This window comes from Streptomyces sp. HUAS TT7 (genome assembly GCF_051550175.1).
In the GTDB taxonomy this organism is placed as follows: Bacteria; Actinomycetota; Actinomycetes; order Streptomycetales; family Streptomycetaceae; genus Streptomyces.
Genome location: NZ_CP196175.1, coordinates 1,476,237 through 1,533,371 on the forward strand (window position 1 = coordinate 1,476,237; position 57,135 = coordinate 1,533,371).

The 57,135-nt window shown below is 69.0% G+C and carries 48 protein-coding genes, 1 tRNA gene and 3 pseudogenes (2 of these 52 running past the window's edge); 31 read left to right on the top strand and 21 right to left on the bottom strand.

Translation table 11 applies throughout. The features are described from left to right. The 3 genes from ACSHXC_RS06385 to ACSHXC_RS06395 all read right to left on the bottom strand — a co-directional run. Positions 1-977: the 5' portion of a hypothetical protein gene (locus ACSHXC_RS06385; RefSeq protein ID WP_438290621.1), read on the bottom strand. The gene continues 55 nt to the left of window position 1, outside the view; only the first 977 of its 1,032 coding nucleotides appear in the window; it begins with the start codon at positions 975-977; its stop codon lies beyond the left edge, outside the window. Positions 978-1,079: 102 nt separating this feature from the next. Then, positions 1,080-1,562, bottom strand: coding sequence for a hypothetical protein (locus ACSHXC_RS06390; protein ID WP_438290622.1), 483 nt, complete (start codon positions 1,560-1,562; stop codon positions 1,080-1,082). Positions 1,563-1,887: 325 nt separating this feature from the next. Further along, positions 1,888-2,160, bottom strand: coding sequence for a hypothetical protein (locus ACSHXC_RS06395; protein ID WP_438290623.1), 273 nt, complete (start codon positions 2,158-2,160; stop codon positions 1,888-1,890). Positions 2,161-2,803: 643 nt separating this feature from the next. On the opposite strand from ACSHXC_RS06395, the gene ACSHXC_RS06400 reads away from it, so the two are divergent. Next, positions 2,804-5,131, top strand: coding sequence for a hypothetical protein (locus tag ACSHXC_RS06400; RefSeq protein WP_438290624.1), 2,328 nt, complete (start codon positions 2,804-2,806; stop codon positions 5,129-5,131). A 95-nt stretch (positions 5,132-5,226) separates the two neighbouring features. Here the strand turns inward: ACSHXC_RS06400 and ACSHXC_RS06405 are convergent, their stop codons facing one another. Then, positions 5,227-5,892 (bottom strand): hypothetical protein, encoded by a 666-nt coding sequence (locus ACSHXC_RS06405; RefSeq protein WP_438290625.1) that lies wholly within the window; start codon positions 5,890-5,892, stop codon positions 5,227-5,229. A gap of 103 nt (positions 5,893-5,995) precedes the next feature. Between ACSHXC_RS06405 and ACSHXC_RS06410 the strand changes: the two genes are divergently transcribed. From ACSHXC_RS06410 to ACSHXC_RS06420, 3 genes are all read left to right on the top strand, one after another. Continuing rightward, on the top strand, positions 5,996-6,331 hold the full coding sequence (locus tag ACSHXC_RS06410) for a hypothetical protein (RefSeq protein ID WP_438290626.1): 336 nt from the start codon (positions 5,996-5,998) through the stop codon (positions 6,329-6,331). Between the two features lie 977 nt (positions 6,332-7,308). Continuing rightward, positions 7,309-8,421: a helix-turn-helix domain-containing protein gene (locus ACSHXC_RS06415; protein ID WP_438290627.1), complete on the top strand. Its 1,113-nt coding sequence runs from the start codon at positions 7,309-7,311 to the stop codon at positions 8,419-8,421. Positions 8,422-8,424: 3 nt separating this feature from the next. Continuing rightward, the gene (locus ACSHXC_RS06420) at positions 8,425-9,588 is read left to right on the top strand and encodes a hypothetical protein (protein WP_438290628.1); all 1,164 of its coding nucleotides are present in this window, start codon (positions 8,425-8,427) and stop codon (positions 9,586-9,588) included. A gap of 14 nt (positions 9,589-9,602) precedes the next feature. On the opposite strand, the gene ACSHXC_RS06425 is transcribed toward ACSHXC_RS06420, so the two are convergent. The 3 genes from ACSHXC_RS06425 to ACSHXC_RS06435 form a co-directional block, all read right to left on the bottom strand. Further along, the gene (locus tag ACSHXC_RS06425; RefSeq protein ID WP_438290629.1) at positions 9,603-10,220 is read right to left on the bottom strand and encodes a hypothetical protein; all 618 of its coding nucleotides are present in this window, start codon (positions 10,218-10,220) and stop codon (positions 9,603-9,605) included. A gap of 571 nt (positions 10,221-10,791) precedes the next feature. After that, a complete protein-coding gene (locus tag ACSHXC_RS06430) occupies positions 10,792-11,007 on the bottom strand; it encodes a DUF6243 family protein (RefSeq protein ID WP_438290630.1) in 216 nt (71 codons plus the stop codon). Positions 11,008-11,487: 480 nt separating this feature from the next. Beyond that, positions 11,488-12,474 (bottom strand): MsnO8 family LLM class oxidoreductase, encoded by a 987-nt coding sequence (locus ACSHXC_RS06435; RefSeq protein ID WP_438290631.1) that lies wholly within the window; start codon positions 12,472-12,474, stop codon positions 11,488-11,490. Between the two features lie 189 nt (positions 12,475-12,663). Between ACSHXC_RS06435 and ACSHXC_RS06440 the strand changes: the two genes are divergently transcribed. The 3 genes from ACSHXC_RS06440 to ACSHXC_RS06450 all read left to right on the top strand — a co-directional run bounded on the left by ACSHXC_RS06440 (position 12,664) and on the right by ACSHXC_RS06450 (position 14,287). Beyond that, the gene (locus ACSHXC_RS06440) at positions 12,664-12,957 is read left to right on the top strand and encodes a hypothetical protein (RefSeq protein WP_438290632.1); all 294 of its coding nucleotides are present in this window, start codon (positions 12,664-12,666) and stop codon (positions 12,955-12,957) included. Positions 12,958-13,212: 255 nt separating this feature from the next. Then, positions 13,213-13,518, top strand: coding sequence for a hypothetical protein (locus ACSHXC_RS06445; RefSeq protein WP_438290633.1), 306 nt, complete (start codon positions 13,213-13,215; stop codon positions 13,516-13,518). Between the two features lie 496 nt (positions 13,519-14,014). Then, a complete protein-coding gene (locus ACSHXC_RS06450) occupies positions 14,015-14,287 on the top strand; it encodes a hypothetical protein (RefSeq protein WP_386158330.1) in 273 nt (90 codons plus the stop codon). Between the two features lie 23 nt (positions 14,288-14,310). Here the strand turns inward: ACSHXC_RS06450 and ACSHXC_RS06455 are convergent, their stop codons facing one another. Continuing rightward, a complete protein-coding gene (locus tag ACSHXC_RS06455; protein WP_438290634.1) occupies positions 14,311-15,345 on the bottom strand; it encodes an IS110 family transposase in 1,035 nt (344 codons plus the stop codon). A 324-nt stretch (positions 15,346-15,669) separates the two neighbouring features. Between ACSHXC_RS06455 and ACSHXC_RS06460 the strand changes: the two genes are divergently transcribed. Further along, entirely contained in the window at positions 15,670-16,515 is an 846-nt protein-coding gene (locus ACSHXC_RS06460; RefSeq protein ID WP_438290635.1) for an IS5 family transposase, read from the top strand. 703 nt (positions 16,516-17,218) lie between these two features. Next, positions 17,219-18,907 carry a recombinase family protein gene (locus tag ACSHXC_RS06465; protein ID WP_438290636.1) on the top strand — a complete coding sequence of 563 codons (1,689 nt, stop codon included), beginning with the start codon at positions 17,219-17,221 and terminating at the stop codon, positions 18,905-18,907. Here ACSHXC_RS06465 and ACSHXC_RS06470 read toward each other — a convergent pair. Continuing rightward, positions 18,872-18,956 (bottom strand) — tRNA-Leu (locus ACSHXC_RS06470). The two genes, ACSHXC_RS06465 and ACSHXC_RS06470, sit on opposite strands and share 36 nt — an antisense overlap. A gap of 110 nt (positions 18,957-19,066) precedes the next feature. Beyond that, entirely contained in the window at positions 19,067-19,534 is a 468-nt protein-coding gene (locus tag ACSHXC_RS06475; protein WP_438290637.1) for a hypothetical protein, read from the bottom strand. A 167-nt stretch (positions 19,535-19,701) separates the two neighbouring features. Here ACSHXC_RS06475 and ACSHXC_RS06480 point away from each other — a divergent pair, with 167 nt between their 5' ends. After that, complete coding sequence (locus tag ACSHXC_RS06480; RefSeq protein WP_438290638.1) at positions 19,702-21,018, top strand: DUF2254 domain-containing protein; 1,317 nt, start codon at positions 19,702-19,704, stop codon at positions 21,016-21,018. Positions 21,019-21,057: 39 nt separating this feature from the next. On the opposite strand, the gene ACSHXC_RS06485 is transcribed toward ACSHXC_RS06480, so the two are convergent. From ACSHXC_RS06485 to sucC, 3 genes are all read right to left on the bottom strand, one after another. Then, positions 21,058-22,623: an aldehyde dehydrogenase family protein gene (locus ACSHXC_RS06485; protein WP_438290639.1), complete on the bottom strand. Its 1,566-nt coding sequence runs from the start codon at positions 22,621-22,623 to the stop codon at positions 21,058-21,060. A 690-nt stretch (positions 22,624-23,313) separates the two neighbouring features. Continuing rightward, a complete protein-coding gene (gene sucD / locus ACSHXC_RS06490) occupies positions 23,314-24,198 on the bottom strand; it encodes a succinate--CoA ligase subunit alpha (RefSeq protein WP_438290640.1) in 885 nt (294 codons plus the stop codon). 1 nt (position 24,199) lies between these two features. Continuing rightward, the gene (sucC, locus tag ACSHXC_RS06495) at positions 24,200-25,336 is read right to left on the bottom strand and encodes an ADP-forming succinate--CoA ligase subunit beta (protein ID WP_438290641.1); all 1,137 of its coding nucleotides are present in this window, start codon (positions 25,334-25,336) and stop codon (positions 24,200-24,202) included. A 185-nt stretch (positions 25,337-25,521) separates the two neighbouring features. On the opposite strand from sucC, the gene ACSHXC_RS06500 reads away from it, so the two are divergent. From ACSHXC_RS06500 to ACSHXC_RS06520, 5 genes are all read left to right on the top strand, one after another. Beyond that, complete coding sequence (locus tag ACSHXC_RS06500) at positions 25,522-27,216, top strand: thiamine pyrophosphate-binding protein (protein WP_438290642.1); 1,695 nt, start codon at positions 25,522-25,524, stop codon at positions 27,214-27,216. 12 nt (positions 27,217-27,228) lie between these two features. Continuing rightward, on the top strand, positions 27,229-28,473 hold the full coding sequence (frc, locus tag ACSHXC_RS06505; RefSeq protein WP_438290643.1) for a formyl-CoA transferase: 1,245 nt from the start codon (positions 27,229-27,231) through the stop codon (positions 28,471-28,473). Between the two features lie 3 nt (positions 28,474-28,476). Beyond that, entirely contained in the window at positions 28,477-30,621 is a 2,145-nt protein-coding gene (locus tag ACSHXC_RS06510; protein ID WP_438290644.1) for an acetate--CoA ligase family protein, read from the top strand. A 69-nt stretch (positions 30,622-30,690) separates the two neighbouring features. After that, positions 30,691-32,097: an OFA family MFS transporter gene (locus tag ACSHXC_RS06515; protein ID WP_438290645.1), complete on the top strand. Its 1,407-nt coding sequence runs from the start codon at positions 30,691-30,693 to the stop codon at positions 32,095-32,097. A gap of 92 nt (positions 32,098-32,189) precedes the next feature. Then, complete coding sequence (locus ACSHXC_RS06520) at positions 32,190-32,621, top strand: low temperature requirement protein A (RefSeq protein WP_438290646.1); 432 nt, start codon at positions 32,190-32,192, stop codon at positions 32,619-32,621. Between the two features lie 49 nt (positions 32,622-32,670). Here the strand turns inward: ACSHXC_RS06520 and ACSHXC_RS06525 are convergent, their stop codons facing one another. Beyond that, a complete protein-coding gene (locus ACSHXC_RS06525) occupies positions 32,671-33,639 on the bottom strand; it encodes an alpha/beta fold hydrolase (RefSeq protein WP_438290647.1) in 969 nt (322 codons plus the stop codon). Positions 33,640-34,440: 801 nt separating this feature from the next. Here ACSHXC_RS06525 and ACSHXC_RS06530 point away from each other — a divergent pair. Beyond that, positions 34,441-34,848 carry a carbonic anhydrase gene (locus tag ACSHXC_RS06530; protein WP_438290648.1) on the top strand — a complete coding sequence of 136 codons (408 nt, stop codon included), beginning with the start codon at positions 34,441-34,443 and terminating at the stop codon, positions 34,846-34,848. A gap of 35 nt (positions 34,849-34,883) precedes the next feature. Beyond that, the gene (locus tag ACSHXC_RS06535) at positions 34,884-36,404 is read left to right on the top strand and encodes a SulP family inorganic anion transporter (RefSeq protein WP_438290649.1); all 1,521 of its coding nucleotides are present in this window, start codon (positions 34,884-34,886) and stop codon (positions 36,402-36,404) included. A gap of 160 nt (positions 36,405-36,564) precedes the next feature. Here ACSHXC_RS06535 and ACSHXC_RS06540 read toward each other — a convergent pair whose 3' ends face one another. Then, positions 36,565-37,245, bottom strand: a complete 681-nt coding sequence (locus ACSHXC_RS06540) for a GntR family transcriptional regulator (RefSeq protein WP_438290650.1) — start codon at positions 37,243-37,245, stop codon at positions 36,565-36,567. Between the two features lie 351 nt (positions 37,246-37,596). On the opposite strand from ACSHXC_RS06540, the gene ACSHXC_RS06545 reads away from it, so the two are divergent. Continuing rightward, on the top strand, positions 37,597-38,277 hold the full coding sequence (locus ACSHXC_RS06545) for a VC0807 family protein (protein ID WP_438290652.1): 681 nt from the start codon (positions 37,597-37,599) through the stop codon (positions 38,275-38,277). 19 nt (positions 38,278-38,296) lie between these two features. On the opposite strand, the gene ACSHXC_RS06550 is transcribed toward ACSHXC_RS06545, so the two are convergent. After that, positions 38,297-38,758, bottom strand: coding sequence for a hemerythrin domain-containing protein (locus ACSHXC_RS06550; protein WP_438290654.1), 462 nt, complete (start codon positions 38,756-38,758; stop codon positions 38,297-38,299). Between ACSHXC_RS06550 and ACSHXC_RS06555 the strand changes: the two genes are divergently transcribed. Next, a complete protein-coding gene (locus ACSHXC_RS06555) occupies positions 38,757-39,107 on the top strand; it encodes a hypothetical protein (protein ID WP_438290655.1) in 351 nt (116 codons plus the stop codon). The two genes, ACSHXC_RS06550 and ACSHXC_RS06555, sit on opposite strands and share 2 nt — an antisense overlap. Positions 39,108-39,207: 100 nt before the next feature. Here ACSHXC_RS06555 and ACSHXC_RS06560 read toward each other — a convergent pair whose 3' ends face one another. After that, a complete protein-coding gene (locus ACSHXC_RS06560) occupies positions 39,208-40,350 on the bottom strand; it encodes a serine hydrolase domain-containing protein (RefSeq protein ID WP_438290656.1) in 1,143 nt (380 codons plus the stop codon). 242 nt (positions 40,351-40,592) lie between these two features. Here ACSHXC_RS06560 and ACSHXC_RS06565 point away from each other — a divergent pair, with 242 nt between their 5' ends. Together ACSHXC_RS06565 and ACSHXC_RS06570 are read left to right on the top strand one after the other, a co-directional pair. Continuing rightward, entirely contained in the window at positions 40,593-40,724 is a 132-nt protein-coding gene (locus ACSHXC_RS06565) for a hypothetical protein (protein ID WP_438290657.1), read from the top strand. Between the two features lie 4 nt (positions 40,725-40,728). After that, positions 40,729-41,505: a MerR family transcriptional regulator gene (locus ACSHXC_RS06570; protein ID WP_438290658.1), complete on the top strand. Its 777-nt coding sequence runs from the start codon at positions 40,729-40,731 to the stop codon at positions 41,503-41,505. 201 nt (positions 41,506-41,706) lie between these two features. On the opposite strand, the gene ACSHXC_RS06575 is transcribed toward ACSHXC_RS06570, so the two are convergent. After that, entirely contained in the window at positions 41,707-42,396 is a 690-nt protein-coding gene (locus ACSHXC_RS06575) for a helix-turn-helix domain-containing protein (RefSeq protein ID WP_438290659.1), read from the bottom strand. Positions 42,397-42,481: 85 nt separating this feature from the next. Here ACSHXC_RS06575 and ACSHXC_RS06580 point away from each other — a divergent pair, with 85 nt between their 5' ends. Further along, positions 42,482-42,853, top strand: a complete 372-nt coding sequence (locus ACSHXC_RS06580) for a DoxX family protein (RefSeq protein ID WP_438290660.1) — start codon at positions 42,482-42,484, stop codon at positions 42,851-42,853. Positions 42,854-43,185: 332 nt separating this feature from the next. On the opposite strand, the gene ACSHXC_RS06585 is transcribed toward ACSHXC_RS06580, so the two are convergent. Continuing rightward, positions 43,186-44,124: a sigma-70 family RNA polymerase sigma factor gene (locus ACSHXC_RS06585; RefSeq protein ID WP_438290661.1), complete on the bottom strand. Its 939-nt coding sequence runs from the start codon at positions 44,122-44,124 to the stop codon at positions 43,186-43,188. Between the two features lie 11 nt (positions 44,125-44,135). Next, positions 44,136-45,326 carry an NAD(P)/FAD-dependent oxidoreductase gene (locus ACSHXC_RS06590; RefSeq protein WP_438290662.1) on the bottom strand — a complete coding sequence of 397 codons (1,191 nt, stop codon included), beginning with the start codon at positions 45,324-45,326 and terminating at the stop codon, positions 44,136-44,138. Positions 45,327-45,653: 327 nt separating this feature from the next. Between ACSHXC_RS06590 and ACSHXC_RS06595 the strand changes: the two are divergent. Further along, a pseudogene (locus ACSHXC_RS06595) lies at positions 45,654-46,573 on the top strand (DUF6891 domain-containing protein). A 119-nt stretch (positions 46,574-46,692) separates the two neighbouring features. Here ACSHXC_RS06595 and ACSHXC_RS06600 read toward each other — a convergent pair. Beyond that, positions 46,693-47,631, bottom strand: coding sequence for a beta-ketoacyl-ACP synthase III (locus ACSHXC_RS06600; protein WP_438296461.1), 939 nt, complete (start codon positions 47,629-47,631; stop codon positions 46,693-46,695). Positions 47,632-48,015: 384 nt separating this feature from the next. Here ACSHXC_RS06600 and ACSHXC_RS06605 point away from each other — a divergent pair. The 8 genes and pseudogenes from ACSHXC_RS06605 to ACSHXC_RS06640 all read left to right on the top strand — a co-directional run. Next, positions 48,016-49,008: pseudogene (locus ACSHXC_RS06605) on the top strand (2-dehydropantoate 2-reductase); the annotation flags it as partial. Then, the gene (locus tag ACSHXC_RS06610; RefSeq protein WP_438290663.1) at positions 49,005-50,939 is read left to right on the top strand and encodes a molybdopterin oxidoreductase family protein; all 1,935 of its coding nucleotides are present in this window, start codon (positions 49,005-49,007) and stop codon (positions 50,937-50,939) included. The pseudogene ACSHXC_RS06605 and the gene ACSHXC_RS06610, both read left to right, overlap by 4 nt. Before the next feature lie 7 nt (positions 50,940-50,946). After that, positions 50,947-52,983, top strand: a complete 2,037-nt coding sequence (locus ACSHXC_RS06615) for an NADH-ubiquinone oxidoreductase-F iron-sulfur binding region domain-containing protein (RefSeq protein WP_438290664.1) — start codon at positions 50,947-50,949, stop codon at positions 52,981-52,983. Between the two features lie 64 nt (positions 52,984-53,047). Next, entirely contained in the window at positions 53,048-53,908 is an 861-nt protein-coding gene (locus ACSHXC_RS06620) for a 2Fe-2S iron-sulfur cluster-binding protein (protein ID WP_438290665.1), read from the top strand. A gap of 52 nt (positions 53,909-53,960) precedes the next feature. Beyond that, positions 53,961-54,800 carry a formate dehydrogenase accessory sulfurtransferase FdhD gene (gene fdhD, locus ACSHXC_RS06625; protein ID WP_438290666.1) on the top strand — a complete coding sequence of 280 codons (840 nt, stop codon included), beginning with the start codon at positions 53,961-53,963 and terminating at the stop codon, positions 54,798-54,800. A 171-nt stretch (positions 54,801-54,971) separates the two neighbouring features. Next, complete coding sequence (locus ACSHXC_RS06630; RefSeq protein WP_438290667.1) at positions 54,972-55,838, top strand: polysaccharide deacetylase family protein; 867 nt, start codon at positions 54,972-54,974, stop codon at positions 55,836-55,838. 156 nt (positions 55,839-55,994) lie between these two features. Further along, a complete protein-coding gene (locus ACSHXC_RS06635) occupies positions 55,995-56,966 on the top strand; it encodes a GlxA family transcriptional regulator (protein WP_438290668.1) in 972 nt (323 codons plus the stop codon). Positions 56,967-56,983: 17 nt separating this feature from the next. Beyond that, a pseudogene (locus ACSHXC_RS06640) lies at positions 56,984-57,135 on the top strand (DJ-1/PfpI family protein); its annotated part runs 19 nt beyond the window's last position; the annotation flags it as partial.

Below are 57,135 nucleotides of genomic sequence, written 5' to 3' on the forward strand. Positions count from 1 at the left end.
GGCTGTTTGACCGTCCCGGGCGGCGTGTAATAGAAGTCGATCCCGGTTGCCACGAGGGAGACCGGCCAGCCGAACACCTTCTCTCCGAACTTGCCGACCGAGTTGACGAAGGTGGGCCGGTGGTGCGTGCCCCGGACATCGCTCAAAATGGACCCCTTGGCCAGGTCGCTGCTGGCCTTTCCGGCGGCCGCCGCGGGAGTACCGCCGATCGCGCCCTGGACGGCGCCGTTGGCGTCCTCCTTGAACGCGGTCCCGTCGCGGTTGTACGCGTCCCCGGCGGCCTTGACCGCGGACTCGCCGCCTTTCATCCAGGAGCGGTAACTCAGGAACTCCACGATCGGCTTGATGGTGCCGCTGCCCCACTTTGCGGGCGGCGTGTAGTCCACCGAATCCGTCTTGGACTGCTGTGCCTGCTGGGCGTCGGTCTTCGCGTCCTTGAGGGAGTCGTAGTACCTGCTGCCGAACTTGTGTTTGTCCTTGGTGAGTTGACCAAGTCCCCAGGAGCAGGTGGAGTCCGCTTCTGTCGCCCGGCCGAGGATCGCGTCGATGCGCCGCTGCAGGGCGTCCAGGTCGTCCTGGGTCACCACCTCCACGGGGTCGCCGTGGGACATGCGGCGGGGCTGGACGCTGCGGGTCAGGGTTCCGCCGGTGAGGATCGTGATGCCGGCGGGCGGGTTCTCGTAGAGGTTCTTGAGGTCGTCCCGGGCCGCCTTTATCTGGTCGTGTGCGGAGCTCAGCAGGTGGGCGATGCTCTCCGCCTCGGTGACGGCATCGGTGAACTCGTCGGAGACCCGGACCACGAACGGCTTGGTGACGGCGGCGTTCTCGCCCTTCCACTCGGTGCCCTGCGCCAGGCTGCGCATGCCCCCGGCCTCGCTGGCGACCTTCTTCAGCAGGACCGCCATGGCGGCCCAGTCGTCGGCCGCCGACTGGAGCGGTGCGAGTTTGATGTGGAGAAGCTCTTCGAACGTCGGCACCGACCCGGCCCCCTGCCATTCCCGGCGTCGCCGCCGTCGTTGTTCCGGAGAATCCCCGGTTTGCTCCGGAATCCCTCCGCCCGCACACACCCCTTACAGGGGTCACATGACGGGACCTTCCGCCTTCGGCACATGCGGCACGTCGGAACCCGAAGCGGGTGGCGGCACGTCCAGGTACTCGGAGATCTTGGAGACCCGCAGCTGCGCGCCGATGAACTGGTCATCCTGGTTCGACGACTTCACCGAGTAGTCGAGATGGTCGGAGATCTGCGCGCAGGCGTCGAGCAGCACCTGAAGCTGCCCCCGCCAGCCCTCACCGGCCCTGGCCAGGGCGGCGCCCGTGCCGAACCCGTCGCCCTCCAGGCTCTTCACGGCGGCCTGGCTAGCCTGCCGTGCGTGCTTGCCTGCACTCGACAGATGCTGGTGCAGCAGGAAGGCTGCGTGCCCGATCTTCCCCATGTCGTCGTACTTGAGGACCAGGTCCGCACCATCGGGCGACGGCCCGCCGGGATCCATGCCGGGCACACTGTCCAGCCGCACCTGGGCCTGCGCCTTCAGCGCCGCCCACTCCTGATCGAACGACATGCCCCCCACGCCCCGTCAGATGGTTGATCAGACGAGCCTAACCCGGGATGATCTCAAGGATTCGTCAAGATGAGACGGCCCACAGGAGGGTTGCGTCACAAGGCTTCAAAGGGCGCCCGGCCACATGAAGCCGCCCGGCTCACTCGACAACATCCTTCGCGTTGTTGGGGCCGACGCCGAGCATCACTCGGGCATTGCATTCCTTAATCCGTGCACCTCGCACACCAGCTCCCACAAGGACTGATGAGGTTCCGCCAAGGGCCGGGTTGCGCTCCGGCCCATCGATGCCGGCCGGAGCCAACGGCCGCCCGCCCCGGCAGCCCGTTCAACGACGCCGCCGTGCCGCGCGCTCCCGTTCGAGTTCTCCGAGCCGTACGAACCAGCCGACGACGCCCAGAAGTCCGAAGATCCCGACAGCGAGCGCGACCAGGCTCATCCCGATCCGCCACCAGTGCAGCAGTCCGCTGCCCCCAATGCCGAGGCCGCCAGCGGTGAGCATGCAGAAGAACAGCAGCGTGCGCGAGCCCTCCAACTGCCGGCAGAACTCTCGCCAGTACCGCGCCATCAGGCGCCGGACCCCCGCCCGTGCCACTGCCATACATCCCCCTGTCGCCCCGGCCTGTCACCGCCGATTCCGCGAGTCTACTCAGCGGCCCCGACACCCATACGCCGCCCTGCAGACAACCCCCTGCTCGCATGACAGTGGTCAGCCCAAGGGCCACCCACCTGGGCGGCTCAATGGCCGTTGACACGGAGGAAAGGGAGGGGCGGTCGACGCGCCGACCGCCGGATGCAGGCCGCCGGGCTCACCGGCCACCCCTTCGGATACAGCACCGAACACGGCCAGGACTGACCGACCAACACCTCAACGCCACCCATCCATCGATGTGGCCGTCTGCTCCACGCGGGCACCAACCAGTGCGGACGAACCAGCAACTCTATGGGGCCCTCGGTCTTGGTGAACTGATAGCCGTGCGGGCCGGGTTGAGAAGGGTGGTGGTGCCCTCCTGTCAAGACGTGCGCCTCGCGCAGAAAGTGGACTCCTCCGGTGTCACCCAATGCGGATGATCCACATTGTTTCCTGGCAAACCACAGGCAATGAGAAGCAAAAGGGTGGAGTGCAACTAAGGCCCCAACAAGGCGAGATGACTTACCGCTCGAACGTGATTTTGAACATGGCGCCGATTGGTCTGGACCTGATGAGGTGACATCGACATTGGCCCACACAGGAAGAGCACAAGTTGAGGCTCAGACCCCTCACCAAGACGAATCGGCGCCTGGCGATTGGCACGGCCCTCGCGGTCGTCCTCGGATCAGGCGTCGCCTCCGCCGTCACCTACACCCCCGGTGCGCAGGATGCGGAACTGACGGCGCAAGCAGCCGCGAACCAGCGGCCCAACTCCGGCACGAACCCTGAAGCCGGCCCTCCGTTCGCCAAGAAGAACGGTGTGTGGGAGGTGAATACGACCGGCCCCACACTGCGCAACACCGTCACCGACCCGGACGGGGACAAGAGCAACCTCACCTTCGAGGTGTGGACCACTGATGCCACCGGCAAACCGAAAAGCCGGGTCAAGCTGACCGATGACAACCAGTACGGCGTCCTCGTCTCGGACTTCGTCGCGTCCGGCAAGGCCGCTCAAGTCACGGTTCCTGCGGGCAGGTTGACGAACGGTACGACCTACGCGTTCCACACCTCCGCCTATGACGGCAAGCTGTACGAGACCGACTGGTCGCCGTGGACCACGTTCAAGGTCAGCGTCCCGGCCCCGGCCAAGCCCGCGAAACCGACGAGCCTGGCGAACAACGGCAAACCAGGTGAGTTCACCGTCGCACTGCCCTCCGGGCACACGGCGAAGTGGGTGGAGTGGCAGCTCGATGCGGCCGCGTGGAAGCGCGTCGACGCCGCGGGCAAGACGTCGGTGACCATCGACACCGGACTCCGCGCGGCCGCGCCCAGCGCCCCGGCCGCGCCCGCCGCGAACGACCACACGCTCAATGTGCGGACCGCCAACGACGGCGGCGCCTCTGACGCCGTCTCCGTGGCGTTCACCGGCAACGGAACCGGCAACGCGGATGGCAACCATGCGGTGGACCTCACCCTGCCGGACCCGGTCTCCACGGCCCCGAACCCGGACCAGACCAAGCAGGTCATCACGGGTAAGATCACCCGGCCGCTCGGGGCACCCGTATCCAGCAGCCCGCGGCTCTCGGCTCCCGCTGCCAAGGAGCAGTGCGGGCCGGTTGACAAGGACGGCGGTCAGGCGTGCTTCGGCGCGCCCGTGAAGTTCGAGGACCTGCCTGCCGAGGTCCAGGCCAAAGCGAAGCAGCAGGCGCAGGAGAAGCAACAGGCCAAGGAGAAACAGCAGCGTTCCCCGGCGCCGGCCGCCGGTTCGCCGGGGATGACCGACTGGTGCGCGACGAACACCTCCGGTGCCTTCGCCACCCGCACCGTCGAATGCGAGACCAAGCAGCTTCCCGTCGTCTACCGCGTAGACGGCGAGCCGATCGCGACCGCGTACTTCACGATGACGCGCGAGATATCCCTGGACAATTCAGCGAAGGGCTTCATTCATCGCCTGAACATCCACCCGATCCTGATCGCGCCGACCTTCCGCGCCATCGAAATGGTCATGGACAACCGGACGTGCGTGGGAAGCACCGCAGCCCAGTGCAAGGACCCGGGCAAGGCCGAGCTGTCGGACTGGGACGGAAAGGCCATCTGGCAGTCCCCCACGGACACACACGACGCCAACCTGACCACGACATACACGTGGGACAACTCGACCAGCGGCGCGGAGTACGACCTCCGGACGGACTTCATGCTCAAGGGCATCCTGATCGCCGGAAACACCCCCGGCCCGACGTTCATGACCGACTTCCGGTGGGCAATGGCCGACCCCTCGGACCTGGAAGAGATCCGCTGCGACACCAAGGGCACCGGGGCCACGGTGAGCGGCTGCGTGTTCAAGAACGTTGCCCCGAGCTACACGTTCAACGCCGCCAAGTTCCCGCAGGCTGCCGCGCACGCGTGGCTGCTGCAGGAGAAGCTGCCCAACACCATGGGCGTCAAGACCCGCGACACGCCCCTGTACTACCTGCCCGGCGGAAAGCGCGCCGATGGCAAGAACAACAGGGACATCATCTGCGACGTGACGAACTGGGCCAACATCTACGGTGACACCAGCGCCATGGACGGAGCGGGAGACAAGCCCAACTGCGACGAGTTCGCCTTCAACGCCACCTACAACAGCGGCGGCATGCCCAAGGCTGAAGGCGGCCTGAACGAGGTCTCCTCCGGCAGCCAGTGCGTGCAGACCTTCACCAAGAAGGCGACCGACGGGGCCGTACACCTGTACAACATCGACGGACAGGCACCCACCTGGCGGGAGGTCTGCGGCCGATCCGCGATCTCCGGGAAGCACAACAGCGGCTCCATGGGCGGATTCTCCGGGTTCGCCAAGAACATGCGGCTGATGGACAAGGACCCCTACTGGCTGGAGACCGGCATGTCCGGGCAGTGCACCTCGGACGCCAAGTCGTTCAAGTGCACCCTGCGCGCCAACTAGCCGACGCTCCCGGCCGGACCACTCAGTGACCAGGCGACCGCATTCCTGACATACGTGTGGGCGGCACACCATCCGGTGTGCCGCCCACACCAGTCTTACTGAGTGGGATCCGGCAGGCCCGCGGCAGGCAGCAGCCCCGCCTCAATGTCTCGGCGCGGCAGCCGCAGGCCCAGATGTTCTCCCACCGTGCGGAAGACGCGGGGAAGGAGATCCTCGCCGTGCCACACCACACCAGCCCTGCCCAGCGCCTCATCCAGCGCGGCAACCTTGCCCGTCGGGTCTTCGCGCCCGGGGTAGTCCAGCAGGCTCTCCTCACCGATCCCCATGCTCCACACCTCCCCGTCGCCCGGTGAGTACACCAGCTTGGACGGGGCCTGATGGCGGTTCAGCGTCACGCACACCAGCTCCTCACCCCGGCGTGGCATCGCGTCCCCCACCTCTTCGATCCAGTCGAGGTACCACGTGGCGCACAAGAAGTCCTCCAGCAGGAACGTCCACTCCCCGCTGGTGCCGAACATGCACTGCCAGTCCTTGTAGTCCTCCGGTGACCACTGCGCAGCGATGTCCTTGTACAGGACCCCCCGCTCCAGCACGTCCCGGTCCGCTCCCATCCGCACCAGGAAATCGATCGGGGCTGCGCCGCGTACCGCGGTAAGAGAGATGCTGCCGCGCATCCCGGACACTCCGCCCTCGGCGCCCCTGGCGTCATCGGCATGGTGCCCGATCCACGCCAGACCGTGATCCGTCTGCTCTTGCGTCATGGCCGCCACGGTAAAACATCACGACACCGTCTGGTGCCCCAGGTGGACTCAATTGGTCGTCGTGACACCTCGATCGGCACTCCAGGCCGCGGTCGTTGAACCCGTGGATCGCGTCGCGCACGGTATCCGGATCGGCCGCGACCAGCGAGGCGGAGAAGCGATTGCGGCCCTGGGCCACGAACTGCGCCACCTCGTCGACGCCTCCGTGTGCACCGCGGCCTTCCCGGACGCCCTGAACCGTCTGGCGGACGACGTTCGCGCCCTCACCAGACAGCTCACCGGCCCCCGCCGCCGGCCGTCCGACATCCCCGAGGTGGATGAATTCCCGAGCGGAGTACGGATGTACAGCCCCGTCACCGGCCTCGGCAGCCCGCTCGCACCGCCAATGCGGGTGACCCACACCGACGACGGCGTCACTGGACGGTGCCATCTCGGTTAGGGCTGCCGCACACGACCCCGCGACTGTGGACAGCTCGCACCGAACTGCCGCCCATAGGCAGTTGGTAACCACACCGCCGGAACACACGACCACGCCGCAGAAAACGAGAAGCCATGACACCCGCCTCCGGTGAAGAGAAGTTCTTCCTCCACATTCGGAGCGTTGGCCGTTGGTGTATCAGCAAGCGGATCACGGCATTCGGAGTGTGATCACCTCGCCGTCACGAGGCGCTATGTCGTACTGCTGAACAGCGCACCACCTCCAGGCTTGGTGACAGGTGGTCCTGAGCGGGGTACTTGCAGCCGTCCAGGCGTGGCTGCTGCCTGGGTGAGGGGGAGCGTCACACCTGGCGAGGTGTCCGGAGGGGTCAGGGAGGGCAGGCGCCTCCCCGGCCGATTGCGATCAGTCGGTTGCCGTACCAGGCCAGGGCGGGGGTTTCCAGGGTGCGGGCCTGCAATCGCTCGCAGCCGGGTTCGGCAGCTCAACTGCAGGCGCCAGAAGGCGTTGCGTGACGTGATCAGCCAGTTGGTCAACTCCACGGTGCTCGTGTACTCCTCGCCGATGTCGCCGACGCCGCCGAACACGGCATCCACCGGATCTGCTCCAACGAACAACTCCCATGGTCTTTCCTCGCCCACACCGGACTGGCAATCCATCCCCAACCACCTCAGAAGTAACGAGAGGCTTAGCAGGAACGCACCCCGCAGCTTTGCGGTTCGGGCCGAGCCAGCGTCAGGCTCACCACGGATCGTCTCCTCCCCCATCCGCCCCAAGGCAGGAGGGCGACAGTACGGCCCCGTTGGGTGCTCCCCCAGAAGCTGTCTACCAACACCAGCCGTGGAGCTCGGAGTTGAGCTGTCAGTGGCGCGTGATATCCCTGAAGGCACCACACTCTGCGGATCATATGCGGAATATTTTGAGGGATATAACCGTGTATCCTCAGCAGAGTTGAGACTTGCCAGGGATGGGGGTGGACCGTGAGTGATCAGAAGGAGTTGCTGGCGGATCCCGCCATGCTCGCCTTGGCGCGCGACTCTCGGGGGTGGACCCAGTCCGAGCTTGCCGAGCGGATGTCGCACGTGGAGGGCAACCGCATCTCACAGGGGTACGTAAGCCGGGCCGAAGCCGGACGCATCCCGGTCCGGGCCGATCGGGTGCTCCTGTTCGCCGCCGCGCTTCGCTTCACCCCCGAGATGCTGTGCCAGGCCGCTGATACGGCCGGGGTGGGCATCGGGCTGATGCACCACCGGAAGCGGGCCTCGCTGGGTGCCCCTGCGCTGCGCCGGATCCATGCGACGCTGGCGCTCACCCGCCTCCAGGTCGAAGCGGTGACGCAGGCGGCAGCCCTCCGTCGCCCCCACCGGTTCAGGCCCATTGCGGTCAACGATTTCGACACTCCCGCGGACGCCGCGGAGACGGTACGCGAAGAGTGGAACGTTCCCTCCGGCCCCATCGACGACCTGGTCGCGCTGCTCGAAGACGCCGGCGCCCTGGTCGTCGTCCGCGATCTGGGCACCACCGACCTCGACGCCGTCAGCCAGTGGCCGCACGACCGGACGCCGCTGGTACTCCTCAACTCCACTGCGTCTGGAGACCGTTCACGCTTCAGCCTCGCTCACGAGCTGGGCCATCTGATCATGCACCGCGAACCGGGCGAGGGACGCACACAGGAGACCCAAGCCGACCGGTTCGCCGCCGAGTTCCTCATGCCGCACAAGGTGATCCTGAGCGAGCTCAAGCCCGGTATCGACATCGCCCGCCTCATCGACCTCAAAGCCCGCTGGGGGGTCTCCATGGCCGCTCTCATCCGGCGGGCCGTGGACCTGGGCGTGATCAGCGAATGGCAATACCGCACGCTCATGGTCGAGTTGTCCGCACTCGGCTACCGCACCAACGAACCAATCGCCATCCGGCGCGAGACCCCGCGCCATATCGCTCAGGCCGTCACCCGGCTTGAGGAACAGCACCACCTCAGTGCGACCGAGACCGCTCACCTGGCGGGCCTGGGCCGTGAGGAGTTCCACGAGATCTACTTGTGCGCTTCTTCTCCGTCCGGACACAAGGACGTGCCGGACCCTTCTGCGAGGTGATTCATGAGCAACGCCCCCGGTCCCAGGCGGCGACCGCCCGCCGTGAAGACGCTCGACCACACCGTGGCCGCGGTGCCGCTCCTACAGGGACGCGTACTGCTCCACGAACACGCCCAGTACACTCCCCGACCTCGCCGGGCCCTCAATGACGGCCTGAGCGGCGTGGTCATGACCGGCGCCAACGCCGACGCACGCGCCTTCCAGCTCCGCGCCGACGTCGGCTACCAGGGCACGCTGCTGATCGACAGCGCCGTGTACACCACCTACACGGCAACGGCGGAGGAGCCGTTCATGGTTCCCCCCGACGAACTGTTCGGCGCCGTGGACGACTCCTTGGACTTCCAGAAGGCTCGGGGAGCAAGCGCAGCACTGACACCCACCGGCTACATACCGCCGGCGAACTCCCGTGCCCTCAAGGCAGTACTGCGGGAAGCCAGCCAGATCGAGCGAGCGGACACCCTGGTCTCCTTGCCGATTGATGTCACCTGGCTGAACCGGGAGAACATCGGGCAGCTGATCGCGGTCTGCGCCAAGATCCACCACCCCAAGGCCATCATCCTCTTTCGCCAGTTCGACCCGCTGGAACAAGCGAAGGACATTCCGGCCAACCTGCGGCGGCTGTTCACCGAGGTCGAGCACATGGTGCTGCTACGCACAGACCTCGCAGCTCTCGACGTGATGGCGCACGGCGCCCTCTGCGCAGGGATCGGCGTTCAGAGTTCGCTCCGTCACGCGATACCGCCCGACGAGAAGGCCCGGACAGGCAAGCGCGGTGGCGGGCCCACGTTCCCGCACGTGCTGATGCCGCAGTTGATGTGCTTCAAGGGCGCCGAGTCGCTGTCCACCCTCTACGCCAACGCAGATCCAGCAGCCTGCGCCTGCGAGGAGTGCAACGGGCGCAGCCTCGACCGCTTCTTCCTGTCCGACGGAGAAACGCGGCGTGAGGCTGACAGCCACAACATTTTCACCTGGAGTGAATGGGTCAGCGATATGGCCGGCTACCGGGCGGGCACCGAGCGCAAGACGTGGTGGCGCAACAAATGCGCCGCAGCTGTCGACCGCTACGCCCTGGAAAACCAGCGCATCGGGCAGGGAGCTGCCCCCAGGTCCGGATTCCAAGTACCCGCGCCGCTCAAGGCATGGGCGACGCTGCCCGTCATGCCATAGCCGAACGCGAGACCTCAGGCCAGCTGGCGGTGGACGTCTTCCAGGAACTTCCAGCCGGCAACCGTATGGCGCCTGCGCACGAAGGGACTTGGCGGCACAACAACCTCGACCGCAGCCCCCTGAACGTGCAGCAATCCAATGCCGTAGAAGTCAGCGCGCATCACCGCCTCGTCCTTGCGCCGCAACACACCATCGATCAATACGGAACGAGCTGTGAACGGTGTGAACCGCTCGGCCTGCTCCATCGCCGACTCCCAGCGGCGTCCGGGCACCAACACCATGTCGACGTAGACCGGCTGGGTGGCCAGACGGGTAATCAATCCATCGCGTCGGACCACCGCCCCCTTCGGGAGGCACTTCAATGCCCGGCGCTCCCTGTCGCTCAGTGATCCGGCAGGAACAGGCTCGCCGAGTGGCAACGCCATCAAGAGGTTCAGGGCATCCGGTCGCGTCAGCGGAGCCATCCCCTCCGCTGCCCGTCGCTCCCGCTCTCGCGACTCGAAGCGGTAGGCCGCGACGGCCTTCACCCCAAAGGCTTCAACAACCGCCAGGCTCGCTTCGCGGGGTACAAGATCGCCAGGAGCCAGCGCTCCCGCAACCACACCCAGGGGCTCTCGTGCCGCGATTGCCATCGACCAACCCGCTCTCGTCCTGCACCGACGCTCTCCCCAGCAGGGCTGTACGCACTCATCCTTACCGCTTGCCCCGCGCCACCGGAAGCAGCCTCAACAACAAAACCAACCGCCCTCGACCGGCCCCAGACACAGGAACGCGTCCAAACGAACGGCAAGGCCAGTACGGACACCCGTGCGATCATCAGCCGCCTCCCGGATAGCTCCGCATCGGCCATCCGCCACCCTCTCGCTGCGCAATCTGCATCCACAACAGGTCGCGGACGGGCAACTCCGACCTTAGCCATCCCGCGGCACAATACCTACAACTGTTCGAATTGTTGGGCGTATCCCGCTCGCGGGAAAGCACCTACGCCCAAGCCGCGGCCGCCCCCTGCCACGTCATCGGCTCCGTAGGCAGAACCCCCGCCGAAACCGGCCGACGGGGGTCAACATCTGTCACAGGCGCCCCTAATAACGGGGGGTCGGTAGACACCGTCCTGACCAGGTTGCTGAGATGCGGGTGCTCGGCCGAGAGCTGAGCGGGATCGGCTGCGCCCTACCCCATGCGGTGGCGCCTCGCGGCGGTGCGTCAGCTCTGTGCGGTGTCGTCGCCCGTCTGCCCGGCGCTCTCGGCTGCGCCCGCCTTCTCGCGCATCTTGCGCACCAACTCCGCCTTCTGGTCGGCGGCACCCTGGCGGTCGAGGTTGCGGTGCGGACCGTTGTTTTGCCGTTCGGCGCGGGACAGCCTCTTGCGCTGGCCGCCGCCCTGGCCCACGGGGTTGTTGATGTTCTTGCTCACGGTCACGGGTTCTCCCGGTAATGATGGAAATGATCTACGAATGCATCGGTGGGGGACGAGCGCGGCGACGTCGGCGGACGTCAGCAGGGGCCCATCACGCGCTCACTCGCAAATCGGCGTTTGGAAGAACATGACCAAGACGTTACCCGGTTCCGTCGGCCCCGCACGCCAAGTTCTTCGCCGTCCCGGCGTTGGCCGGTCCTTTGGCGAGCGCCCGTGGTCAGCCGTTTCCTTCCAGCCAGCTCGCGCCCATGCCCCCTCACATCACAAAGCATCGCCAGATGCCCGGCGGGGCCTCAGCGACCATCACGTGTCATGGCCCCTATGAGCGGGGTCCTGGCTGTAGCCGTCCGACCAGGTGGAAGACCTCCCGGGCCGCATGGCGCTTGAGGCAGTGGACGATCGCGCGTTGGGTCTTGCCCTCGTTGATGCACCGCTCGGGTCAGCCCTGGTGGGCGGGACGGACGGTTCGGTGCGGCGCGGTTGTCACGGTGCTTTCATGGCTTCGCAGTGCTTCTTGATGAGGTCGTACGAGCGCACGCGGGCGTCGAGGTCGTAGACAGGTGTGGTCAGCATGAGTTCGTCCGCTCCGGTCTCGGCGGCCAGTTGCGCGAGTCGGCGTACGACGGCCTCGGGCGTCCCGCACGCCTGCTGTGTACGGAAACCGGCAAGCGCCTGTCGCTCCTCCGCCGTGAAGGGATGGGTGGCGGCATCCGCGGGCGTGGGGAAGGGAATCTCGCTCAGACCTTTGAGCAGACCGGCCTTGACGACATTCATGGGCCCGGCTCGCCACGCCGCTTCCTTCTCTGTCTCAGCGCATATCGCCTCCACGCACACCATCACACGCGGCTGCTCGCACCAGCGGGACGGGATGAACGCCGCCCGGTAGCGCTCCAGCACCGTGAAGGTGTTCTCGGGCCGGATGTGGTGTGCGACGGCGATCGGCAGGCCGAGTCGCGCGGCGAGGGCGGCACCTGCGGTACTGGAGCACAGCAGCCACGGCTCCGGCAACGGGCCGAGTGCCACTTCGTCGACCAGAGAGGACAGGATCGCGGCGACGTCGTCGTGGTACTGCGCGTCCGTCGCCGGTCCGGCTCCGCGGCGCAGTTGCCGCGCGGTGGCCTCGTCGAAGGTGCCGGGGCCGCGGCCGATACCCAGGTCGATGCGGTCCGGGTGCAACGCGGCCAGTGTTCCGAACTGCTCCGCCAGCGTGATGGGCGCGTGGTTGGGCGCCAGCACTCCGCCCGACCCGAGCCGGATGGCTGAGGTCGAGGCCGCCGCATGAGCGATCAGCACCGCGGGTGGGAACGCGCCGATCGCGGGCGAATGGTGGTGCTCGGCGTACCAGATCCGGTGATACCCCAGCAGTTCGAGCCTGCGCGCGAAGGCAGCGGTGTCACGCAGGGCCTCCACGCCATGCGTCCCCGCTTCGACCACCGCGACTTCCAGCGCTGAAATCGGCACATCGATCATGCCGTCAGCATAGGGAAGGGATCGGTGTGCGCCTCAGGTGCGGTGGTCTCCACTGCCACGGCGCCCGGGCCACTGGGTGAGGTCCGTGCGCCAGTTGCCTCCGGTCCGAGACCGCCACGCCGGCCGACCGCATCAGTCGCTACGTCCGCCTCGTCGCACTGCCCGACAGGCACGAGGTCGAAGCCGTCCGTGGACCACCTGCTCCACCAGCACCTCATCGAGGTGCTGGAACACCGTCTTCAGCAGTTCCTCACACAGGCCAAGTGTCATAACCCGCATGACGGAGTGTCACCAACGCACGGGCGCATGATCGGCTTCACGGAAATCTTGGCACAGCCGATTGCCGCTGTCCGCCATCACGCTTCCCACGCTGTCGGAGATCGTTGCCCGCGGTACGCGGCGCGCGACGTCGTCGAGATGCGCCGTCATGAGACGAACTCGGCGACGCCGCACGGGAGTTTCGTCGGCGCCCTGCGGCAGTGACGAAGAGCCTGGATGACGCACGCTCGTGACGCGGCCACACGGGTGGTTCTGTGCGGAGCGCCTACGCCCGCGTCCGGCTTCTTGATGCCCTGGCCGTACAGGGAACTTGGGCCGGCCGCGGAGCCGGCACCCCTGCTCGGGGTCAGACGATCCGGCGCGCCGACAAACAGATCTCAGACACCTGCACATTAGCCTCTCGTCACGTTGTGACGTGGCGGAATTGCGTACGCGTCCGCTTCAACGCTTGGAGAAGATATGCGCAAGCCTCGAAAGACCGCTGTCGTAGCCGTCCTCATCAGCGCCATCGGCTTCCTCGGCACCGGCACGGCCTACGCCCACGGAGACGAACACGAGCATCACGGCAAAGAGACCAAGACGCTCGTCGTCAACCAGAGCAACGAATGCAGCACGGTCGAAAAGAACGAGGACGTACAGGGCCAGTCCGGGGTCCAGAACGGCCTGGAGGGCAACCGGTCCGGCGGCAAGGGCTCGCCCGGCACGCAGAACACCCACGTCGGCTCAAGCCAGGGCTGCGACAACACCGTCGTCTTCGGCAAGTAGTTCACCCGGGTCCCGGCTCCGGGGCGGCGGCGGGGAAGGCGGATCCGCAGCCGACATCGACGAAGTGCGGCTCGGACAGTACGAATCCGCCCTGAGCTCGGGGCGCGATGCGGTGGCCGTCTCACGGACTGCGCGGAACGGATTCAGAAGCCGTTGTCCTGTCGATCATGAGCGCGATGTGATCGGAAACGGGAGTGGGGCGGGTGGATCCGGCCGTGGCGTGCACGTGCAGACTGCCGTGATCGGGATTCTGCACTCCGCCGGGTTCACTGTGGTACGGGACGACCAGGACCCGCTCGTCCTGCTGATCTGGCCGGGCCGACCTGCATGACCCGTTGGCTTGTCGGGCCCCGTCGGGATTTCCGTTCCGGCGGGGCCTTCAATATCCAAAACACTTTGCCCTTCACCACAGAGGCAGGGGACCTACCTGATCTGCCGAACTGGGGAATCGGCAGGCCGAATCTTCTTGCTGCGCACGGATGACTCAGGAGAGCTCGTGACGTACATATACCTCCAGATTCAGGCCAACGACGAAAAGACCAGCATTCCGCACGCTCCGGAAGAAGTCATCGCCGAGTGGCACGCGCTGGCGGTCGCAATATGCGGTGAGTTGCAGCACGTGGGGCTCCCCCGCTTACGTGAACACTCCACCGCATCGGGCGAGCGGCGGGCTGGCGCGTGCGTTTCTGTCGCACAACAGACGGTCCTGCAGGCGGTGTCTCCGTGGCTTGAAATCCCGGTGAATCGCTGGCTGAGAACTCCACCCTGACCGGTCAGAATCAAGAGCGCCGTTCACGAGCAACCCGTATCCCGCCGCCTTTGGACGAGGCGGTAGACCTCCCGCGCCACATACCGCTTCAGGCAGCGAATGACCTCGCGCCGAGTCTTCCCCTCTGCCACCCGCCGCTCGTAATACGCCTGGGTGCGCGGGTCCCAGCGCAGCCGGGTCAGCACGATCCGGTACAGAGCAGCGTTCGCCTGCCGGTCGCCACCTCGGTTGAGCCGACGATGGCATCTGCTTCCCGAGGAATACTCCACAGGACTGCCCCGCACAATGGCGGCAAAGGACGCTTCACTGCGCAAGCGGTCGGCATTGTCCCCCATGGTGATCAACAGAACGGCGGCGCTGTGCGGCCCGACCCCCGCCAAGGCAAGCAACTCGGGGTAATGCCGCTCGATCAACTCCGCCAGACGCCTCTCCAGTTCCCGGGCCTGCACGGTGAGCTGCTCGATGCGCTCAGCCAGGGAGCGCAATGTGAACCTCGTGGCCCGCAGTACAGAATCGCCACCCGCGTCATCGTCGCCGAGCTTTACGCACGCGTGAATCAGTGCTCGACGGCTCAACCCTGCCAGCTCTTCCCGCAGTGCCGGCTCCGCGGTGACCAAGACGGCTTTGATCTGATTGGTAGGCTGCCTAGAGGCTTTGACGGCGGAGTTCCTGGCCACGTTGTACATGCGGGCAATCTCCACCGGCCCGTTCCCTGCTTTCACACGGGAGTACGCGCGGCCATTGAGCACGGCACGGGCGGCGGCCTGCGCGTCGCCCTGATCAGACTTCCTCCGTCGACGACGAGCTGAACGGCCCGGTCCAGGGACCTCGATCACGTCGATCCCCTGCGACAGCAGATACCGGGACAGCCCCGCCCCGTAGCTGCCCGATCCCTCCACCCCGGCACGCCGAACAACACCCAACTGGGCTGCCCATTGGGCAAGTTGGAGATATCCGATTGCGGTGGCCGCGAAGCTCTGTACAGCGAGGGGCTTCACCGTCAGCGAGATCACGGCGGCTACATGCGTATCCCGGTGTGTGTCGACACCAAGAATCACCTCGTCCGCATCCGCGGGACCGTTGTGGGAGACGGTGTTCGCAGTGATCGTTCCTCCACCACCGTCGGTAGTTCCAAGTCAGCGTCGCCACTGGCCCGGAGGAGCGGTCGTCAGTGAGACAGTGCGCATTCCTCACGCAAGGCAGAGCTCTAGACACACTCCCCAGGGACAGCCCTGTGCCCACTGCCCTGCACCGGTGATCGACGTAGGATGGTTAGGACACTGCGGTCAGAAATTTCAAGAGCCGGGTCCCGGTTAGTGGGTGTCTGAGAAGTCCCGTTCAGGGCAGGTGAGTTGGTGGTTCCTGCGCTGGTGGAGGCCGGGATGGTCAAGTGGCGACGCGCGTATCCAACGGATCTGTCTGACGGAGAGTGGGCGGTATTGGCGCCGCTCGTACCGCCGCCGAGACCGGGCGGGCGGCCGCCGAAGCATGAGCGTCGGGAGATCATCAATGCTCTGGCGTACTGGGTGCGGGCCGGCTGCGCCTGGCGCCTGCTCCCGCACGACTTCCCGCCGTATCAGACTGTCTACCACTACTGGCGCCAGTGGGGCGTCGAAGGCTGCTGGGAAGAGATCCTGGCGGCCCTGCGGGCGCGGGAACGCACAGGCCAGGGGCGTGAACCGACTCCGAGTGCCGGTGTGATCGACAGCCAGAGCGTCAAGGCCACCGAGCGCGGTGGCTGGCACGGCTACGACGGCGGCAAGAAGGTGCTGGGCATCAAGCGCCATCTCCTGGTGGACACCCTCGGCCTCGTCCTTGCGGTCTGCGTCAGCCCGGCCAACGTGAGTGACCGGGACGGCGCTGCCGTGCTACTGGCCCGCTCCGCCCACAAGTTCCCGCGGCTGCGGCATCTGTGGGCGGACCAGGGCTATCGCGGCGGTGAGTTCCTGGACTGGGTCCGTGAGGAGACCGGAGTCACCATTCAGGTCGTCCAGCGTAAGGACGGCGGATTCCGTGGCACCTGGGCCAAGACCGACGCCCCTCCACGCGAGGTGCCGATCTTCGCGGTAGTTCCGCGGCGCTGGGTGATCGAGAGGAGTTTCGCCTGGTTGGGACGCTACCGACGCCTGTCCAAGGACTACGAATACCTGGCCGCCAGTCAGGAGAACGCGGTCTACCTGGCCACCGTCATGCTCCTGCTGCACCGGGCCGCCAGAGCCCTGCCCTGAACGGGACTTCTCAGACACCCACTAACTACCTCGCCTTGGGGAAGCTTCACCCCCGCCGATGCCAGTGCGACGCGAAAACCGTCGCCCCCACCCGACCGGACACCACCAGCCGAACAGAAAACCGGCCCCCTGGCCCGCCCCGATCTGGTCCGCGTCTTCCGGTATCTTCACCAGCTTCCAAGGCGAGTCAGTTCGCAACCGACCGAGGCCGACGGTTGCTGACATGTCGTCACTCGCCCCTGTGGCGCATTTCATGGGCCAAATTCTCCTTAGAGGGTGGCCACACCTGCCCCTTGGAGATGCCTATGAACCAGCCAGCGCACCCCTCCGCTCCGAGACAGACCGATCGGCAAGAAGTACCTGCTGACCGCTGCTGCGATCGACGGCCTACCGCAGGGAAGCACGCCGATGGCATGCCTGCCGTCACGCCAGACCGGTCTCGGCTCCGCCGCCCAGCCGCCGACCGGACAGGCCGCATCGAAGTGGAACTCCCGCATGAGCCTCCCGCTCTCACGCCCGCGGTCGCGGCCGTGCTCCTGCGGATTCTCGTCTCCGCCTGCGCAAACGGATCCGGAAGCTCCCCACAGCTGCCCTGATCAGCGCCCTGGTTTCAGCGGCCCGCGACTGGCCCTCTTGGCCGACCAGAGGTACCACGGACGACCACCGGCCGCCGGTCGCACCACTATCGCTGCGGGAGTACGACGTGACCCGATTCGCTTTCGCCGGACGCTGCTCGACCGAGGACCTCCAAGACCCGGAAGCCTCCAAGAACTGGCAACTCCTGCGGGCCAAGGGGCTGATCGAGCCGGCCGGCGGCCGGATCGTGGCCGAGTACTTCGACTCCGGCCACTCACGCGCCCTGCCCTGGAAGCGCCGCCCGCAAGCCGCCGCCCTCCTGCAAGATCTGCGCAACCCCCAGCGCGGCTTCGACGCCGTTGTCATCGGAGAGCCCCAGCGCACCTTCTACGGCAACCAGTTCGGCAACACCTTCCCCCTCTTCGTCCACTTCCACGTCCCCCTGTGGGTCCCCGAAGTCGGCGGGCCGATCGACCCCGACAACGAAGCCCACGACCTCGTCATGTCCGTCTTCGGCGGCATGAGCAAAGGTGAGCGCAACCGCATCAAGATCCGGGTGCGCACCGCCATGGCCTCCCAGGCCCAGCTCGAAGGCCGCTTCCTCGGCGGACGCCCGCCCTACGGCTACACACTGGAGGACGCGGGCCCGCACCCCAACCCCGCCAAAGCCGCCGACGGCAAACGCCTGCACCGCCTCGTGCCCGACCACCCCGTGGCCGCGGCCGTCGTGCAGCGGATCTTCGCCGAGTACCTGCGCGGCCTGGGCTACCTGGCCATCGCCATCGGGCTCACCCACGACGGCATCCCCTGCCCCTCCGCCCACGACCGGGCCCGCAACCCCCACCGCACCGGCCTAGCCTGGTCGAAGAGCGCCGTCGCCGCCATCCTCGCCAACCCCCGCTACACCGGCCACGAGATCTGGAACAAACAGCGCAAGGACGAGGTCCTGCTCGACATCGACGACATCACCCTCGGCCACCGCACCAAACAGTCCTGGAACAAGCCCGACCAGTGGATCTGGTCCGCGCAACCGGTCCATGAACCACTCGTCAGCCTGGACGACTTCAAAGCCGCCCAGGCCCAGCGCACCTCACGGCACCAGCAGCGCGACCACCCGCGGCCGCCGCGGACCACCATGCACCCCTACGTGCTGCGCGGGCGAATGCGCTGTTCCATCTGCCGCCGCAAGATGCAGGGCAGCTTCAACAACGGTCTCCCCCACTACCGCTGCCGCTACGCAGCCGAGTACGCCCACACCACCGCCCTCGACCACCCACCGACCGTCTACGTCCGCGAGGACGCCGTGCTCCCCCGGCTCGACGCATGGATCGCCCAGTCCTTCGATCCTGCCCGGCTCGACCGGGCCCTCCGCGAGCTCCAACGCAGTCAGGAAACCACCCTCACCACCGCCCCCACACTTGAAGTCGCCCGCATCACCATCGCCGACTGCGACCGCCGCATCGCCCACTACCGCGCAGCCCTCGACCGCGGCACCGACCCCGAACTCATCACCCGCTGGATCACCCAGACCCAAACCGAGAAAGCAGCCGCACAACGACAGCTCAACGAAACCGACCAGGCCCAGCGCACCGTGCTCACCGAGGACCAGATCCACGAGCTGATCGAACAGCTCGGCGGCATCCACTCCGCCCTCGCAACCGCCGCCCCCGAGGACAAACAGCACCTCTACCTAGCCCTCGGCCTCACGCTGACCTACTACGCAAAAGAGCGGATCGTGACCGTTGAGTCACAACCCGCTCTTCTATGTGCGTATAGCCAGTGTCCGAGGGGGGACTTGAACCCCCACGCCCGATAAAGGGCACTAGCACCTCAAGCTAGCGCGTCTGCCATTCCGCCACCCGGACTAGGTGTTGTCTTCGCGGTGTGTTCCCCGCGGCGACATAGAGAACTCTACCAGGGGTTTGAGGTGCTGTTCACCCGCATATTGCGTGGTCAGGCGAGGCGTCAGCCGGCGTCAGGCCTTGTTCGCCTGGATCCAGTCGTCGTTCGCCTGCCAGGCGTACAGAGTGTTGCCCTCCATGTACGCGTAGTACAGGTCGCAGCGGGCCGCCGCGCGCTGTTCGGCGTGCTTGGGGAACCAGGCCGGCTTCATGGCCGGCGGCTTCGGGGCCGTGTCCGGCTTGTGCGGCTTGCATGTGGTCGGGAGGGACGCCGACGGGAGCTTGGCCTTCAGGAGGCGGTCTCCGCCGGTCGTCTTCATCGCGTACTCGATGCGCTTCGCGTCGTCGGGGAGCCAGCGGGGTACGGAGGCGCGGTCGCCCTTCGCCTCCTTGCCGGAGCTGTAGGAGGCGGCCTCGTCGTGGCGGTTCTGGTACCAGTCCTTCGCGGCCGGTACGGCTACGACCGCGGCGAAGCCGAGGGCCACCGCCACCGAGAGGACGGTGAGGACGACGGTCCGGGTCCTGGTGCGGCCAGCGGACATGGCTCTTGCTCCCTTGGTCGGTTCGGATGTCTGCGCTTTCGTTGTCTTCCATTCTTCTGGCGCGGATGTACGGATTCGTACTCCGTGAGGACCAATGTGTGTACGACTGTGGGACCACACGGCGGCGTGGCGGCATCAGCACTGCGGTGCACGCCTAGCCTCGCCGGGTGAGCAAGGGCAAGGGATACCGGCGGCCGCGTGCGCTCTCGCCGTTGCGGGAGCATCTGCGGGACACCTTCTGGTTCGCGCCGACCGCGGCCATGGTGCTGATCTTCGTGCTGTGGGTCGCAACGAACGAGGCCGACTCGGCCATCGTCCGGGTGCTCCAGGACAGCCAGAGCTTCGACGAGGTCGACGACCTGATCCGGATCGTCAACGACACCAAGCCCGTGATCAACACGGTCAGCTCGGCGATGATGACCTTCATCGGTGTCGTCTTCAGCATCTCGCTGGTCGCCGTGCAGATGGCGAGCGGCCAGTTCACCCCGCGCGTGGTGCGGATCTTCGTACGGTCTCGGATCACCAAGCTGACCTTCGCCGTCTTCCTGGCCACGTTCACGCTGTCGCTGCTCGTCCTCACCTCCTTCGAGAGCGAGACCGACCCCCGGCTCGTGACCACCGTTCCCTTTCTGCAGAGTCTCCTTACGATGCTCCTGGTCACGCTGAGCCTCTTCCTCTTCATCGCGTACGTGAACTCCACGCTGCGGCTCATGCGGGTCGGGCACGTCGTCGACCGGATTACCGGTGAGGCGCTGCGGGTCGTGGACAAGATGCCTCGCGGGGATCTCGGTGGGCTTGGCGTTGGTCCCGAGATCGGTCGGGTCGGATACAGCGGGGAGGCCGGGGTGCTGCGGGATGTCAATATCGCCCGGCTCGTACGGGCCGCTCGGCGGCAGGGAGTCGTGCTCCGGCTCATCCCCCGGATCGGGGACTTCGTGGTGCCGGGCACCCCGCTGCTTTCCGTGCACGGGAGCGACGAGGGCAAGGTGCCTTCGCGGGGCTCGCTGCGCTACACCGTTTCCGTCGGTGTGGAGCGTACGTTCCACCAGGATCTCGGGTTCGGGCTTCGGCAGCTGTCCGACATCGCCCTGCGGGCTCTTTCACCGGCCGTCAATGACCCGACCACCGCCGTCCAGTGCCTCGACCGGATCGTGCAGCTGCTCACCGCGCTGGCGCACCGGCCGCTCGGGGCCGTGGGGCATCCGGACGGGAAGGGCGAGGTCCGGCTCGTCCAGGACGTACCCGACTGGGCCGATCTCGTCGACCTCGGCTTCGCCGAGATCCGGCTCTGCGCGGTCGGAAACCCGCAGGTCACCCGCCGGATCATGGCAGGGCTCGACGATCTGCTCGGGCTCGTTCCCGAACCGCGCCGCGAGCCGTTGCTCCGGCACCGGGAGCTCCTCGCGCAGGCCGTCGAACTCACGGTGCCGGAAGCCGCCGAGCGTACTTTCGCGTTGGAGCCGGACCGGCAGGGCATCGGGTGACATGGCCGTGCCGGTCCGGAGTGATCGGCCGCTCTGTTGTTACGGGATCAGTTGGTACGCCGGGAAGTTGCCCGGGGCCCGCTCTCCTGCCGGGCCCTCCGTTACGGCGCGGACCAGGAGTTCGCCGCCCACGAACGCCCCGTGCCACGAGGCGCCGAAGCCGCCGAACAGTTCCTCGCGGTCGCCGCGCGAGCGGGGTTTGCCTCGGCCCACCTTGAACGCCCTGATGTGCGGGGCGAGTCGGTCGTACGTGTCCGGGTCGTCGGTCGACAGGGTGGCGACCAGCGCTCCGTTGGAGGCGTTCATCGCGGCGAGCAGCTCCGCCTCCGTGTCGACCAGGACGATCGTGTCGACCGGGCCGAACGGCTCCGCGTGGAAGAGGGGCGAGGACGGCGGCGGGTTCAGGAGGGTGACCGGCGGGAGGTAGGCGCTGGTGTCCTGGCCGGGCAGGAAGCGACTGTCGGCCAGGGTTGCGCGGTGCAGCGGGACGGCGCCCCGGTCGATCGCCTCGATCACCTGGTCGCCTAGCTCCTTGACCTTCGCCGCGTTGATGAGCGGGCCGAAGTCCAGTACGGGCAGGGCGTCTTCGGGGTGCTCCACGGCCAGGGGGTGGCCGGTGCGAACGGAGCGTACGGCCGGCAGGTAGGCGGCCAGGAACTGGTCGAACAGGGTGCGCTGGACGACGAACCGGGGGTAGGCGGTGCAGCGCTGCTTGCCGTAGTCGAAGAGTTTGGGGATGACGGAGGAGAGCGCGTCCCAGTCGGTGAAGTTCCAGACTCCCCAGGTGTTGAGGCCCTCCTGTTCCAGGATGTGCCGCTTGCCGAGGTCGGCGACGGCCGTGGCGATACGGGCGCCGGTGTCGCGGCCGCCGACGAAGGACACACAGCCGATTTCCGGGGAGCGGACGAGGGCCTCGGAGAGTTCGCCCCCGCTGCCGCTGACCAGCGTGACCGGGATCCCTTCGCGTACGGCGAGGGCGGCGGCCAGGGTGAGGCAGGCGACGCCGCCGTCGGTCGGGGTCTTCGCGATCACCGCGTTGCCCGCGAGGGCCTGGACCAGCATCGCGTGGACCAGGACCGACATCGGGTAGTTCCAGCTCGCGATGTTGGAGACGGGGCCGGGGAGGGGGGTGCGGTCCTCCAGCATCGTGTCGATGTTGTCGACGTACCAGCGGACGCCGTCGATGGCGCGGTCCACGTCCGCCTCGGCCAGGCGCCAGGGCTTGCCTATCTCCCATACGAGGAGGAGAGCCAGCAGTTCGCGGTGCTCGGTCAGCGCGTCGAGGGTGGCGCCGACGCGGGCCCTGCGCTCGGGGAGCGGGACGTGGCGCCAGGCGCGGTGCTGGTCGAGGGAGGCGCGTACGGCCTGTTGGGCGGTGGGGGCATCCAGGCGGGGCGGGCCTGCGATGGGGGTGCCGTCGACGGGGCCGATGGCGGGGAGTGCGCGGCCGTCCGCGTGCCACTGGCCGGCCCAGAGGTTCAGGACGCGGTCGTCGTGGAAGGCCTCGGGGGCGACGGCTCGGCTGCGCTGCCAGGCGTCCGACCAGGCGGTGCCGGGCTTCAGGGTGAGGGGGGCGGGGTTGGTTGAGCCGGGGGTGGGTGCCATGAGGGTCTCCGCTCTCGGTGCGCTGCTGTCGGGGCGGGGTGGGATGGCTTGTGTTACCGGACGGTAGTGAGGTGGTGCGGGGTTGGGTACGTACTGGGCGTGAAGTATGAGTGACGTCACGTGATCGCGGGGCGGGGTCCGGGGGGGGAGGCTCGGGTGGGTGGGCGCCTGCGGCGGGCTGTTTCCCCACCCCGCCCCTTCCCGAAAGCCTCCGGCGGTGGGTCGTTGGGCTTGGGGTTGCGGGTGGTGCGGCGGGGCTCCGCCCCGGGCCCCTACCCTCGCGGGTGCTTCGGCCTCGGGCCGGTGGGTGGCACTGGGCCCTCGCACCTCGACGGCGAGTTCGTCGACTGCGGGCCGTCGGGGGCTGGTCGCGCAGTTCCTCGCGCCCCTTAGCAGGGCCCACCTCAAGCCCCCGTCGGCGCAGGCGAATTGGTGGCCTACCCCCGAACCCGCCCCCGCCCTCCAGTAGCAGTTTCTTCGGCCTCCGGCCCGGGGGCCTACCCCCTCAACTAGACGGGGAGTTCGACGACTGCGGCACGAGGGGGCTGAATTGGCGTCCCAATAAAGGACGTTGTCCCGCCCAGCAGACCTCCCCAAAGCCGCTCCAGCGCAACCCACTGAAGGGGCGCGGGGAACTGCGCGACCAGCCACCGGCAGCCCGCAGCCGAGCCTCACCCCACCAGCACTCGGCTACCCCAACAACCCCACCACCACCCCCGCCGTCTCCGTAGGAGTGGAGCCCACCGACACCCCCGCCGCCTCCAGCGCCGCCTTCTTCGCCGACGCCGTTCCGGTCGAACCGGACACGATCGCTCCTGCGTGGCCCATCGTTTTGCCCTCGGGGGCCGTGAAGCCCGCGATGTAGGCGACCACCGGCTTCGTCACGCGGGCCGCTATGTACGCCGCCGCCCGTTCCTCCGCGTCCCCGCCTATTTCACCTATCAGGACGATCAACTCGGTGTCGGGGTCCGCCTCGAAGGCGGCCAGGCAGTCGATGTGGGTGGTGCCTGTCACCGGGTCGCCGCCTATGCCCACCGCCGACGAGAAGCCGATGTCTCTCAGCTCGTACATCAACTGGTACGTGAGCGTGCCCGACTTGGAGACCAGGCCTATGCGGCCGGGCCTGGGGGCGATGTCCGCCGGGATGATGCCCGCGTTGGACTGGCCGGGGCTGATCAGGCCCGGGCAGTTCGGCCCGATGATGCGGGTGGCGCCGCCCCGCGCTCGGGCACGGGCGTGGAACGCCACCGCGTCGTGCACCGGGATGCCTTCTGTTATCACCACGGCCAGGGCGATGCCCGCGTCCACCGCTTCCTCAACTGCCGCGCGCGCGAAGGGCGGTGGGACAAAGACCACCGTGACGTCCGCTCCCGTCGCCGCCATCCCCTCCCCCACCGTCGCGAACACCGGCACCGTACGGTCGTCGAAGTCGACCACCCGGCCCGCCTTGCGCGGGTTGACGCCGCCCACTATCTCCGCGCCGGCGGCCAGCATCCTGCGGGTGTGTTTCATGCCCTCGGCTCCGGTCATGCCCTGGACGAGGACCTTGCTCTCCTTGGTGAGGAAGATCGCCATGTCAGACTCCCTGCTGGGCGAGTTCGGCGGCGCGGCGGGCTGCGCCGTCCATGGTGGTGGCCTGCTGGACCAGCGGGTGGGCGTGGCCGGAGAGGATCGCGCGGCCCTGCGCGGCGTTGTTCCCGTCCAGGCGTACGACCAGGGGCTTGGTCAAGTGCACTGATTCCAGGGCCTGGACGATGCCGTCTGCCACCGCGTCGCAGGAGGTGATCCCGCCGAAGACGTTCACGAACACGGACTTCACTGCCGGGTCGGAGAGGATCACGGTCAGGCCGTCCGCCATGACCTGGGCCGAGGCCCCGCCTCCGATGTCCAGGAAGTTGGCGGGGCGGGCTCCGCAGCCCGCGACCACGTCCAGCGTGGACATGACCAGGCCCGCTCCATTGCCGATGACCCCTACCTCGCCGTCCAGCTTCACGTAGTTCAGGCCCTTGGCCGACGCCGCGGCCTCCAGCGGGTCCCTACTCGTGTCCACCCCGGACGCGTCCCAACGCGCGTGCCGGAAGCGCGCGTTGTCGTCCAGGGTGACCTTGCCGTCGAGTGCCAGGATCTCGCCCGACGCCGTCCGCACCAGGGGGTTCACCTCCACCAGGACCGCGTCCTCTTCGACCAGGACCTGCCACAGGCGGGTCAGCACGGGGGCCGCCTCCGGCGGGAGCTTCGCCGCCGCGGCGATCTCGGCCGCCTTCGCCGCGTCCACCCCCCGTTCCGGGTCGACGTGGATCCGGGCGACGGCCTCGGGGCGGCCGGCCGCGACCTCCTCGATCTCCATGCCGCCCTCGGCGGACGCGATCGCGAGGAAGGCCCCGGCCGCGCGGTCCAGGACGTACGAGACGTAGAACTCGGCCTCGATGTCGACCGGTTGGGCCAGCATCACCTTGCGTACGACATGGCCCTTGATGTCCATGCCCAGGATCTGGCGGGCCGCCAGTTCGGCTGCCGCCGGGTTCGCGGCGAGCTTCACACCGCCCGCCCTGCCCCTGCCTCCGGTCTTCACCTGCGCCTTGACGACCACCCGGCTGCCCAGCGACTCGGCCGCCGCGCGGACTTCGCGCGGCGATGCGACCACGGCCGCGTCGGGGACCGCGATGCCGTGGTCCTTGAACAGTTCCCTTGCCTCGTGCTCGTACAGATCCACTGCCGGCTCCTGACCGAGTGTGAAAGTGCCGCGCGCCCCCTGGACATCACGCCATCGAATGAGGGATAACAAGGTTCATACAGTATTCGTCGACTGTATGCAATCTATCCGGAGGACGCCCCCTGCCCTCGGCGGGCAGCACCGGAGGCGCACCTCGGCTCCCCTACGAAGGGACGGACTTCGCCATGCCTCAAGGCTCCGACGACAGCGGTCAGGACCTCGTCTCGGGCGGACACCTCGTCGCCAAGGCGCTGAAGGCGGAGGGCGTCGATGTCATCTACACCCTCTGCGGCGGCCACATCATCGACATCTACGACGGCTGCGTGGACGAGGGGATCGAGGTCGTCGACGTACGTCACGAGCAGGTCGCCGCGCACGCCGCCGACGGCTACGCCCGGATCACCGGCAAGCCGGGCTGCGCCGTGGTCACCGCCGGGCCCGGCACCACCGACGCCGTAACCGGCGTCGCCAATGCCTTCCGTGCCGAGTCCCCGATGCTCCTGATCGGCGGTCAGGGCGCGCACAGCCAGCACAAGATGGGGTCGCTCCAGGACCTCCCCCATGTCGACATGATGACGCCGATCACCAAGTTCGCGGCGACCGTCCCGGACACCGCGCGGGCCGCGGACATGGTGTCGATGGCGTTCCGCGAGTGCTTCAACGGGGCGCCGGGGCCGTCCTTCCTGGAGATTCCGCGCGATGTGCTCGACGCGAAGGTGCCGTTGGAGAAGGCGCGCATCCCGGCGGCGGGACGCTACCGGGCCTCCACCCGCAGCCCCGGCGACCCGGAGGCCGTCGAGAGGCTCGCCGACCTGCTCGTACACGCCGAGAAACCGGCCATCCTGCTCGGCAGCCAGGTGTGGACGAGCCGGGCCACCGACGACGCCATCGAGCTCGTACGCACCCTGAACGTGCCCGCGTACATGAACGGGGCCGGGCGCGGCACGCTGCCGCCCGGCGATCCGCACCACTTCCAGCTGTCGCGCCGGTACGCGTTCTCCAACGCCGACCTCATCGTGATCGTCGGCACCCCCTTCGACTTCCGTATGGGGTACGGGAAGCGGCTCTCGCCGAGTGCGACGGTCGTGCAGATCGACCTCGACTACCGGACCGTCGGCAAGAACCGGGACATCGACCTCGGGATCGTCGGCGACCCCGGTCTGATCCTGAAGTCCGTCACCGAGGCCGCCTCGGGACGGCTCAACGGCGGCGCCGTCAAGCGCAAGGCGTGGCTGGAGGAGCTGCGGACCGCCGAGCAGATCGCGATCGAGAAGAGGCTGCCGAGTCTGAAGTCGGACGCCTCGCCGATCCATCCGTACCGGCTGGTCAGCGAGATCAATGAGTTCCTCACCGAGGACTCGATCTACATCGGGGACGGCGGCGACATCGTCACCTTCTCCGGCCAGGTCGTGCAGCCGAAGTCGCCGGGGCACTGGATGGACCCGGGCCCGCTCGGCACGCTCGGTGTCGGCATCCCGTTCGTGCTGGCGGCCAAGCAGGCCCGGCCGGACAAGGAGGTCGTGGCGCTGTTCGGCGACGGGGCGTTCTCGCTGACGGGCTGGGACTTCGAGACGCTGGTGCGCTACGACCTGCCGTTCGTCGGCATCGTCGGCAACAACTCCTCGATGAACCAGATCCGTTACGGCCAGGCGCAGAAGTACGGCCTGGAACGGGAGCGGATCGGCAACACCCTGGGCGACGTCCACTACGACAAGTTCGCGCAGATGCTGGGCGGCTACGGCGAGGAGGTCCGCGACCCCGCCGACATCGCGCCCGCGCTGCGACGCGCCCGTGAGTCGGGCAAGCCGTCGCTGATCAACGTGTGGGTCGATCCGGACGCGTACGCCCCCGGAACCGTGAACCAGACCATGTACAAGTAGAGGAGCCCTGCCATGACAACGGCCCCCGCGACCAAGGCACTTGAGGGCGTGCGCGTCCTCGACATGACCCACGTCCAGTCCGGCCCTTCCGCCACCCAGCTGCTCGGCTGGCTCGGCGCTGACGTCGTCAAGCTGGAGGCGCCCACCGGCGACATCACCCGCAAGCAGCTGCGCGACCTGCCCGACGTCGACTCCCTCTACTTCACGATGCTCAACTGCAACAAGCGGAGCATCACCCTCAACACCAAGACGCCGCGCGGCAAGGAGATCCTGACCGAGCTCATCCGCCGGTCCGATGTGATGGTCGAGAACTTCGGCCCCGGCGCGGTCGACCGCATGGGCTTCACCTGGGAGAAGATCCAGGAAATAAACCCCCGGATCGTGTACGCCTCGATCAAGGGCTTCGGGGAAGGCCCGTACACCGACTTCAAGGCGTACGAGGTCGTCGCGCAGGCCATGGGCGGGTCGATGGCCACCACCGGCTTCGAGGACGGGCCGCCGCTCGCCACCGGCGCGCAGATCGGGGACTCCGGGACCGGCATCCACGCGGTGGCCGGCATCCTGGCCGCGCTCTACCAGCGCGAGTCCACCGGGCGCGGCCAGCGCGTCCAGGTCGCCATGCAGCACGCGGTCCTCAACCTGTGCCGGGTCAAGCTGCGCGATCAACAAAGGCTGGCGCACGGCCCGTTGGCGGAGTACCCCAATGACAACTTCGGCACGGAAGTTCCCCGTTCCGGCAACGCGTCCGGCGGCGGGCAGCCCGGCTGGGCCGTGAAGTGCGCGCCCGGCGGGCCCAACGACTACGTGTACGTGATCGTGCAGCCGGTCGGATGGCAGCCGGTCACCGAGCTCATCGGCCGCCCCGAGCTCGCCACCGACCCCGAGTGGGCAACACCCGAGGCGCGCCTGCCCAAGCTGGGCAAGATGTTCCAGCTGATCGAGGAGTGGTCCTCGACTCTCCCCAAATGGGAGGTGCTTGAGCGGCTGAACGCGCACAACATCCCGTGCGGCCCGATCCTCTCCACCAAGGAGATCATCGAGGACGCGTCGCTGGCCGCCAACGAGATGGTCGTCGAGGTCGAGCACCCCGAGCGCGGCCGGTTCACCACCGTCGGCTCGCCGCTCAAGCTCTCCGACTCCCCCGTCGACATGGTCACCTCGCCGCTGCTCGGCGAGCACAACGAAGAGGTGTACGTCGGCGAACTGGGCCTTGGCGACGAGGAACTGCGGCTGCTCAAGACGAACGGGGTGATCTGAGCGATGGCCAGTGTCGAGGCACAGGACCGCGAGGCGGTGCGGGCGCTGCTCGCGGCCGTACGGGCCGAGGGGCGCGACGCGCTCACCGCGCCCGAGGGCAGGACGATCGCGGACGCGTACGGGATCGCCGTGCCGGGCGAGGCGCTCGCGCGGGACGTCGACGAGGCGGTCGCACACGCCGCGCGGCTCGGCGGCAGGTCCGTACTGAAGGTCGTCTCGCCGGACATCCTGCACAAGACCGACGCCGGCGGGGTCGTGGTCGGCGTGGAGGGCGCGGCCGAGGTGCGAGCCGCCTTCCACCGGATCATCGAGAGCGCCCGCGCCTACGCACCCGATGCGCGCATCGACGGCGTGCAGGTGCAGCAACTCCTGCCGCCGGGGCAGGAGGTGATCGTCGGGGCGGTCACCGACCCCACGTTCGGCAAGGTGGTGGCGTTCGGGCTCGGCGGGGTTCTTGTCGAGGTGCTGAAGGACGTCACGTTCCGGCTCGCTCCGGTCACCGCCGACGAGGCGATGTCCATGCTGGACTCGATCAAGGCGGCGGAGATCCTGCGCGGGGTGCGCGGCGCGCCGGCCGTGGACCGGTGGGCGCTCGCGGAGCAGATCCGCCGGGTGTCCCAGCTGGTCACCGACTTCCCGGAGATCGCGGAGGTCGACCTCAACCCGGTGATCGCCACCCCGGAGGGCGCGGTCGCCGCCGACATCCGGATCCTGCTGACGACGGAGGTGGCCAAGCCGCGCCGGACGTACACCCGGGAGGAGATCCTGCGGTCGATGCGGCGGCTGATGCAGCCGCGCTCGGTCGCGGTGATCGGCGCGTCCAACGAGCAGGGGAAGATCGGCAATTCGGTCATGCGCAACCTGGTCGACGGAGGTTTCCCCGGGGAGATCCACCCCGTGAACCCCCGGGCCGATGACATTCAGGGCCGCAAGGCGTACAAGAGTGTCACGGACGTTCCGGGTGAGGTGGATGTGGCGGTCTTTGCGATCCCCGCCCAGTTCGTCGCGTCGGCACTGGAGGAGGTGGGCCGCAAAGGCATTCCGAACGCGGTACTCATCCCGTCCGGCTTCGCCGAGACCGGCGAGCAGGCCCTCCAGGACGAGATCGTGGCCATCGCCGAGCACCACGGAGTGCGGCTGCTCGGGCCCAACATCTATGGCTACTACTCCACTTGGCAGGACCTGTGCGCCACGTTCTGCACCCCGTACGACGTGAAGGGCCCGGTCGCCCTGACCAGCCAGTCCGGCGGGATCGGCATGGCGATCCTCGGCTTCGCGCGCTCCACCAGGACCGGGGTGTCGGCGATCGTGGGGCTCGGCAACAAGTCGGACATCGACGAGGACGACCTCCTGACCTGGTTCGGCGAGGACCCCAACACGCAGTGCATCGCGATGCACCTGGAGGACCTCAAGGACGGCCGGGCCTTCGTCGAGGCGGCGCGGGCGACCGTGCCGAAGAAGCCGATCGTGGTCCTCAAGGCCGGGCGGACCAGCGCGGGCGCCAAGGCCGCGGGCTCCCACACCGGGGCCCTGGCCGGCGACGACGCCGTGTACGACGACATCCTGCGCCAGGCGGGGGTCATCAGGGCGCCCGGCCTCGGCGAGATGCTGGAGTACGCGCGGGCCCTGCCCGTGCTGCCCGCACCGCAGGGCGACAACGTCGTCATCATCACCGGCGCGGGCGGTTCGGGGGTGCTTCTGTCGGACGCGATCGTCGACAACGGGCTCCGCCTGATGGAGATCCCGGCGGACCTGGACGCCGCGTTCAAGGCGTTCATCCCGCCCTTCGGCGCCGCGGGCAACCCGATCGACATCACCGGCGGCGAGCCGCCGGCCACGTACGAGGCGACGATCCGGCTCGGCATGGAGGACCCGCGCATCCACGCGCTGGTGCTCGGCTACTGGCACACGATCGTCACCCCGCCGATGGTGTTCGCCGAGCTGACGGCGCGGGTCGTCGAGGAGTTCCGGGCACGCGGCATCGAGAAGCCCGTGGTGGCCTCGCTCGCGGGTGACACCGAGGTCGAGGAGGCCTGCGCGTACCTCTTCGAGCGCGGCGTCGTCGCCTACCCCTACACCACCGAGAAGCCGGTAGCGGTGCTCGGTGCGAAGTACCGCTGGGCACGGGCCGCGGGGCTGCTCACCTAGGGCCCTGCCGCAACGAAGGGTTTGGACAGGGGGCGCTGGCCAGGTTCTTTCGAAGCCAAGGGGACGACCATGAGCGACAGTTCCACATCCGGGGAGCCACGGTACGCGGCGGGTGTCGCGTACCGGGAAGTCACGGACAGCAAGGGCCGCGTGTATCGCGTCGGCGAGACTGATCGCGATCTGCTGGGCCACAGCCGCAAGTTGATGGTGTACCTGCCCTGGGTCGCGATGATGGCGATCAGCGTGTCCGAGTACGCCTACGGTTCCGCCGAGGACACCCTCTCCGAGGCCCACGGCTGGACGCAGAGCAACACCTTCTGGATTCTGAGTGTCTGGGTGTTCTTCCAGGCGGGCATCGCCTTCCCCGCGGGCTGGATGCGGGAGAAGGGCATCCTCACCGCACGGCGGGCCATGTACATCGGTTCGGCACTCTGCCTCGTCGGTTTCTTCGCCCTGTCCCACCTGCACAACGTCCTCGCCGCGATCTTCGGCTTCGGCGTCGTGGGCGGTGTGGGGTCCGGACTCGTCTACGCGACCTGTATCAACATGGTCGGCAAGTGGTTCCCGGAACGGCGCGGCGCCAAGACGGGCTTCGTCAACGGCGGCTTCGCCTATGGCTCGCTGCCCTTCATCTTCATCTTCAACTACGCCTTCGACACCGCCAATTACCACGAGGTCCTCGACCTCATCGGTGTCTATGTGCTGATCGTGGTGGCTATCTGCGCCTGGTTCTTCAAGGACCCGCCGAAGAACTGGTGGCCGGCGGAGATCGACCCGCTGAACTTCTCCGGCAACGCCAAGAGCGCGGCGAGCCTCGCGAAGAACCCCCCGGCCGCCAAGCAGTACACCCCGAAGGAAGCCGTCAGAACCGGCATGCTGCCGTTGATGTGGGTCACCATCGTGATGACGGCGGGGGTCTCCGTCTTCGGCATCTCCTTCCAGGTGGACTACGCGAAGGAGGTCGGCTTCGGCCCGCTGGTCGCGGCCTCGTCCATGGGCGTCATGGCGGTCATCAACGGCATCGGCCGGGCGGTCGTGGGCTGGCTGTCCGACCTGTGGGGCCGCAAGCTGACCCTGGTGTTCGTGATCGTGGTCCTGGGTCTCGCGCAGTTCGGCGTGATCTGGGCCGGCCATCTGCACAGCCAGGCGCTGTTCCTGTTCTTCGCTTTCCTCTCCGGCTTCGGCGGCGGCGCGTTCTACCCGTTGTTCGCGGCACTGACCCCGGACTACTTCGGCGAGAACTACAACGCCTCCAACTACGGCCTCGTCTACAGCGGCAAGCTGGTGAGCGGCCTGTTCGGCGGCGGACTCGGCTCCATGGTCGTCGACGCCTGGGGTTACGACGGCGCGTATGCCCTGGCCGGCGGCATCTCGATGGTGGCGGGCTGCATCGCCCTACTGCTGCGACAGCCCGGCCGGACCAGGATGAAGGACATCGCGGCCAACCCACAGCCCATCAGCCGGGAGGTGGTGTAGGCCCACATGTGCGCACGACTGCCCCGGAGCTGAGACAGTCCGGGGCGGCTTCGCTGTGCTCGGCCAGGGTGTCGGCCGCGCGTGGGAACGACATGCCTGCGGGGGGGACGTATGCCTGCCGTCGACGGCACTGTGGTGGCGACCGCTGGAGACCCGGCGCCCTGCGGCGCTCCAATCAGGTACCGCCGGAGACCAACGCCCGCCGCTTCTCACTCATCCTCGGCATGTGTGGGTTCCTCACATGTGCGCCGGCCATACCAGGGGTATTCGCCACCAACGGCGTCGCCTTCGGCCTGGGGTTCCTCATGGTCACCGTGGCCCACAGCGCGCTGTACGCGCTCCTTCACGGGCGGTACGTCCTGAGTTTCGCGCTCACCAACGTCCTCGCGGCGCTGTGCGTGACGGCGGCGGGCACGGTGAGCGGCCGGGCCGCAGAAGGACTGTGGCCGGCCGCAGACGTGGGCCGCGGGATGATGGGCTCCTTCCTGCAACACAGCCGCACCGACAGGCCATCACCTGCCTGAGACCGAACAGCTCCGCCGAACAGGTGCCGCACCGGGCGGAAACGGTCCATCAGCCCCGTAGCTCTGTCAGGAACTCGACCAGCGCGGCATTCACTTCCTCGGGCCGCTCCTGCTGAGTCCAGTGGCCGCAGCCCGGCAGCGTGATCGGTGCGCGGCGCAGGCTGGGCATCAACTCCGGTAGTTTCGCGATGAGTTCGGGCGTCCCCGGGAATGCAGGGACCAGGTCGCGGTCGCCGTACACGTACAGTGCGGGCGGACTGACGACCGCGCCGTGCCAGGCGGCGGTCAGCTCCCAGTTGCGGTCCAGGTTGCGGTACCAGTTCAGGGCTCCGGTGAAGCCCTTGGCGTAGCTCTCGGTGAGCTCGTCCAGGTCCTGCTCGGTGAGCCAGTCCGGCAGCACCTCGGGGTTGGCCATGTCCGCGAGCCAGCCCCGGCCCGGATCGGCCACCAGCGCCTGATCGGGGCGGCCCGCATCGGGGGCGTCACCGGAGGCGGAGTAGAACAGCTTGCGCAGGGCGGTGCGGGCGTCGTTGGCGAACTCGGCGTCGGCGACCCCGGGCCTGTTGAAGTAGTTCCAGTAGAAGCGCCCGCCGAACCGCTCCTGCATGGCCGCCAGCGGCGGACGCTCCCCGCGGAACGGCGGCGGCACACTCAGCCCCGCCACCCCGCGCACGACGTCGGGCCGCAGCAGCGCGGTGTGCCAGGCCACCGGTGCGCCCCAGTCGTGCCCGACGACGAACGCCCCCTCCTCGCCCAGGGCGTGGATCAGCCCGACCACGTCCCCGACGAGATGGAGGATGCTGTACGCCTCCACGCCCTCCGGGTGATCACTGCGGCCGTATCCCCGCTGGTCAGGGGCGACCACCCGGAACCCGGCGGCGGCCAGTGGTGCGAACTGGTGGCGCCAGGAGTGCCAGGACTCGGGGAAGCCGTGCAGCAGCACGACGAGCGGGCCCTCGCCCTCCTCCGCGATGTGCAGCCGGATACCGTTCACGTCGATCATGCGATGCTCAACCATGGGCCGAGCATACGCCTGCGCGTTACACGTAATTGCTGGCGCAACTCCTCATCGGCGTAGCGCCACACCCTTTGGAGAAGGCCATCTCCAGTGCGAACGGACGGCCGGATCCCGCAGGTCGGCGCGACGCGATGGCGCGGAGTTCGTCAAGCGGCCCGAGGGAGGTCCACGGTCGCCCGACCATCTGTGCCGTACTTGTCGGCGCACCACGCGATGGTCCGGCGAGGCGCTTCGGCAAAGGGACTCCCCCGCAGCCGAACCCCTTGTCCGGGGACAGGAGTTGCCCGACCTGGCGGCGGCTCGTGCCGCCACCGCGGGTCCCCGTCCGCCCCACTACGCCGACCGAGACGTCGAGAGGCTGTTTCACATTCCACAGGCCTCAACTTCAAACAATTGGAAGGTAAAGCACGATCGTCGATCAAGTGAAGGGCAAGGATTTCCAATGGCGTCGCGCACGGAGTCGGCAAGGGAGTCCCTCGTGGTGCACTGCCGATGCAAGTACCTTGTTCCAGAGGCGCGTTGTGCGCCTGCAGCGCCACCGTACGCCCCACTTACCTGGCCTCGAAATTGATCAAATGTCCCATTCCTGTGGGATTTTGCCAACTATTTCATCTGCCGTCAGCAGGCAAAGCACTGGTAAGTTTTGTTGCGGCTGCGAATCCGACTGTGCCGCAGTGGTGTGGCGTATCGCCCCGAGGACGTGGCGCTGAGGAATCGCCGCCGCACCCCTTCACAACTCTTGACCGACCCGACCACACCGCGCCCCGGCTGAAGCCGCGCAGGCGCAGGAGGCAGGCCATCATGAAGTCACTGATCGACAAGACGTGTTCCTTCTCGGCCACGCACATGGCCGACCCCCGGCATGCGGAACTCTTCCAGGCCTCTGAGGCCGGGCAGGCCCCGCAAGTCCTGTTCATCACCTGCTCGGACTCTCGCGTCGTACCAACCCTGATCACCGGGGCGCTCCGGGGTGAGTTCTTGCCGCCGCACGCCCCCGTCCGCTCGCCGGCGACGGCCTCCGCCGGGATCGCGGAAGCCGTACAGGCCCACGCCCTCGCACAGTTGGAGACGCTGCGCGGCTACTCGTGCGTCCAAGAGCGCATCGACGCGGGCACGCTCTCCCTGCACACCTGGCACTACGACGTGCATACCGGCGCGGTCAGAGCGCAACAGGCGCAAGACGGCGGACTGTCGTTCAAAGCCCTGTGAACCGGCCGGGCACGAATTCGGGGGGACCTTCGCTCATGCTTTGCGCTTTCAAGAATCCTGCTGTCCTGCGCCAGGACGCGCTCGCCTCGCTCGTGGTGTTCCTGGTGGCCCTGCCCTTGTGTGTGGGCGTGGCCGTGGCGTCGGGCGTGCCGGCCGAACTCGGCCTGATCACCGGCATCGTCGGCGGGCTCGTCGTGGGCTTCCTGCCAGGGAGCGCGCTACAGGTCAGCGGCCCGGCGGCGGGCCTGACCGTCCTCGTCTTCGAAGCCGTCCGGGAGTTCGGACTGAGCACGCTCGGCGCCATCGTGCTGGCCGCCGGAGTGCTCCAGATCGGCCTCGGCCTGTTGCGGTTCGGCCGCTGGTTCCGGGCGATCTCCGTCTCGGTCGTACAGGGCATGCTGGCCGGCATCGGACTCGTGCTCGTCTTCGGGCAGCTGTACACCATGGTCGGCGTCCATCAGCCGCGCTCGGGCCTGGAGAAGATCTTCGGCATCCCGGGTCTGGTCGGTCACATCGCCACCAGCCGCTCCGCACTGACCGCCTTCGCGGTAGGCCTCGGCAGCATCATCGTGCTCGTGGGGTGGAAGAAGCTGCCCGCCAAGGTGCAGCTGATCCCTGCGCCGCTGGCCGCGGTGGCCCTCGCCACCGCCGGCACGGCCATCGGTGGCCCGGACGTCGCCAACGTGAAGGTGCAGGGGCTCTTCGAGGCCATCCAGCCGCCCGGTCCGAGCGACCTCGGCTCGTTGGGCAGCGTCGCGGTGCTCGGTACGGTCCTCGCTTTCGCCCTCATCGCCTCGGCGGAATCGCTGTTCAGCGCGGCGGCGGTGGACCGCATGCACGACGGCCCGCGTACGCACTACGACAAGGAGCTGGTCGCCCAGGGCGTGGGCAACACACTGTGCGGCGTGCTCGGGGCCCTGCCGCTTACCGCGGTCATCGTCCGCAGCTCCGCCAACCTCCAGGCAGGTGCGACGACGAAGGTCTCCCGCATCCTGCACGGGTTGTGGCTGCTGCTGTTCACCGTGCTGCTGCCCATGGTGATCGGGATCATCCCGCTCGCGGCACTCGCGGGCGTACTGGTGCACGCGGGCTGCAAGCTGATCCCCGTCAAGGAAGTACTCCCGCTGTGGCGCGAACACCGCGGCGAGCTCGTCATCCTCACGATCACAGCCGTCGCCATCGTGACGACGAGCATGTTCGAAGGCGTGGTCCTGGGCCTGGTGCTGGCCGTGGCGAAGTCGGCGTGGGAGACCTCCCACGTCCACCTCGACACCCGCGAACTCACCGGTGGCAGGCTGGTGGTGGCCCTCACCGGCAACGCCACCTTCCTCCGACTTCCCCGCATCCTGCAGACCCTGGAGGCACTGCCGAAGGATCAGCCCATCGAACTCGACCTGACGGCCGCGCGGCACCTGGATCACGCCTGCCGCGCCGCCCTGCAGAACTGGGCCGCCCGCCACCACACCACTGGCACCGAACCCGTACGGATCAGAGTGCCGGCCACGGAGAACGACGCCACCATCGCGTCGGCGGGGGCGGCGGGCCGACCCGCGTGACAGTGCCCCTCGACCGGTAGCCGGAGGTCCCGTGTACCGGGGCGGTCCGCAGGCGACAGGCCGCGGAGCGCCCCGGCACGCCTCCGTGGACAGAGCCCGGCCGTGCTGCACCCGCCGGGCAGAACGGACTCGGACAACGCGGCCCGGGCCGTCGGCGGGGTCAGCCCCGCTCGGCGCGCTCGTGGTAGGTCGTGCGCGTGTGCTCGGTGTGGGCGCGCATGACCTCGGTGGCCCGCCGCTCGTCGCGCGCCGAGATCGCCGCGATCAGGTCGCGGTGCTCGATCCAGGACTGCTTGCCGCGCTGGCGGGCGACCGGCGTGTAGTACCAGCGCACCCGCCGGTCGACCTGGCCCGCGAGTTCGGCGAGCACCAGGTTCCCGGCGAGCTCCATGACCTTGGCGTGGAACGCGGCGTTGGTCGCCACGGCCAGGTCCACGTCGTCGTCCGCGACGGCCTGCTCACCCTTGGCGCACAGCTTCTCCAGCGCGGCGATCCCGGCCGACCCGGAGTTGGCCGCGGCGAGCCGGGCCGCCTCGGCCTCCAGGAGCGTACGCACCGAGAGCAGTTGGTCGGCCTCCTCCTCGGTGGGCTCGTGGACGAACGCGCCCTGCGCGGGCCGCAGGTCGACCCAGCCCTCGGTGTTGAGCCGCTGGAGCGCCTCGCGCACCGGCTGCCGGGACACCCCGAGGTGCCCCGCGAGCTCGCTCTCGACCAGGTGCTGGCCGGGGCGCAGGGCCCGCGTGGTGATCAGCTCAAGGAGGGCCTCGTACACGCGCTCACGCAGCGGCCCGGGCCGCTCCAGCTTGGGCACCGTTCCCTGCGGCAGTCCTGCGGACAACATCGGTTCCCCCCTCCTGCACCACGGGTGTCGAGCCGGTCATGGAAATTGGCTATCGTCTACAGTCTACCGAGCGCAATCCCCTCGCACATTCGTCGTCCGAATTCGGTTGCACAGGTACGGGGAATTGGCCTGGATCTGCCGCGAGGGCGGTGGTGGAGCCCACTTTTCCGCCGCTCCTGACACCTCTCTTTGCGCCTCGGGCATTGGTCCCGCCCGCACTGAGGACGGCCCCTGTCACACCTCACCGAATGACAAATGTCCTGGTGTTCTCGGGACAGCGATCTCTGCCGTCCAAGTGCCCTGCCCCGGCAGGCTGTTCCTGCCGTCGAGAACTGGACCGGGGAGACCGTGATGAGCAGCAGCCGCAACCCTTTGGTGGACAGCCTGACGCCGTTGATCGTCGAGGCGGGCGTGCCGCTGGCCTCGTACTACGTGCTCAAGGCCGCGGGGGTGGGCACCTTCGCCGCGCTGGCGCTCAGCAGTGTGCTCCCGGCGGTGCGGACGGTGTGGAGCGCGTTGAAGGGCCGCGACCTCAACCGGCTCGCCGCTCTGGTCCTGGCGGTGAACGTGGGTGGTCTGGCGCTCTCGGCGGTCAGCGGCGATCCCCGGCTGATGCTGGCCAAGGACGGTGCGCTCAGCAGCGTGGTCGGCATCGGCATCCTGCTCTCGGCGGCGGCCGGCTGCCCGCTGATGACGTCCGCGCTCAAGCCCTGGATCACCAAGAACTCTCCGGACAAGGCCGCCGCCTGGGACCGGCTGATGGCCGGGAACGCACGATTCCGCCGATGCGAGACGCTGTTCTCCGTGGTGTGGGGCGGGGCACTGCTCACCGAGTGCGTGGCTCGTGTGGTGGGGGCGTACACGATTCCGGTGGACACGATGGTGGGGCTCGGCACGATCATCCTGATCGCCGCCATCGGGGCAGCGGTCGTGATCTCCGGGGCGTTGGCGGTCGGCCCGATGGAGAAGCTGGTGGAGGGGGAGGCCGCGGCTCAAGAGGCCTCCTCCGTAACGGCTTCGGTGAGCTGCTGAGGCCACGTGCCGGAGGCGGTCACTCCGCCGGGTGGGCCTCTCGCCAGGCGGCCATCGAACGGTTCCACTCGTCGCCCGACAAGGCCGTCAGGGACGCCGGGAACAGTCCGTCCTCCTCACGGCTGATGTGGTGGTGAAGCTCCTGGACCATCACGTCGAACTCGGCCCGGCCCCCGGGCGTCGCCAGGTCCAGCGCGGGCAGTCTGGCCCTGTGGTCCCGGTGCTCGTCCATCAGGACCTTGATGTAGTCCGCGTATTCGGGGTCCTCGCGCATCACGGCGAACAGGCCGTTCTCCTCGCCGCGCCAGTGGGAGTCCAGCTCCCGCACCATGAAAGCGACCGGCTCCCGGGCCCGCGCCGTCTCGCCCGCGTCGAGCGCCCGCTGAGCGTCTCCGGCCGCATCGGGCAGTTGGGCAGTTGACCTGTGGGACGTCTCTGCCGGGCGGAACTCGGCCGGTCCGCTGAACGTCCTACAGCACATGCCTTCCACACTTGTTCTCGGTATCGACCCGCACACAGTCCCCGGCATGGACGGCGACGCCATACGCGCGGTCCTCGACAAGGAGCTGGCCCGCTTCGGCGAGCACGGCATCGACGCCTCCATGGCCCTGATCGCGCTGGACGATACGGCCGAGTCCACGGTGATCGGGGCGCTCACCGCGCACGCGTGGGACGTCGTCGTCATCGGAGGCGGAATCCGCAAGCCGGAGGCGCTGCTCGTCTTCTTCGAGCTGGTCGTGAACCTGGTCCGCCAGCACGCCCCGGCGGCCGCGATCGCGTTCAACACCAGCGGGGGCGACAGCGTGGAGGCGGCCAAGCGCTGGCTCTGAACAGGGCGCCGGCACATCGACGCCGACAGCCCTGTCCAGGCCGCACGGGGAGCGGTCGGGGACCTCGACCGGGTCGCGCAGGCGGTACGGGCCGAGGTGCTCAGCCCGACGGCCGAGTCTGCTCGGTCTGCCCGTCGCCGAACACCTCCTTGACGAGCCTCTGCTTCACCTTCTCGAACACCCCGGCAATGGCGGCCCAGTCGAGCTCGGCATCCCCGAAGGTCAGCGAGCCGGTCAGGGTCCTGCTGCCGTCGGGCGTGCTGTACATCAGGGCCGCCCAGCCCCAGAAGGCGCCGTTGTGCTGGAGGATGGTGCCACCGCCGTCGGTCTCCTCCACGAACACCCCCAGGCCGTACCCCATCTTGGGGTGCGGCGTGCACATCTCGGCCAGCAGCGGGGCCGGCAGGAGTCTGCCGCTCATGAGCGCGGAGAAGAATGTGTGGAGGTCCTTGCTGGTCGAGATCATGTCACCGGCGGCGGAGATCCAGGAGGGGTTGAAGCAAGTGGTGTCGACCACCTTCCACTGGCCGGCGTCCTCATATCCGTAATAGCCGTGGGCGTGCGGCTCGGGGATGTCCGGCGAGTCGCCCGGCAGCACGGTGCCGGTCAGCCCGAGTGGTCCCAGGACCAGCCGCTGCATCTCCTCGGCGCAGGAACGGCCGGTGACCCTTTCGATCAGCAGCCTGGCCAGCACGTAGTTGGTGTTGGAGTAACTCCAGTCGGTCCCCGGCTCGAACCGCGCCGGCTTGGACAGCGCCGGCCGCACCAGCTCCTCCGGCCGGTAGGTGCGGAACTGATGGCCCGTCCACTCCTTGCCCACCCCCGGGACTCCACCCTGCACGATCGTCCCGTCGTCGTAGATCTCGCCGGTGAAGCTGAACAACCCGCTGGTGTGCTGGAGCAGCATCCGCACGGTGATCTGTCGGTCGAGGCCGAACTCGGGCAGGTAGTCGTCCGCCGGGGTGTCGAGACCGATCTTGCCTTCGGCGACCAGTCGCAGCACCAGGGTCGCGGTGAAGGTCTTGGTGATGCTGCCGATCCGGAAGTGCCCGTCGGTCGGCGGCTTCGCGGCCTCGCCCAGCTTGCGCACCCCCGCGTTGCCGACCCACTCGCCCTGCTCGTCGTGCACGCGCAGCTGCACCCCGGCGAAACCGGAATCGACGATCTCCTGAATGGCTTTCTGCAACTCCGGGCGATCCGGCCCGACAGCGGCGTTCTTGACGGTGTGGAGGGACTCGCTCATGGTCATTCCCTATCTCGCGACAGCAGGTTCGGCGCAGCTCGAAGGCCAACGACGGCGGCCTCGGTGGGCCACCGCCCTTTCGAAGCGGCCGTGTGATGAGGCTGCGCCCTGCCCCAAGGTCAAGGTCAAGGTCAAGGTCAACCCCCAATTGCCCCTTCGGATACGGGTAGTTGATCGCTCGGGTGCCGGCCTCGGCGACGGGGGTGATGGGCTCCGAACAGCGGCGCGCTACCCTCGCCGCTGTGATCGTCCGCAACCCACACCTCAAGGTCAGCGCGGAGGTCGTCGGCGAACACGGCTCGATCCCGCGCGGGGACTTCCGTGCCGACGCGGTGCGCGAGTGCGCAGCTGCCCACTGTCCGGAGGTGCGCTGAACCGATGGCAGACGGGCTCACGATCGGTCGGGCGGCGGCGTTCGTCGGCGTCACGATCAAGACGGTGCGGCACTATCACCGACTCGGCCTGGTCCAGGAGCCGGAACGTGATGGTTCCGGTTACCGCCGCTACCGGTCGACCGACCTGTTGCGGCTGGTCCAGGTCCGGACCCTGGCCGGGGCGGGCGTGCCACTGGCCGAGATCGGTGACCTGCTCGACGCCGGTCCCGAGCGGTTCGCCGCTGCCCTGGACGACGTCCGTCGCCGGCTCGACGAACAGATCGAGGATCTGGCCGCGCGCCGCGACACGCTGCACCGGCTCACCCAAGGCGACCGGGCCCTGCTGCCCGACCGGGCCTGCGCGGTCCTGGACCGACTCGCCGTTCTCGAATTCAGTCCCGACTACGTGGCCGTTCAACGGGAGGCCCTGGTACTGGCCCGAGCGATGGTTCCCGAGGTCTTCGACCGCTTCCTGGCCCAGCTCGAACAGTGGCTCGACGACCCCGAATGGATCGAGCTGACCCAGCGTGGCTGGGACGCGATGTCCTGGGGGCCCGACGACCCGCGGATCGACGGGCTGGCGTCCGCGCTGGCCGACAAGCTGCTGGCCAACCGCGCACAGCTGACGATGCCGACCGGGCCTCAGCACCGGTCCGACACCTCCTCCCGGTACGGACTGATCAACCACCACCGGGAGGCGCAGTCGCCGTCCATCGCCCGGTTGAACGCGCTGGTCGAGGCGAGGCTCCGCGCGGCAGGCATCGACGTCCCGCGTCAGTGACGGCCTCCCGCGTCGCGGTAGTTGTCACCCGGCGCGCTCTACAACATGTGCCTTCGCCTCCCCTTGGTCGCGCTGGCTGTCACCAGTTGGTCGAGATTGTTGTCACCTGCCTCGCTTGGTCACAGCGGTTGTCACCGTCAGGGGTAGCGACCCGTCTGCTCAAGGCGGCAGGGGCGCCGGACCCGGGTTCGGCCGGCGGCATCAGGAGGGTCGATCAGAGGGGGAACGTCCGATCGACGCAGGCGTGCGGCCGAGCAGGCTCCGGGCGGTGCGGGTGAGATGGGCTTGGTCGGCGAAGCCCGCGACGGCTGCGGCCGAGGCCGCGGACTCGCGCGGCAGGTCGGCGACGGCCACCCGCAGCCGGGCCCATTGCCGCAGTCGTGTGAGCGGGACGCCGACCGAGGCGTGGACGAGCGCGCGCAACCGTGTCGGTGAGAGCCCGACGTCGGTGGCGATGGAGCTGAGGGGAGCGTCGGAGCCGGCTCGTGTGATTTCCTGCACCGCGTGGGCCACCCGGGGATCGACGGGGCGGCCCGCTCCGGTGAGGGTGAGGAGTTCGGCGCGCGCCGCGGCCAGGTCGCTGTCCGTCCCGGGGCCGAGGCCGTGGGTACCGGTGTGTCCCGCGGCGGCGAGGAGGCGCCGGGTGGCATCGCCCCCGAGCCGTGCCAGGCCCAGACCGGGGTCCAGCACCCAGGGGTCGAGGAAGAGGGCCACGTAGCCGCGGGACACGGCACAGGTGTGGGCCAACTGCGGGGGCATGATGACTCCGGCCGCCGCGACCGTACGGCCTGCGCCGTATCCGACCTCGACATGGCCGCCGAGGGGCAGCACGACCTTCCACGCCGGATGGCGGTGGAGGGTGACGTGAAACGGGCCGGACTCGGCGAACAACGTCGCGTCGGGACCGTATGCGAAGTGGAGTCGGCGATCGTTTCGTTCAAGCGTCCACGCGCGGGTTGGGACCACCATCACGTTCATGAATGCTACCGCTGCCATCGCACTGGCGGTCTTCCTGATCGCCGTGGGGATCGGGCACTTCCTGTTTCCCGGATACTTCCGCACTCTGGTGCCGTCCTGGCTGGGCCGGGCCCCACTCCTCGTCGGCGCGAGCGGGGCGGCTGAGACCGTCGTCGGAGCCGCGATCCTGACACCGGCAGGCCGGGCGGTCGGCGGCTGGGCCGCGGCCGCACTGATCACCGCCTATCTGGTCTGCCATCTGGACGCCCTGTGGCGGGCATCCGGTGATCGGCCACGCCTGCTGGAACGTCCCGTCGGCGCGACGGTCCGGCTGGCGGTCAACCTCGTCTACATCGGCTGGGCGGTCGCGGTCGCACGGGCGGCCGCCTGAGCGGCTCGGGCGGCGTTGCGGTGTTCCATGCATCTCGGCGCCGTTCGGTCCCCCAGGCTCTCAGCACAGGCTCGATCAACGCCCAGCGGGCATCGGCCAGTGAACTGCGGCAGCACCCGGTGCCCCTCATCGTGCAGAGCACAACCGTGCTCCACGTGTTCTCGGTTTCTCGATGTCCGTCAGCGGCGTGCTGTGCAGGGCGGGCCGCGAGCGCGGGCCGAGTCTGACTCGGGAGACCGACATGCTTCGGCCCCCGTACTGCGGTGCAGCGCGAGGCCGAACGGGGTGCCGTCCTCGCTCCGACTCAGGTCATTGGATTCCGGAGGCTCTGGTCACCATGCGTGGATGACCGGCGCGTCGGGTTCGTGCTGCCGCCAGGCTTCATTGAGGCGCGTGAGCCGGTCTGCGGCGGCGATGCCGTGCAGGGACGCGACCTTGCCGTCGCTGACTTCGAACGCCACGGCACCCACGACCCGGTCGTCGACCACGGCGAGGACGGCCGGGGAGCCGTTGACCAGCGCAATGTGGAAGGCGGGCCGGCCGCCGGCCAGCCGCCGCTTCGCCGGAGTGGGCTTGAAGCCCGCCCGCACGTAGGAGGCGATGCGCTCGCTCGTCGTGTACCGCAGCAGCCGCCTGGCCAGTCCGTAGCCGTCCGAGACTGCGGTCGCGTCGGCGGTGAGCAGCGCCACCAGCCGTTCGGTGCGCCCCGACATGGCGGCGGCAAGGAACTCCTCGACGATCCGGCGCGCGGACGCGGGGTCCGCCTCGTCGCCGCCGCGGCGCTCGGAGGCGACCCGGCGTCGGGCCCGGTGGACATGCTGCTGGCTCGCGGACTCGGTGATGCCGAGGATCCCGGCGATCTCGGCGTGGGGGTAGGAGAAGGCCTCGCGCAGGACATAAACGGCCCGCTCGACCGGTGAGAGGCGCTCCATGAGGGTCAGGACGGCCAGGGACACCGATTCGCGCTGCTCGAAGGTGTCGGCCGGGCCGAGCATCGGGTCGCCATCGAGGAGCGGCTCGGGCAGCCAGGCGCCGGCCGCTCGCTCGTGGCGCGCCTGGGCCGAGCGGAGCCGGTCGAGGCAGAGGTTGGTGACGACCTTGGTCAGCCACGCTTCCGGCACCTCGATACGTTCCCGGTGTGCGGCCTGCCAGCGCAGGAACGCGTCCTGCACGGCGTCCTCGGCGTCGGCGGCCGAGCCGAGCAGACGGTACGCGAGCGAGGCCAGCCGTCCCCGGCTGGCCTCGAACCGATCGATGGCTGCGCTGTCCATGGCGGAGCAGCCTATGCGGCGGCCCTCACACCGGCCCGGTCGGGCGCGGTGGCCAGGCGGCGCTTGCGCTTGGGCATGCCGAAGGTCGGGTGGGCGATGCTCCACCCGGCCCCCTTGAGTACGCCCGACTTGAGCCGCGCGGCGGTCCGGCCGCCCAGGTACCAGGACTTCGAGTGGGCGTTCCCGTCCACCATCTGGAAGATCGCGTCCCGCCGCCCGAGGCTGATGTGGTTGCCGTGGTACTTCAGCCCGGTGGTCGGAACCTTGCTGCCCGTCAGGCGCGCGATGATCGCGGCGGTCGCCTGCATGTTGGTGAAGCCGGCCGAGGCGCAGGACATCGGCAGCGGCCTGCCGTTCTCGCCGATCGCGTAGGCGCTGTCACCGGCGGCGTAGACGTCCGGGTGCGAGACCGAGCGCATCGTGCGGTCGACGACGATCTGGCCGGTCTCGGCGACCTCCAGGCCGCTGGCGGCCGCGATGGGGTGCACGGCGAACCCGCCCGACCATACGGTCACGTCGGCCGGGATGGACCTACCGTCGGCGGCGATGGCCCGGGCCGGCTCGACGGCTTCGACGCCGGTGTGCTCGTGGACGGTGATGCTGAGCCGGTCGAAGGCCTCGCGCAGGTGACGGCGAGCCTTCGGGGAGAGCCAGGCGCCCAGCTCGCCGCGAGCGGCGAGCGCGACCGAGAGGTCGGGCCGGGACTCGGCGAACTCGGTGGCGGTCTCGATGCCGGTCAGCCCCTCACCGACGACCAGCACGCTGCCGCCCCCGCCCAGGCTGGCCAGGCGCTCGCGCAGACGCAGTGCCGAGGACAGGCCGGTCACATCGAAGGCGTACTCGGCCACGCCGGGGACGCCATGGTGGGCCACGGAGCTGCCGAGCGCGTAGAGAAGTGTGTCGTACGCGAGCTCGCCGTCGCCGTTCCCGCCGGTCACGGCGACGGTCCTGCGCTCGGGGTCGACGCCGGTGACGCGTGCCAGACGCAGCCGCACCCCGGTGCCCGCGAATACGTCGGCGAGCTTGCGGAACGCGAGGTCCTGGCCGATCGCGAGCTGGTGGAGCCGCATCCGTTCAACGAAGTCGGGTACGGCGTTGACGACGGTGATCTCGATGTCGGCCGGAGAGAGCCGACGGGCCAGATTTCCGGCGGCGAAGGCCCCGGCGTATCCACCGCCGAGTACGACGATGCGGTGCTTCATGGCGTTGCTCCTGTCTCGTTCGCGTGCCCCTTGAACGAGACGGCGCCCCGATTGCTGACAGGAGCCGGGTGTGACGCGAGTCACCGAACGAAGACGAGCGGCTGAGCCTCCGAGGGGCGCTTGGGCCTGTCTTGGGCAGCCGAAATGGCCAACTATTCGGTCGGCGTCACACTGGGCTCCGGCTACCCGAACGCACGGGGCGGGTTCCGGAAAGGGGGCGGTGACAGACGTCGCGACCAGGTGACAACTACCTTGACCAGTCACATCCCGGCAGGCCCGATGCTTCGGCGGGACGCGCTGTCAGTGCCCCGTGCCACAGTGGACGACATGCTTGCGATCACAGTGGAGACCGAGAACGGACAGCGGCACACCAGGGCCACCGCCGGTCAACTGGCCGGGCTTGTGCGCCGGATCGGGGGTCAGGGCGACCGGTTCCTGGTGGTCCAGCGGATACCCGATCTGCCCGACGTGTTCGTCCAGGTGTGGCACGAGGCAGGCGGCGGCTACACGCTGGAGTACCGGGACGGAGCGCCCGACCGGCACTTCGGGACGACGCTCGACGGGCCGGCCCCGGTGATCGCCGCCATGACCGGATGGGCCCGCGCGAGCGAGGGCTGGAACGCCGGGCTCGACTGGAGGCGTCTGGACCTCGAACTCCCGGCGCTCGTCCCACCGTTGGAGCTCGACGACGAGGATCGTGGGCTGCTCGATGCACGGGTCCGCGAGGTGATCGTGGGCGGCTACGCGACGCGCGAAGAGCTGGCGGAGCTGGCCGAGGACCATCTCGTGACGGCCGATTCCCGGCGCGTATCGCCCGAGCAGGCACGGGAGTTGACGGACCGTATGTGGCTGGAGCGCGTGGCGGAACAGGCCGCCTGGGCGGACGAGGAGACGGACCCGGAGCGGATCACCAGAGCCTTCGCCGCCCTGGAGGCGGCCGGCCTCACGGCCCGGGAGCACTTCACCTGTTGCCGCTCCTGCGGCCAGTCGGAGATAGGCGGCGCAGGCGCACCGGGCGCCCGCGGCTTCGTCTACTTCCACTCCCAGTCCACCGACGCGGCAGCGGCCGGGCACGGACTGACGCTGCACTACGGCGGGTTCGACGGCTCGCCGGAAACCACCGCGTCCGTGGGCCGGAGGCCGTGGCCGCGCTGGAGCGGTGCGGCCTCTCGGTGGAGTGGGACGGCGACCCCGGTCAGGCCATCACCCTCGCGCCGCTGGACTGGCGCAAACGCCTCGTCGGCTGAGGCGAGTCGGCGATGCCAGCCCTGATGACGAGGCCCGCCCTGGTGAGCCAGGCTCGCGCGAGGAGTGCTTCGGCCCACGGGCATGCGGAGCCGACGTCCGTACGGGGCTGCCGGTCCCGTCACGGGCAGCGCACGACCTGCCCCGCGTACGAGAGGTTTCCGCCGAAGCCGAAGAGCAGGACGGGGTCGCCGGTGCTGATCTCGCCGCGTTCGACCAGCTTGGACAGGGCCATGGGGATGCTCGCCGCCGAGGTGTTCCCGGATTCGACGACATCGCGGGCGATGACGGCGTTCACGGCGCCGATCTTGCGCGCGACGGGTTCGATGATCCGCAGATTGGCCTGGTGCAGCACCACCGCGGCCAGGTCCTCGGGGGTGAGCCCGGCGCGCCGGCACACCTTGCGGGCGATCGACGGCAGCTGGGTGGTGGCCCAGCGATAGACGGACTGGCCCTCCTGCGCGAACACCGGCGGGGTGCCCTCGATACGTACGGCATGCCCCATCTCGGGCACCGAACCCCACAGCACCGGGCCGATCAGCGCCTCTTCGCTCGCCTCGACGACCGCGGCCCCGGCTCCGTCGCCGACCAGGACGCAGGTGGTGCGGTCGGTCCAGTCGGTCACCGCCGTCATCTTGTCCGCGCCGATGACCAGCGCGCGCTGGGCGGTGCCGGTGCGCACCAGGCTGTCGGCGGTGGCGAGGGCATGCGTGAACCCGGCGCAGACGACGTTGAGGTCCAGCACCGCGGGCGAGCCCATGCCGAGCCGGGCTGCGACCCGGGCGGCCGTATTCGGCGAGCGGTCGACGGCCGTGGAAGTGGCGACCAGGACCAGGTCGATGTCGGCGGGGCTCAGACCGGCGCCGGCCAGCGCCTTCGCTCCGGCTTGCGCGGCCAGCTCGTCCACGGGCTCGTCCGGGCCCGCGACATGGCGGGTGCGGATGCCGACCCGGCTGCTGATCCATTCGTCACTGGTGTCGACCAGCTCGGCGAGGTCGTCATTGGTGAGCACCTTGGCGGGCTGGTAGTGCCCGACGGCGACAACGCGCGAGCCTCGCATGCCGGTCATGACGGATCTCCTCGGTACGAGCATGGACGGTTGATCGGTACGAGCACGGACTGCTGACATCCGGAGCCATCCAGTCTTCGTGGCTACTGATGGGTACAGGGGCGCGAGACCCAACAGGATTCACTGCCGCACCTTTGGAGCCTTGTGTCAGCGTTTCGCCCGGGCGGAGTGCAACCGGAGTGCGTCAGGCGTCTTGACCATCCCGAAAGGCATACTGTAGACAATATTCTGTCGACGAATCCGGGCTGGGGATGCCCGAGCATCCGGCCTCCGCGCCAACCCCAGTCACACCCGGCCGCACCTTCGCCAGGAGAGCCACACCCCCGGAACCCACGTCGACGGCCTTCACCTCACTGACGGCCCCTCCACCGAACGGAGAGCCCCGTGAAAGTCGCAGTAGTCGGCGCCGGAGCCATCGGCGCCTATGTCGGGGCCGCGCTCCACCGCGCGGGCGCCGAGGTCCACCTCATCGCCCGCGGGACACACCTGGCGGCCATGTGCCGCGACGGGGTACGCGTCCTCAGCCCGCGCGGCGACTTCACCGCCCGGCCCGCCGCCACCGACGACCCGGGCGAGGTCGGCCCGGTCGACTACGTACTGCTCGGCCTGAAAGCCAACTCCTATGCGGCGGCAGGGCCGTTGGTGCACCCGCTGCTGCACGGGAACACCGCCGTCATCGCCGCCCAGAACGGCATCCCCTGGTGGTACTTCCACGGGCTGCCCGGTCCGCACACCGGGCGGCGGATCGAGAGCGTCGACCCGGGCGGCGCGGTCAGCGCAACCCTGCCGCCCGCCCGCGCCATCGGCTGCGTGGTGTACGCGGCCACCGAGATCGAATCCCCGGGCGTCGTACGGCACTTGGAGGGCACCCGGTTCTCCATCGGCGAGCCCGACCTCACGATCTCGCGGCGCTGCCTCGACTTCAGCGAAGCCATGCGGGCCGGCGGCCTCAAGTGCCCCGTCGAGCCGGACCTGCGCAACGACATCTGGATCAAGCTCCTCGGCAACATCTCCTTCAACCCGATCAGCGCGCTCGCCCGCGCGACCATGGCGCAGATCTGCCGCCACCGCGACACCCGCTCGCTCGTCGAGTCGATGATGCGCGAGACCCTCGCTGTCGCGGGGGCCGTCGGCTGTCACCCGAAGATCTCGGTGGAGCGGCGCATCGCGGGCGCCGAGCGCGTCGGCGAGCACAAGACGTCCACCCTGCAGGACCTGGAGAAGGGCAAGCCCCTCGAACTCGACGTGCTGCTCGCGGCCGTCGTCGAACTCGCCGGGCTCACCGCGACCCCGGTCCCGACCCTGCGCGCCGTGCACGCGCTCGCCGACCTCCTCGCCCAGACGTCCGACACCCGGAGCGCCGCATGAAGAAGAACAGGCAGCCCAAGCCGTACCCTCGGCTCACCCACCCCCTGGTCCGCGACGCCGACGGGCAGCTGCGGCAAGCGAGTTGGGAGGAGGCCCTTGAGCGGGCCGCGGCCGGGTTCCGGCGGACCCGGGACACGTACGGGCCCGACGCCTTCGCGATGCTGTCCTGCGCCCGCGCCACCAACGAGATGAACTACGTGGCGCAGAAGTTCACCCGGGTGGTCATGGGCACCAATAACGTGGACTCCTGCAACCGGACCTGCCACGCCCCGAGCGTCGCTGGCCTGTCCGCCGTGTTCGGCTCCGGCGGCGGCACCTCCTCCTACGAGGAGGTCGAGCACACCGACGTCATCCTGATGTGGGGTTCCAACGCCCGCTTCGCCCACCCGATCTTCTTCCAGCACGTCCTGAAGGGCATCCGCAACGGCGCCCGGATGTATGCCGTCGACCCGCGCCGCACCTCGACGGCTCAGTGGGCGGAGAGCTGGCTGGGACTCAACGTCGGCACGGACATCCCGCTGGCGCACGCCATCGGCCGGGAGATCATCCACACGGGCCTGGTCAACCGCGCCTTCGTCGACCGCGCGACCACGGGCTACGAGGCGTACGCGGAGCTCGTCGAACCCTGGACCCTGTCGGCCGCCGAGCGCGTCACCGGCGTACCGGCGGCCGCTATCCGCGAACTCGCCCATGCCTACGCGAGCGCCGAACGGGCCCAGCTCTGCTGGACGTTGGGGATCACCGAGCACCACAACGGCACGGACAACGTCCGCGCCCTGATCAATCTGTCCTTGCTCACGGGGCACGTCGGCCGGTGGGGAGCCGGCGTGCAGCCGCTGCGCGGACAGAACAATGTGCAGGGCGGCGGTGACATGGGCGCCATCCCCAACAAGCTGCCCGGCTTCCAGGACATCCTCGACACCGAGGCCCGTACGAAGTTCGAGACGACGTGGCAGACGGTGATCCAGCCCCGGTACGGGATGACGCTGACCGAGATGTTCGAGGCGATGGAGCACGGCGGGCTGAAGGCGGTGTACTGCATCGGCGAGAACCCGGCCCAGTCGGAAGCCGACAGCGAGCAGGCCGCGCGCCGCCTCGCCGCCCTCGACCACCTCGTCGTCCAGGACATCTTCCTCACCAAGACCGCGCAGATGGCGGACGTGGTGCTGCCCGCGACCGCCGCCTGGGCCGAGACGGACGGCACGACGACCAACAGCGAACGCCGGGTGCAGCGCGTGCGGGCCGCGCTGAAACCACCCGGCGAGGCGCGCGAGGACACCGACATCATCTGCGCGATCGCCCAACTCATGGGCCACGACTGGAAGTTCACCGATTCCGAGCACGTCTGGAACGAACTGCGAGCGCTCTCGCCGGATCACTACGGCATGACGTACGACCGCCTGGAGGAACACCAGGGCCTCCAGTGGCCGTGCCCCTCCGAGCGGGAGCTCCCCTCCAGTTTCCTGCACGCCAGGCTCTGGGAGGCGGACCTCGCACGGCGGGGGCGGGCCGCGGAGTTCGGCCTGGTCCAGCACGATCCGCCGGTCGACCTGACGGACGACGACTACCCGCTGCGCCTGACGACGGGCCGACGGCTCGACTCGTACAACACCGGTGCACAGAGCGGGAGTTACGCCTCTCCGCTGCGACGCGGCGAGTACATCGAGCTGTGCCCGGAGGACGCGGAACGGCTCGGCGTGACGCGGGACGAGGAGGTACGGGTGATGTCGCGGCGCGGCGCGGTGACCGCGCCGGTGTGGATCGACCCGGCGCTGCGACCCGGCCTCGCCTTCATGACGATGCACTTTCCCGACGAGGTGGACACCAACCAGCTGACCATCGAGGCGAACTGCCCGATCGCGGGGACGGCCGAGTTCAAGGCGTCGGCGGTCCGGGTGGAGAAGCCGGCCGTCGCGACCGTGAGGAGCTGACTGTTCCGTGGACCTGCACTTCGCAGACACCAAGCCGACGGACGAGGAACGGGCCGCCGTGGACGAGGTGTTGGGGCCGCCCGCCTCTGCATGGGAGGGCGCGGACGACCGTACGGACGCGGAGCTGCGCTGGGCGCGCGGCGGCAAGGAGGCCCGCGACCGCCGGGACCTGCTCCTGCCTGCGCTGCACGCGGTCAACGACCGGGTGGGCTGGCTGAGTGAGAGCGCGCTCGACTACATCTGCCGCCGCCTGACGGTGCCGCCGGCGGAGGCGTACGGGGTGGCGACGTTCTACTCCCTCTTCTCGGTGAAGCCGCGCCCTTCGACGGTGCTGTACGTGTGCACGGACCTGGCGTGCGCGGCGAAGGGCTCGGCGGAGCTGTGCGACGCCCTCGCGGACACCCCGTCCGCCTCCTGGGAGCGCAGCCCGTGCCTGGGCCTGTGCGAACGCGCCCCGGCGGCGCTGCTGCGGCGGGCGGGCCCGCCCGCGCCGAACACCCCGGCGGCCCCATCCCCGGACCCCCGGTCGCGCCTAATGGGCGCTCGTCCTCAAACGCCGGACGGGCTGGGAATGCGTGACTCGGCAGTACGCAAGTCGCCGGACGAGCCCGGAAAGGGACCTGAGCCTCTCCTCAACCCCCAAAGGCCCGCGGCGGAGCCGCTGAGTGTTACAGCGGGGAGGGGCGGGGCGGGGAACGACCCGGCACACCGGCTCGCAGCCGCACTCGCCCCCGCCACCCCCACCACCCTGGCCCACGTCCTGGCAGACCCCGACGCCACCACCCCCGAGCATCCCGCCGCCCATGCCGTCCCCCAGGCCGGCCAGAGCGACCTCGTCCTCCTCAGGCGCATCGGCGCAGTCGACCCGTACGACCTCGACGACTACCGCTCCCAGGGCGGCTACACCGCACTGCGCAGGGCCTTCGCCCTCGGCCCCGCCGGAGTGGTCCGGGAGGTGCTCGACGCGGGACTGGTCGGGAGGGGCGGTGCCGCGTTCCCCACGGGGCGGAAGTGGGAGGCCACCGCCCGCCGGCCGGAACGCGTGCACTACCTCGTGTGCAACGCCGACGAGTCGGAACCCGGCACGTTCAAGGACCGCGTCCTGATGGAGGGCGACCCGTACGCCCTGGTCGAGGCCATGACGATCGCCGGGTACGCGGTCGGCGCCGAGCGCGGCTACCTCTACCTGCGCGGCGAGTACCCCCGTGCCCGCGAGCGGCTGAGCCACGCGATCGCCCGGGCCCGGGAGCGCGGACTGCTCGGCCCCGATGTCCTCGGGCAGGGGTACGCCTTCGACATCGAGATCCGCAGCGGCGCGGGCGCGTACATCTGCGACGAGGAGACCGCGATCTTCAACTCGTTCGAGGGCAAGCGAGGGGAGCCCCGCTCGAAGCCTCCGTTCCCCGTCGAGAAGGGCCTGTTCGGGAAGCCGACCGCCGTGAACAACGTCGAGACGCTGGTCAATGTGCTGCCGATCCTGGAGCACGGGGCGGAGGCGTACGCGCGCACCGGCACCGCGACCTCGACCGGCACCAAGCTGTTCTGCGTCTCGGGGAACGTGGTCCACCCCGGCGTGTACGAGCTGCCGTTCGGGGCCTCGCTCCGCGAACTGATCGCACTCTCGGGCCCGCCGGAGCGGATGCGGGCCATCCTGCTCGGCGGCGCCGCAGGGGGCTTCGTACGCCCCGACGAGCTGGACATTCCGCTCACCTTCGAGGGGACCCGGGAGGCGGGCACCACGCTCGGTTCGGGGGTGGTCCTGGTCCTGGACGACACCGTCGACCTGCCCCGGATCCTGCTGAGGATCGCCGAGTTCTTCCGCGACGAGTCGTGCGGCCAGTGCGTGCCGTGCCGGGTCGGCACCGTACGGCAGGAGGAGGCGCTGCACCGGATCAAGGACCGCACGGGCGCCGCCGCGGCGGGCGACATCGCGCTGCTGCGGGACGTGGGCCGCACCATGCGGGACGCCTCGATCTGCGGCCTCGGGCAGACCGCGTGGAACGCCGTCGAATCCGCCATCGACCGCCTTGGAGCCTTCGAATGAGCCGCCCGAACCGGTGGCGGCGCCGTCCGGCGAGTGCCGCAGCGCAGCGAACAGGAGCCCCCGAGTGACCGCGATTCCACTTCAACCCCCGCGCCGCATCGTCGAGTTGACGATCGATGACGAGGCCGTACGGGTGCCGGAGGGCGACACCGTCCTCGATGCGTGTCGAGGCGCGGGCAAGCACATCCCCACGCTCTGCCGGGGCGACACCCTCACCCCCAAGAACGCCTGCCGGGTGTGTGTCGTCGAGGTCGAGGGCGGCCGCACCCTCGCGCCCGCGTGCTCGCGGCGGGCCGAGGCGGGGATGACGGTGCGCACCGACACCGAGCGCGCCCGCAACAGCCGCAAGGTGGTGCTCGAACTGCTCGCCTCGTCCGTCGACCTCTCCACGACCCCGCGCGCCGGAGAGTGGATCAGGGAGTACGGGGCCGAGCCCGGCCGGTTCGGAGCGGAGGCGGCACGGGTAGACGAGCAGCCGAAGGTCGACAACGACCTGTATGTGCGCGACTACGACAAGTGCACCCTCTGCTACAAGTGCGTCGACGCCTGCGGGGAGCAGTGGCAGAACACGTTCGCCATCGCGGTGGCGGGGCGGGGTTTCGACGCCCGGATCTCGACCGAGCACGACGCCCCGCTCACCGACTCGGCGTGCGTGTACTGCGGGAACTGCATCGAGGTCTGCCCGACGGGAGCGCTCTCCTTCAAGTCCGAGTTCGACATGCGGGCGGCGGGCACCTGGGACGAGGCGGCGCAGACGGAGACGACCACCGTGTGCGCGTACTGCGGCGTCGGCTGCAACCTCACCCTCCATGTGCAGGACAATGAGATCGTCAAGGTCACCTCGCCGCACGACAACCCGGTGACCCACGGCAACCTGTGCATCAAGGGACGCTTCGGCTTCCAGCACGTACAGACACGAGACTGACCAGACCGACCAGACCGACGAGTTTGGCGAGAGCGATCGAGGGACTGAGGGCATGGGACGGGTCACCGAACGCCGCCGCGTCATCCGCATCCGGGACGGGGCGGTCTCGGCCCGCCCGGACACCCTGGTCGCCGAGGAGCCGCTGGAGATCCGGCTGAACGGCAAACCCCTCGCGATCACCATGCGCACGCCGGGCGACGACTTCGCGCTCGCGGCCGGGTTCCTGGTCAGCGAGGGGGTGCTCGGCGCCGCGTCCGAGCTCCAGTCGATCGTGTACTGCGCGGGCGCGACGGCGGACGGGCACAACACGTACAACGTGGTCGACGTGAAGCTGGCGCCGGGCGTCGCGGTGCCCGACATCACCCTCGAACGCAACGTGTACACGACATCGTCGTGCGGACTGTGCGGCAAGGCCAGCCTGGACGCCGTCCGTACGCAGGCCCGCTTCCCGATCGCCGACACTCCCCCGGTCCGGGTGGAGCCCGAGCTGCTCGCGAGCCTCCCCGACCGGCTGCGCGCGTCGCAGCGGGTCTTCGACCGGACCGGGGGTCTGCACGCGGCGGCGCTGTTCTCGCCGGAGGGCGAACTGCTCTACATACGTGAGGACGTTGGCCGCCACAACGCGGTCGACAAGCTGGTCGGCCGCGCCCTCCAGGACGACCGGCTTCCGCTGTCGCGCTGCATCCTGCTGGTGTCGGGCCGGGCCTCCTTCGAGCTCGCCCAGAAGGCGGTCATGGCGGGCATCCCGGTGCTCGCCGCGGTGTCGGCGCCGTCCTCGCTCGCCGTCGACCTGGCCGCCGAGTCCGGGCTCACTCTGGTGGGCTTCCTGCGTGGCAGCTCCATGAACGTGTACGCGGGGGACGAGCGCATCGCCCTGCGCTCGGGCGTCTGACCCGCTGCGACCGAGCGGCCCGGCCGGCGAGGAGCGCCCCCTGCGCCGGCCGGGCCTTCTGCTGCCCGCGCCGATCCGCCGCGAAGGGGCCCGCCACCGGCTCGTCGGACACCCCGCTTAGGCTGACCAGGTGCGGCGAGCAGCGCTGCCCCGATCGGAGAAAGCGGCGCGATGAACGTGAGTCGGCGTACGGTCCTTGCGGTGGCGACGGGTGGGCTCCTCACCGGCTGCTCAGGACCGGCGAAGCCCGCCCCGGCCGCCGCCACTCCCACTCCCTCGTCCTCCTCGTCGGCGACGGGGTCACCCGGCCCCTCCGCACCACCGGCCGGGCCGACGAGGGCCGAGATCGTCGCCCGATACGGCAGACACACACCCACCAGCTGGGGGCTGACCGTGCCGGGAGCGCTCTCCCGGCTGCCGGCCGGCGGGAAGACGGCCGCGCTGACCTTCGACGCATGCGGCGGCAGAGGCGGCAACGCATACGACAGCGCGCTCATCGAGTTCCTGCGCCAACGCTCCGTCCCCGCAACGCTGTTCATCAACTCCCGCTGGATCGACGAGAACCCGTCGGTCTTCAAGGAACTCGCCGCCGACCCGCTCTTCGAGATAGCCAACCACGGCACCCGCCACCTCCCGCTCTCCGTCTCAGGACGCTCCGCCTACCGGATACCCGGCACACGGAACGCGGGCGAGGTCTTCGACGAGGTCTCGGGCAACCGCGCCAAGCTCACCGGCCTGCTCGGCCGTCCGCCGCGCTTCTTCCGCTCCGGCACGGCCTACTGCGACGACGTGGCCGCCAGGATCGTCACCGACCTCGGGGAGCGCTTCGCGAGTTTCGACGTCAACAGCGACGGCGGGGCGACTTTCACGCCCGCACAGGTGCACCAGGCCATGCAGGGCGTACGTCCGGGATCGGTCGTCATAGGCCACATGAACCACCCCCACGGCGGCACCGCCAGCGGAATCAGCGGCGCTGTGCCTCAACTCCTCGACAAGGGCTACGCGTTCGTGCGCCTGTCGGACGCCGTCAAGGCCTGAGGCCGAACCTGCCCGGCTCCCTGACCTCCCGGCTCCCTGGCTCCCTGGCTCCCTGACTATGGGACCTCCGCAACGGCCGTTCGTGCTCTCCCGCATGGCGCGAAGTGTGGGGTACCTGTCGTTGACGCCATCGGCGCCCGATCACAGAGTGGAGGGGTGAAGCAGCGCCGCATCGTCTTCGTCGTCTTCGACGGTTTCCAGCCCCTGGACCTCTTCGGCCCGCACGAGGTGTTCCAGTACGCCGACCGGCTCACCGGCGGATACTCCTGCGAGATCACGGCTCCGCTGCCCGGCCCGGTGCGGTCCGGCAGCGGTCTTTCGGTCCACTCTCCCTGCGGTGTGGCCGGTCTGAGCCCTGAGGGGGTCGACACGCTGGTGGTGGTCGGCGGCGGCGGAGTCGACCGGGCCCGGCACGATGCGGCGCTGACGCGTTGGATCGCCACCGCGGGAGGCACCGCCCGGCGCGTCACCTCGGTGTGCAGCGGGGTGTTCCTGCTGGCCGCGGCCGGACTGCTGCACGGGCGGAGGGTGACCACTCACTGGGCGCGCGAGGAGCAGCTCGTCCGGGAGCATCCCGAACTGGTCGTCGACTGCGATCCGATCTTTCTCAGGGACGGGCGGGTGTGGACGTCGGCCGGGGTGACGGCGGGGATGGACCTCGCACTCGCCCTGGTGGAGGACGACTTGGGCCATGAGGTCGCCCACGCCGTCGCACAGGAGATGGTGATGTTCCTGCGCCGCCCCGGCAGCCAGTCGCAGTTCAGCGTGGCGTTGTGGTCCGCGCAGCCGGCCGGCGATGCCATCCGCGCCGTGGTCGCGGCGATCCACTCCGACCCCGGCGCCCGGCACGGCATCGACGATCTCGCCTCGCACGCCGGTCTGAGTCCCCGCCATCTCCAGCGCAGGTTCACCGTCGAACTCGGCACCCCGCCGTCGGCGTACGTCGAGGGCGTACGCGTCGAGGCCGCCAAGCGGGCGCTCGTCGAGAGCGCCCACCCCGTCGAGGCCATCGCGCGTCGGTACGGCTTCGGCACCGCGGAGTCGCTGCGCCGCGCCTTTCACCGGCATCTGAGTGTCGCGCCGTCCGACTACCGCGACCGGTTCCGATCCACCAAGGCGCACCTGTGACCACCCACGGAATACTGATCGTCGACGGGAACCTGATGACCAGTCAGGGCGTCTCGGCCGGAATCGACAGGGCTCTGCGGCTCGTCGGCCGCCTCCACAGCCGCGACCACGCCCGCGCGGTGCGCCAGCAGCACATCCAGTACGAGCCCGCCCCGCCCTACCTCGCCGA

Coding starts and splice junctions, on each gene's coding strand:
- ACSHXC_RS06390 (WP_438290622.1), bottom strand. CDS start 1,562: ATGTCGTTCGATCAGGAGTGGGCGGCGCTGAAGGCGCAGGCCCAGGTG.
- ACSHXC_RS06395 (WP_438290623.1), bottom strand. CDS start 2,160: ATGGCAGTGGCACGGGCGGGGGTCCGGCGCCTGATGGCGCGGTACTGG.
- ACSHXC_RS06405 (WP_438290625.1), bottom strand. CDS start 5,892: ATGACGCAAGAGCAGACGGATCACGGTCTGGCGTGGATCGGGCACCAT.
- ACSHXC_RS06420 (WP_438290628.1), top strand. CDS start 8,425: ATGAGCAACGCCCCCGGTCCCAGGCGGCGACCGCCCGCCGTGAAGACG.
- ACSHXC_RS06425 (WP_438290629.1), bottom strand. CDS start 10,220: ATGGCAATCGCGGCACGAGAGCCCCTGGGTGTGGTTGCGGGAGCGCTG.
- ACSHXC_RS06435 (WP_438290631.1), bottom strand. CDS start 12,474: ATGATCGATGTGCCGATTTCAGCGCTGGAAGTCGCGGTGGTCGAAGCG.
- ACSHXC_RS06445 (WP_438290633.1), top strand. CDS start 13,213: ATGCGCAAGCCTCGAAAGACCGCTGTCGTAGCCGTCCTCATCAGCGCC.
- ACSHXC_RS06460 (WP_438290635.1), top strand. CDS start 15,670: ATGGTCAAGTGGCGACGCGCGTATCCAACGGATCTGTCTGACGGAGAG.
- ACSHXC_RS06475 (WP_438290637.1), bottom strand. CDS start 19,534: ATGTCCGCTGGCCGCACCAGGACCCGGACCGTCGTCCTCACCGTCCTC.
- ACSHXC_RS06485 (WP_438290639.1), bottom strand. CDS start 22,623: ATGGCACCCACCCCCGGCTCAACCAACCCCGCCCCCCTCACCCTGAAG.
- sucD (WP_438290640.1), bottom strand. CDS start 24,198: ATGGCGATCTTCCTCACCAAGGAGAGCAAGGTCCTCGTCCAGGGCATG.
- ACSHXC_RS06500 (WP_438290642.1), top strand. CDS start 25,522: ATGCCTCAAGGCTCCGACGACAGCGGTCAGGACCTCGTCTCGGGCGGA.
- frc (WP_438290643.1), top strand. CDS start 27,229: ATGACAACGGCCCCCGCGACCAAGGCACTTGAGGGCGTGCGCGTCCTC.
- ACSHXC_RS06510 (WP_438290644.1), top strand. CDS start 28,477: ATGGCCAGTGTCGAGGCACAGGACCGCGAGGCGGTGCGGGCGCTGCTC.
- ACSHXC_RS06515 (WP_438290645.1), top strand. CDS start 30,691: ATGAGCGACAGTTCCACATCCGGGGAGCCACGGTACGCGGCGGGTGTC.
- ACSHXC_RS06520 (WP_438290646.1), top strand. CDS start 32,190: ATGCCTGCGGGGGGGACGTATGCCTGCCGTCGACGGCACTGTGGTGGC.
- ACSHXC_RS06525 (WP_438290647.1), bottom strand. CDS start 33,639: ATGGTTGAGCATCGCATGATCGACGTGAACGGTATCCGGCTGCACATC.
- ACSHXC_RS06530 (WP_438290648.1), top strand. CDS start 34,441: ATGAAGTCACTGATCGACAAGACGTGTTCCTTCTCGGCCACGCACATG.
- ACSHXC_RS06535 (WP_438290649.1), top strand. CDS start 34,884: ATGCTTTGCGCTTTCAAGAATCCTGCTGTCCTGCGCCAGGACGCGCTC.
- ACSHXC_RS06540 (WP_438290650.1), bottom strand. CDS start 37,245: ATGTTGTCCGCAGGACTGCCGCAGGGAACGGTGCCCAAGCTGGAGCGG.
- ACSHXC_RS06545 (WP_438290652.1), top strand. CDS start 37,597: ATGAGCAGCAGCCGCAACCCTTTGGTGGACAGCCTGACGCCGTTGATC.
- ACSHXC_RS06555 (WP_438290655.1), top strand. CDS start 38,757: ATGCCTTCCACACTTGTTCTCGGTATCGACCCGCACACAGTCCCCGGC.
- ACSHXC_RS06550 (WP_438290654.1), bottom strand. CDS start 38,758: ATGTGCTGTAGGACGTTCAGCGGACCGGCCGAGTTCCGCCCGGCAGAG.
- ACSHXC_RS06560 (WP_438290656.1), bottom strand. CDS start 40,350: ATGAGCGAGTCCCTCCACACCGTCAAGAACGCCGCTGTCGGGCCGGAT.
- ACSHXC_RS06570 (WP_438290658.1), top strand. CDS start 40,729: ATGGCAGACGGGCTCACGATCGGTCGGGCGGCGGCGTTCGTCGGCGTC.
- ACSHXC_RS06580 (WP_438290660.1), top strand. CDS start 42,482: ATGAATGCTACCGCTGCCATCGCACTGGCGGTCTTCCTGATCGCCGTG.
- ACSHXC_RS06585 (WP_438290661.1), bottom strand. CDS start 44,124: ATGGACAGCGCAGCCATCGATCGGTTCGAGGCCAGCCGGGGACGGCTG.
- ACSHXC_RS06590 (WP_438290662.1), bottom strand. CDS start 45,326: ATGAAGCACCGCATCGTCGTACTCGGCGGTGGATACGCCGGGGCCTTC.
- ACSHXC_RS06600 (WP_438296461.1), bottom strand. CDS start 47,631: ATGCGAGGCTCGCGCGTTGTCGCCGTCGGGCACTACCAGCCCGCCAAG.
- ACSHXC_RS06610 (WP_438290663.1), top strand. CDS start 49,005: ATGAAGAAGAACAGGCAGCCCAAGCCGTACCCTCGGCTCACCCACCCC.
- fdhD (WP_438290666.1), top strand. CDS start 53,961: ATGGGACGGGTCACCGAACGCCGCCGCGTCATCCGCATCCGGGACGGG.
- ACSHXC_RS06630 (WP_438290667.1), top strand. CDS start 54,972: ATGAACGTGAGTCGGCGTACGGTCCTTGCGGTGGCGACGGGTGGGCTC.